General features: G+C 31.3%; 37 protein-coding genes and 1 other RNA gene (1 of these 38 running past the window's edge). 20 read left to right on the top strand and 18 right to left on the bottom strand.

Annotated elements, in window-relative coordinates:
* Nucleotides 1–192 precede the first annotated feature (192 nt).
* An RNA gene (gene rnpB / locus KQA_RS19580) (RNase P RNA component class A) lies at nt 193–513 on the bottom strand.
* A 216-nt stretch (nt 514–729) separates the two neighbouring features.
* On the opposite strand from rnpB, the gene KQA_RS0210515 reads away from it, so the two are divergent.
* The 3 genes from KQA_RS0210515 to KQA_RS0210505 all read left to right on the top strand — a co-directional run bounded on the left by KQA_RS0210515 (nt 730) and on the right by KQA_RS0210505 (nt 5,796).
* Complete coding sequence (locus KQA_RS0210515; protein ID WP_010180880.1) at nt 730–3,282, top strand: ATP-dependent Clp protease ATP-binding subunit; 2,553 nt, start codon at nt 730–732, stop codon at nt 3,280–3,282.
* A gap of 446 nt (nt 3,283–3,728) precedes the next feature.
* The gene (locus KQA_RS0210510; protein ID WP_010180878.1) at nt 3,729–4,883 is read left to right on the top strand and encodes a LamG domain-containing protein; all 1,155 of its coding nucleotides are present in this window, start codon (nt 3,729–3,731) and stop codon (nt 4,881–4,883) included.
* A gap of 244 nt (nt 4,884–5,127) precedes the next feature.
* Nucleotides 5,128–5,796, top strand: a complete 669-nt coding sequence (locus tag KQA_RS0210505; protein ID WP_010180876.1) for a zinc-dependent peptidase — start codon at nt 5,128–5,130, stop codon at nt 5,794–5,796.
* A gap of 123 nt (nt 5,797–5,919) precedes the next feature.
* Here the strand turns inward: KQA_RS0210505 and KQA_RS0210500 are convergent, their stop codons facing one another.
* Nucleotides 5,920–6,267, bottom strand: a complete 348-nt coding sequence (locus tag KQA_RS0210500; protein ID WP_010180875.1) for a 4Fe-4S dicluster domain-containing protein — start codon at nt 6,265–6,267, stop codon at nt 5,920–5,922.
* A gap of 64 nt (nt 6,268–6,331) precedes the next feature.
* On the opposite strand from KQA_RS0210500, the gene KQA_RS0210495 reads away from it, so the two are divergent.
* From KQA_RS0210495 to KQA_RS0210485, 3 genes are all read left to right on the top strand, one after another.
* A complete protein-coding gene (locus tag KQA_RS0210495; RefSeq protein WP_010180872.1) occupies nt 6,332–7,393 on the top strand; it encodes an acyl-CoA reductase in 1,062 nt (353 codons plus the stop codon).
* Nucleotides 7,394–7,524: 131 nt separating this feature from the next.
* Nucleotides 7,525–8,589 carry a 3-phosphoserine/phosphohydroxythreonine transaminase gene (gene serC, locus KQA_RS0210490; protein ID WP_010180870.1) on the top strand — a complete coding sequence of 355 codons (1,065 nt, stop codon included), beginning with the start codon at nt 7,525–7,527 and terminating at the stop codon, nt 8,587–8,589.
* A 107-nt stretch (nt 8,590–8,696) separates the two neighbouring features.
* Entirely contained in the window at nt 8,697–9,647 is a 951-nt protein-coding gene (locus KQA_RS0210485) for a D-2-hydroxyacid dehydrogenase (RefSeq protein ID WP_010180868.1), read from the top strand.
* A gap of 71 nt (nt 9,648–9,718) precedes the next feature.
* Here the strand turns inward: KQA_RS0210485 and KQA_RS0210480 are convergent, their stop codons facing one another.
* Nucleotides 9,719–10,183: a hypothetical protein gene (locus KQA_RS0210480; protein ID WP_010180865.1), complete on the bottom strand. Its 465-nt coding sequence runs from the start codon at nt 10,181–10,183 to the stop codon at nt 9,719–9,721.
* A 605-nt stretch (nt 10,184–10,788) separates the two neighbouring features.
* Between KQA_RS0210480 and KQA_RS0210475 the strand changes: the two genes are divergently transcribed.
* The 3 genes from KQA_RS0210475 to KQA_RS0210465 all read left to right on the top strand — a co-directional run bounded on the left by KQA_RS0210475 (nt 10,789) and on the right by KQA_RS0210465 (nt 12,325).
* Nucleotides 10,789–11,421 carry a DUF937 domain-containing protein gene (locus KQA_RS0210475; protein WP_010180864.1) on the top strand — a complete coding sequence of 211 codons (633 nt, stop codon included), beginning with the start codon at nt 10,789–10,791 and terminating at the stop codon, nt 11,419–11,421.
* Between the two features lie 88 nt (nt 11,422–11,509).
* On the top strand, nt 11,510–11,905 hold the full coding sequence (locus KQA_RS0210470; RefSeq protein ID WP_029209558.1) for a DUF6146 family protein: 396 nt from the start codon (nt 11,510–11,512) through the stop codon (nt 11,903–11,905).
* A 114-nt stretch (nt 11,906–12,019) separates the two neighbouring features.
* Nucleotides 12,020–12,325, top strand: coding sequence for a DUF6787 family protein (locus KQA_RS0210465; protein WP_010180859.1), 306 nt, complete (start codon nt 12,020–12,022; stop codon nt 12,323–12,325).
* Here KQA_RS0210465 and KQA_RS0210460 read toward each other — a convergent pair.
* Nucleotides 12,322–12,594, bottom strand: coding sequence for a hypothetical protein (locus KQA_RS0210460; RefSeq protein WP_010180857.1), 273 nt, complete (start codon nt 12,592–12,594; stop codon nt 12,322–12,324). The two genes, KQA_RS0210465 and KQA_RS0210460, sit on opposite strands and share 4 nt — an antisense overlap.
* Before the next feature lie 44 nt (nt 12,595–12,638).
* Nucleotides 12,639–13,169: a peptide-methionine (S)-S-oxide reductase MsrA gene (gene msrA / locus KQA_RS0210455; RefSeq protein ID WP_010180855.1), complete on the bottom strand. Its 531-nt coding sequence runs from the start codon at nt 13,167–13,169 to the stop codon at nt 12,639–12,641.
* A 100-nt stretch (nt 13,170–13,269) separates the two neighbouring features.
* Here msrA and KQA_RS0210450 point away from each other — a divergent pair, with 100 nt between their 5' ends.
* Both KQA_RS0210450 and KQA_RS0210445 read left to right on the top strand, forming a co-directional pair.
* A complete protein-coding gene (locus KQA_RS0210450; protein ID WP_010180853.1) occupies nt 13,270–13,929 on the top strand; it encodes an ABC transporter ATP-binding protein in 660 nt (219 codons plus the stop codon).
* 6 nt (nt 13,930–13,935) lie between these two features.
* On the top strand, nt 13,936–14,712 hold the full coding sequence (locus KQA_RS0210445) for a TIGR02757 family protein (protein WP_010180851.1): 777 nt from the start codon (nt 13,936–13,938) through the stop codon (nt 14,710–14,712).
* Nucleotides 14,713–14,766: 54 nt separating this feature from the next.
* On the opposite strand, the gene KQA_RS0210440 is transcribed toward KQA_RS0210445, so the two are convergent.
* Nucleotides 14,767–15,159: a response regulator gene (locus tag KQA_RS0210440; protein ID WP_010180848.1), complete on the bottom strand. Its 393-nt coding sequence runs from the start codon at nt 15,157–15,159 to the stop codon at nt 14,767–14,769.
* 136 nt (nt 15,160–15,295) lie between these two features.
* Here KQA_RS0210440 and KQA_RS0210435 point away from each other — a divergent pair, with 136 nt between their 5' ends.
* Nucleotides 15,296–16,006: a hypothetical protein gene (locus KQA_RS0210435; protein WP_010180846.1), complete on the top strand. Its 711-nt coding sequence runs from the start codon at nt 15,296–15,298 to the stop codon at nt 16,004–16,006.
* A 154-nt stretch (nt 16,007–16,160) separates the two neighbouring features.
* Here KQA_RS0210435 and KQA_RS0210430 read toward each other — a convergent pair whose 3' ends face one another.
* Together KQA_RS0210430 and KQA_RS0210425 are read right to left on the bottom strand one after the other, a co-directional pair.
* Complete coding sequence (locus tag KQA_RS0210430; RefSeq protein WP_010180843.1) at nt 16,161–16,661, bottom strand: DUF1761 domain-containing protein; 501 nt, start codon at nt 16,659–16,661, stop codon at nt 16,161–16,163.
* Between the two features lie 50 nt (nt 16,662–16,711).
* Nucleotides 16,712–17,317 carry a LysE family translocator gene (locus KQA_RS0210425; RefSeq protein ID WP_010180839.1) on the bottom strand — a complete coding sequence of 202 codons (606 nt, stop codon included), beginning with the start codon at nt 17,315–17,317 and terminating at the stop codon, nt 16,712–16,714.
* 109 nt (nt 17,318–17,426) lie between these two features.
* On the opposite strand from KQA_RS0210425, the gene KQA_RS0210420 reads away from it, so the two are divergent.
* The gene (locus KQA_RS0210420; protein WP_010180837.1) at nt 17,427–18,230 is read left to right on the top strand and encodes an SdiA-regulated domain-containing protein; all 804 of its coding nucleotides are present in this window, start codon (nt 17,427–17,429) and stop codon (nt 18,228–18,230) included.
* A 105-nt stretch (nt 18,231–18,335) separates the two neighbouring features.
* Here the strand turns inward: KQA_RS0210420 and KQA_RS0210415 are convergent, their stop codons facing one another.
* The 9 genes from KQA_RS0210415 to KQA_RS0210375 form a co-directional block, all read right to left on the bottom strand.
* Entirely contained in the window at nt 18,336–19,703 is a 1,368-nt protein-coding gene (locus KQA_RS0210415) for a nucleotide pyrophosphatase/phosphodiesterase family protein (RefSeq protein WP_010180836.1), read from the bottom strand.
* Nucleotides 19,700–20,917 (bottom strand): metabolite traffic protein EboE, encoded by a 1,218-nt coding sequence (gene eboE / locus KQA_RS0210410; RefSeq protein ID WP_010180834.1) that lies wholly within the window; start codon nt 20,915–20,917, stop codon nt 19,700–19,702. The genes KQA_RS0210415 and eboE overlap by 4 nt, the downstream gene beginning before the upstream one ends.
* Nucleotides 20,914–22,095 (bottom strand): 3-dehydroquinate synthase, encoded by a 1,182-nt coding sequence (locus KQA_RS0210405; protein WP_010180832.1) that lies wholly within the window; start codon nt 22,093–22,095, stop codon nt 20,914–20,916. The genes eboE and KQA_RS0210405 overlap by 4 nt, the downstream gene beginning before the upstream one ends.
* Before the next feature lie 53 nt (nt 22,096–22,148).
* Nucleotides 22,149–23,012 (bottom strand): UbiA-like protein EboC, encoded by an 864-nt coding sequence (gene eboC / locus KQA_RS0210400; RefSeq protein ID WP_157366650.1) that lies wholly within the window; start codon nt 23,010–23,012, stop codon nt 22,149–22,151.
* Between the two features lie 26 nt (nt 23,013–23,038).
* Nucleotides 23,039–23,944 carry a TatD family hydrolase gene (locus tag KQA_RS0210395; RefSeq protein WP_010180827.1) on the bottom strand — a complete coding sequence of 302 codons (906 nt, stop codon included), beginning with the start codon at nt 23,942–23,944 and terminating at the stop codon, nt 23,039–23,041.
* A 5-nt stretch (nt 23,945–23,949) separates the two neighbouring features.
* The gene (locus KQA_RS0210390; protein WP_198283117.1) at nt 23,950–24,759 is read right to left on the bottom strand and encodes an EboA domain-containing protein; all 810 of its coding nucleotides are present in this window, start codon (nt 24,757–24,759) and stop codon (nt 23,950–23,952) included.
* Between the two features lie 811 nt (nt 24,760–25,570).
* Nucleotides 25,571–26,152 carry a DUF1287 domain-containing protein gene (locus tag KQA_RS0210385; protein WP_010180823.1) on the bottom strand — a complete coding sequence of 194 codons (582 nt, stop codon included), beginning with the start codon at nt 26,150–26,152 and terminating at the stop codon, nt 25,571–25,573.
* A gap of 21 nt (nt 26,153–26,173) precedes the next feature.
* The gene (locus KQA_RS0210380) at nt 26,174–26,464 is read right to left on the bottom strand and encodes an antibiotic biosynthesis monooxygenase family protein (RefSeq protein ID WP_010180821.1); all 291 of its coding nucleotides are present in this window, start codon (nt 26,462–26,464) and stop codon (nt 26,174–26,176) included.
* A 20-nt stretch (nt 26,465–26,484) separates the two neighbouring features.
* Entirely contained in the window at nt 26,485–30,159 is a 3,675-nt protein-coding gene (locus KQA_RS0210375; RefSeq protein WP_010180819.1) for a metallophosphoesterase, read from the bottom strand.
* 44 nt (nt 30,160–30,203) lie between these two features.
* Here KQA_RS0210375 and KQA_RS0210370 point away from each other — a divergent pair, with 44 nt between their 5' ends.
* Nucleotides 30,204–31,397 (top strand): Pycsar system effector family protein, encoded by a 1,194-nt coding sequence (locus KQA_RS0210370; RefSeq protein WP_010180816.1) that lies wholly within the window; start codon nt 30,204–30,206, stop codon nt 31,395–31,397.
* An 18-nt stretch (nt 31,398–31,415) separates the two neighbouring features.
* On the opposite strand, the gene KQA_RS0210365 is transcribed toward KQA_RS0210370, so the two are convergent.
* Nucleotides 31,416–33,791, bottom strand: coding sequence for a hypothetical protein (locus tag KQA_RS0210365; RefSeq protein ID WP_010180814.1), 2,376 nt, complete (start codon nt 33,789–33,791; stop codon nt 31,416–31,418).
* Between the two features lie 212 nt (nt 33,792–34,003).
* Between KQA_RS0210365 and KQA_RS0210360 the strand changes: the two genes are divergently transcribed.
* The 6 genes from KQA_RS0210360 to KQA_RS0210335 form a co-directional block, all read left to right on the top strand.
* Nucleotides 34,004–35,332, top strand: a complete 1,329-nt coding sequence (locus KQA_RS0210360) for a cytochrome ubiquinol oxidase subunit I (RefSeq protein ID WP_040396282.1) — start codon at nt 34,004–34,006, stop codon at nt 35,330–35,332.
* Nucleotides 35,329–36,348, top strand: coding sequence for a cytochrome d ubiquinol oxidase subunit II (locus KQA_RS0210355; protein WP_010180810.1), 1,020 nt, complete (start codon nt 35,329–35,331; stop codon nt 36,346–36,348). Before KQA_RS0210360 ends, KQA_RS0210355 begins: the two co-directional genes overlap by 4 nt.
* 212 nt (nt 36,349–36,560) lie before the next feature.
* Entirely contained in the window at nt 36,561–37,403 is an 843-nt protein-coding gene (locus KQA_RS0210350; protein ID WP_010180808.1) for a helix-turn-helix domain-containing protein, read from the top strand.
* Nucleotides 37,404–37,496: 93 nt separating this feature from the next.
* Nucleotides 37,497–37,865 (top strand): cupredoxin domain-containing protein, encoded by a 369-nt coding sequence (locus tag KQA_RS0210345; protein WP_010180806.1) that lies wholly within the window; start codon nt 37,497–37,499, stop codon nt 37,863–37,865.
* A gap of 192 nt (nt 37,866–38,057) precedes the next feature.
* On the top strand, nt 38,058–39,578 hold the full coding sequence (locus KQA_RS0210340) for a sulfatase-like hydrolase/transferase (RefSeq protein ID WP_010180805.1): 1,521 nt from the start codon (nt 38,058–38,060) through the stop codon (nt 39,576–39,578).
* Nucleotides 39,579–39,622: 44 nt separating this feature from the next.
* On the top strand, nt 39,623–41,779 hold the 5' portion of the coding sequence (locus KQA_RS0210335; protein ID WP_010180802.1) for a glycoside hydrolase family 2 TIM barrel-domain containing protein. 276 nt of this gene lie beyond the right edge of the window; 2,157 of the gene's 2,433 nt are visible here — the first part of the coding sequence; the start codon lies at nt 39,623–39,625; the stop codon falls past the right edge of the window.

The following is a 41,779-nucleotide window of genomic DNA, read 5'->3' as shown; positions in this document are numbered from 1 at the left end:
TAGCAATCACCATTATATTAATGCTTTTATGCGAAAATATTAAATTAAAATCGTATAATTAGGAAGTTTGATTATATCCTTCAAAAAAACACTATAAAATACCTTGTAGAATTTACATGGAAAGAAATAGTCTAAGTATGACTAATTGTCTTAACTAAAAATCAACATAGTCATTAAAAAAATTTACGGAATAAAAAAAGCGAGTCGATAAGCCGGATTCTGTATTCCGATGTACATCGGAATCCTTATCATTTATCTATGTCAATTATTACTAATTAACTATAACCGCCTACCCTCCAACTTGGGCGCATAACCCTTTTAACGTTGGTTTACATGACGTTGCACCACATAGAGTTTACCTGGTTTCACTACAGCATTACCTGTACCTGCTTTCTGTTGCACTTGTCCATATTCTAAAAAATTAGAACAGACGGGAGTTACCCGCTATGCCATGCTATGGTGTCCAGACTTTCCTCTCCCTAATATATAAGGAGCGATAAGGTGACTCGCTAAGCTGCAAATATACTGCCAAATCATCAATTTTAATACCTGTAGTCTATAGAATATATATGTTATACTATAACACAGTTATTCAATCCATTAAAGTATACAAAAGCATGCTTTTATGTACTTAAAAAATCGTCATCAAAACTAAAACATTTATTAAAGGGCATAATTTTTGCCATTTAATTCATAAAAAATCATAAATTTAACGTAGAAAGAAAGCTTATGGATGATAATTTTTCGCCTAGAGTAAAAGATGTAATAGCTTACAGTAAAGAAGAAGCATTACGTTTAGGGCATGATTTTATAGGAACGGAACACTTGATGTTAGGTTTATTGCGTGATGGTAGCGGAAAAGCTATTGATATCTTATTTGCGTTAGAAGTCGATTTAGCACACTTACGTAGAAAGGTAGAAATTCTTAGCCCTGCTAACACTACAGTTGCTGTAGCATCAAATGAAAAGAAGAACTTGCATTTAACTAGGCAAGCTGAACGTGCTCTAAAAACTACTTTTTTAGAAGCCAAGTTATTTCAAAGTACTTCTATTAATACCGCTCATTTATTACTCTGTATTTTAAGAAATGACAACGACCCAACTACCAAGTTGTTGAATCGTTTAAAAGTTGATTACGATAGTGTTAAAGAACAATTTAAAGGTATGATTATAAACGACGATGAAAACTACGAGTTACCTACTGCTGAATCATTTTCTGACGAAAGTGAAAATTTAGAAGGAAGTGAACGTGAATCTTTCGGAAACGCTGGAACTGGCGGTACAAAGAATGCTAAAAAATCGAATACACCAGTACTTGATAATTTTGGTCGAGATCTTACAGCCATGGCTGAAGAAGGAAAATTGGACCCTGTAGTTGGACGTACTAAAGAAATTGAACGTGTATCACAAATTTTAAGTCGTCGTAAAAAAAACAATCCACTCTTAATAGGTGAACCAGGTGTTGGTAAATCTGCCATTGCAGAAGGTTTAGCACTACGAATCATTCAAAGAAAAGTATCTCGTATACTTTTTGATAAACGTGTTGTTACTTTGGATTTAGCAAGTCTTGTCGCTGGTACAAAATACCGTGGTCAATTCGAAGAACGAATGAAAGCGGTAATGAATGAACTGGAAAAGAATGACGATATTATTCTTTTTATTGATGAAATTCATACTATTGTTGGTGCTGGTGGAGCGACTGGTAGTTTAGACGCATCGAATATGTTCAAACCTGCGCTTGCTCGTGGTGAAATTCAATGTATTGGTGCCACTACATTAGATGAATATCGAAACTCTATTGAAAAAGATGGCGCCTTAGAACGTCGTTTCCAAAAGGTAATCGTAGAGCCTACAAATATTGAAGAAACCATTGAGATCTTAAACAATATAAAAGGTAAATACGAAGAACATCACAACGTAATTTTTACAGATGATGCCATTGAAGCCTGTGTGAAATTAACCAATAGATACATGACCGATCGCTTTTTACCAGACAAAGCTATTGATGCTTTGGATGAAGCTGGTTCTCGTGTACATATTACAAACATTGATGTTCCAAAAAAAATACTAGACTTAGAACGCAAACTAGAAGAAGTTAGGGAGCTAAAAAATAGTGTGGTTAAAAAGCAAAAATACGAAGAAGCCGCTAAGCTTCGAGATGATGAAAAAAATATTGAAAAGCAACTAGCTGTAGCTCAAGAACAATGGGAAGCAGATGCCAAAGAGCATAAAGAGGTAGTTAATGAAGAAAATGTTGCAGATGTAGTTTCAATGATGACAGGCATACCTGTGAATAGGATTGCTCAAAAAGAAATTACCAAACTTGCTGAACTACCTGAGTTAATAAAAGGTAAAGTCATTGGACAGGATAATGCAGTTGCCAAAGTAGTCAAAGCTATTCAACGTAATCGTGCAGGGCTTAAAGATCCTAACAAACCTATTGGTTCTTTTATATTTTTAGGTCAAACCGGTGTTGGTAAAACCCAACTCGCCAAAGTAATTGCTAAAGAATTATTTGATAGTGAAGAAGCACTAATCCGTGTGGATATGAGTGAATATATGGAAAAGTTTGCTATCTCTCGTTTAGTTGGTGCTCCTCCGGGATACGTTGGTTACGAAGAAGGTGGACAACTAACAGAAAAAGTAAGACGTAAACCCTATGCCGTTATTTTACTCGATGAAATTGAAAAAGCGCATCCCGATGTATTTAATATGCTTTTACAAGTATTAGATGATGGTTATTTAACAGATAGTTTAGGACGTAAAATAGACTTCAGAAATGCTATTGTTATCATGACCTCTAATATTGGTGCACGAAAACTTAAAGATTTTGGTGCTGGTGTTGGTTTTGGAACTGCCTCTCAAAAATCACAAGCCGATGAAAATGCCAAGAGTATTATTGAAGGAGCTCTAAAAAAGGCTTTTGCTCCTGAATTTTTAAATCGTATTGATGATGTTGTTGTCTTTAATGCTCTTGAAAAAGAAGATATTCACAAAATTATTGATATTGAATTAACAAAATTATTCTCTCGTATCAAGGATCTTGGATATGAATTAACTTTAAGTGAAAAGGCCAAAGATTACATTGCTGATAAAGGCTTTGACAAACAATATGGTGCAAGACCTTTAAAAAGAGCTATTCAAAAATATATTGAAGATGCCCTTGCTGAACAAATTGTTAGCTCAAATTTAAAAGAAGGTGATTCTATTTTCATGGATTTAGATGAAAAAAATAATGAATTAAAAATAGACATTAAAACACCTGACGAAGCTACCAATTAAGAATAAGAATAGTTTAAAAAATATACTTAACCGCTTAGTCACCTAAGCGGTTTTTTTGTAGTATAGTATACTTTTAGTAAAGTAAAATTCATAACAAAGTCCTAATATATAATGCCTGTTCAACCTATTTATACAAATTCCCTACCCACAAGCTCATATCAAAAAGGATAACCTAACTAAGATAGCTAATTTAGACCATAAAAAAATAGTGCTTAAGTATACTTTATGCGGCAACAAACCTATTTTTATAGTTGAATATGACTTATAAATAAATGATATTGTCTCATAATAACGAGATTCTAATACACAAAATAGATAAAAAAGCCTTTTAACATATTCTGCTTCATATAATTTGTAGGAAACTTACAAAAAAGGTATTTTTACCTCTACTAACAGCTTTTTTTTCATTTTTCAGAAAAAATAGAATTAAATAACCAAACTACTTTATGAAATTTAATGTCTTAATGGTGAGCATAGGTGTTTCTATGCTGATTGCATGTAATGGTAAATCTAAACAAAAGGATACACCCAGCTCGGAAAAAGAAAACACACCACCCGTAGAAGTATTAGAGTTTGAAAAAATTAAAGTCCCTGCCAATGCTGGAGAAAGCATGAAATGGGAATTACAAAAAGAAGCTTCTGATGATTTCAACTACACCCACAAACCAGTAAATCAAAAAACTGATTTTGGAAATGGTAAATGGTATAATTTTTACCATAATGCTTGGAACGGACCTGGTTCAACTTACTGGCAATATGACCATGTTGAAGTGGACGGAAGCCATTTAATTATAAAATCATCAAGAAATCCAAGTACCGAAAAAATGGGAGTACCTGGTGTAAATGCTGGATGTATTACTGGTAATAAAAAAGTTAAATATCCTGTTTTTGTTGAAGCTAGTGTTAGTGTTGCCAATATCGCTTTGGCTTCGGATGTATGGTTGTTAAGTCCAGATGATACACAAGAAATTGATATTATTGAGTGTTACGGAGGGAAAGAACCTAATAATTCTTATTTTTCTCAATTCATTCACTTGAGTCACCACTCATTTATTAGAGAACCTTTTACCGACTACCAACCTAGAGATATAAAATCGTGGTGGAAAAAAGATGGTGTAACTAGTTGGGGGGAATACAGCTGGAATAATGGAAATCGTAAATACACACGTATAGCCGTAAACTGGATTAGCCCAAATCATTTTGAATACTACATTGATGGAGAATTAGTACGTGTACTTTATAATAAAGCCATGGCTAACAAAATAAATGGAAAATGGGATTATGACTACCCTTCTATGACTGACGGAAAATTAGATATGGATGGTGGATATCAAAAATTAAATAATCTAAAATCTAATGACACTTATTCTTTTGAAATGTTAAAAGAAGCTAGTCTTCAATCAAAAGTTGATGTTATTGACCCTTATAATTTCCAAAAAGGTACAGGTTTTAACAAGGAAATGGATATTATAATTAATATGGAGTCTCAAAACTGGCATGTTCTAGATAAAAGAACGCCATCTGATGAAGATTTAGCAGACCCTAACAAAAATACAATGAAAGTAGATTGGATTAGAGTATACAAACCCATCAAAAAATAACTTATATAAATAACTAATAATTATTTGTATTACTAAAGCCACCTAAAATAAAATTAGGTGGCTTTAGCTTTTTTTGTGGTTAATAAAAATGAAACTATTAAGATGTATAATAATACCGTGAAATATTTTAATGATTTTATAGTTCATTAAATGTAACCAACCTATAATCTATACCATCTTGCTTATTTCTCAAAAAATCTATAGTCTTTTTATATTTAAAAGCACCCATAAGTTGTGCCACAAAGTGCTGAGTGAATACAACACCTATTACAGTGATTTAGCATTAGTGTATCAAAAAAGATTTCGAATAAAAACTCTTTACTTTTTAAATACTATTGATTTTGATTCAGACAGAAATTTCAAAGTAGATAAATCAATGAAAATTCTTATTTCGAGCGCATTTGCTCAAATCACATTTGGACTCCATAAAAGTAGATTAGATGTTTTTGAACTAATTAATGTCACTCCTGCCCCATATAGTTACTCACATTCAGATTTAATTTTTAATGGCGACACTAATTTTGCAACCAAAACTATTAACTTATGTTGGCCTGTAGTAAAACTTGGATTTGAAATTAGTGACGATGCTTTAAATTTAGCTATTCACGAATTTGAGCATGCAATTATGTTGGAAGATAGTCGTAAAAATTTACTTATTGGAAAAGCCTTACATGTAAAAGCATTTGACATCTGGAAACATTATGCTTTAATAAAACTGGACAAAATTAGAGCTAAAAAAAATGTGGTTCTACGAGATTATGGTGGAACTAATATTATGGAACTTTTTTCGGTTTGTCTCGAAGCATTTTTTGAAAATTCTGATATTTTTCATGAAAAAGAAACGGATCTTTATAATAGCATGGTTACATTACTTAAACAAGACCCTCGAAATAAACAAAATCCACTACTCTAGCCCCCCTATTAATATAATCCTCTACGCCTTAAATCAATAGATAAAAGAGCTGAAAACAAAAAAAGCTATTCAAAATTGAATAGCCTTTTCTTTATATTAAATAAATCAAATAAACATGCTAGTTTATTTATGCATAAATGATTGTTTTGCTAGTAACTCTTCTTCAGTTTCTACAACATCTTCATCAGGTACACAACAATCAACAGGACATACTGCTGCACATTGAGGTTCTTCATGAAACCCTTTACATTCTGTACATTTATCAGGAACAATATAATAAAGTTCATCACTTACTGGCTCCTGAGATTCATCTGCATTAACCGATGTTCCATTAGGTAAAACTACATCACCTTCTAAATCTGTACCATCTGAATATCTCCAATCATCAGCACCTTCATAAATTGCAGTATTTGGGCATTCTGGTTCACAAGCTCCACAGTTAATGCATTCGTCTGTTATTATAATTGCCATAAGCTCTTTTTTATTCTAAATTTGTACAAAAATAACGCCAAACATTTTTAAAAACAAATTGCGCATGACTTTAAATGATAGAATTATTGCTTTTTCGGAATTAGGTAATTTTTTAAGTCAATTTAATGAAGATTCGACTTCTCAAAAAACAGATGTACTACATAACGAACAATTCTTTGATACTTTTTTATCTCTATGTGAAAGAGCGCAACATAAAAATGGATGGTTTTTACCAGAACAAGTCTATTTTGCTACTACGCAATGGGCAAAGGCATTAACTAAAAGTAATTTAACTAATTGGACAGATAGTTATAATTTTTCTAACAATAATGAACCAAAAACAGTTGGTATCATTATGGCAGGAAATATTCCTTTAGTTGGTTTTCATGACCTACTTTGTATTTTAATTAGTGGCCATAAGGTATTAATTAAGCCATCATCCAACGATACAAAATTAATTACCACAATTTGTGATTACCTAATTAGGGTATTGCCTGAATTTAAAAACTTCATTCAATTCACCGAAGGTAAACTTGAAAATCACGATGCAATCATTGCTACCGGTAGTAACAATACTGCGCGTTATTTTGAATATTACTTTAAAAATAAGCCCCATATTATTCGAAAAAACAGAAATTCGGTTGCGGTATTAACTGGTAATGAAACCAAAAACGAATTGATCGCACTTGGCGAGGATATTTTTAGATATTATGGTTTGGGTTGTCGCAGTGTTTCTAAATTATTTGTACCTAAAAATTATGATTTTGACTTATTTTTTAATGCTATGTTTACCTATCAAGATCTTATAAAACAAGAAAAATACACGAATAATTACGATTACAACAAGGCTGTATATTTAATGAGTCAATTCAATTTATTGGATAATGGTTTTCTTATTTTAAAAGAAGATCAAAGCTATAGTTCCCCAATTTCTAGCCTTTTTTATGAATTTTATGAACATTATGATGCTTTAAACTCAAAGTTTAACTCCGATGAGGAACATTTACAGTGTATTGTAAATTATCCTGAAAGCACTAAAAATGTTGACTTTGGAGCTACTCAAACCCCACAATTAAGTGACTATGCCGATGGTATTGACACCATTGACTTTTTGTTAAAAATTTAAAATATAAATTTCTCTAAATTCATTGTAAAAACAAAGATTATTAAGACATTTGTAGCTTGATAGAAATTAGAATAAACTGTTTACCTTTTTTAAACAGTTAAACACAATATATAGTTACTAAGTTTACATTTATGAAAAAACATAATTTTAGTGCCGGACCTTGTATTTTACCGCAAGAAGTTTTTCAAAAAGCATCACAAGCTGTTTTAGATTTTAATAACTCTGGTCTTTCTATTTTAGAAATTTCTCACCGTAGTAAGGATTTCGTAGATGTTATGGAAAATGCAAGAGAATTAGCTCTTGAATTACTAGGCTTACAAGGAAAAGGTTACAAAGCTTTATTTTTACAAGGTGGAGCTAGTACTCAATTTTTAATGGTTGCTTACAATCTACTTAAAGGAAAAGCTGGTTATGTAAACACAGGTTCATGGAGTGATAAAGCAGTTAAGGAAGCTAAATTATTTGGAGAAGTGGTTGAATTAGCTTCTTCAAAAGATGCTAACTTTAAATATATCCCTAAAGGTTATGACATTCCAGATGGTTTGGACTATGTTCATATGACAAGTAATAATACCATTTTTGGAACACAAATAAAAGATTTCCCTACCACAGATGCACCTTTAATATGTGATATGAGTAGTGATATTTTTTCTCGTGTATTAGATTTTTCTAAATTCGGATTAATTTATGCAGGAGCACAAAAAAATATGGGTCCAGCAGGAACCACATTAGTTGTTGTTCGTGAGGATATTTTACAGGAAATTGGACGTAAAATTCCTTCTATGCTAGATTATAAGGTTCATTTAAGTAAAGGATCTATGTTTAATACTCCTCCGGTGTATTCAATATATGTTTCTATGCTTACCATGGAGTGGTTAAAAGCTAAAGGTGGTGTTGCTGCTATTGAAGAAGAAAATGAAAAGAAAGCAAAACTTATCTATTCTGAAATTGATTTAAATCCATTATTTGAAGGATTTGCAGCAAAAGAAGATCGTTCGAATATGAATGCTACTTTTAATTTGACAAATGATGACCTTAAAGAAACCTTTGAAACTATGCTAAAAGAAGGTGGAATCAATGGTGCTAATGGACACCGTAGTGTAGGTGGATACCGTGCAAGTATCTATAACGCTATGACAATGGAAGGTGTTGGCGCACTTGTTGACATTATGAGCGACCTTGAAAGAAAAGCTTAATTATACATCATATTCCCGCTATAGCGGGAATATGTTTTTATATAAAGATTAGAAAAACAATAAATCTATTTCTGCTCTAAGCAGAACAAATTAAATTATATTCCTAAATGAAAATCTTAGCAAACGACGGAATCTCACAAAGCGGAATAGACGCTTTAGAAAAAGCTGGTTTTGAAGTATCAACAACTACTGTTGCTCAAGAACAACTTGTAAATCATATCAACGAGAATAATATTGTAGCTTTATTAGTGCGTAGTGCTACTAAAGTACGTACAGATATTATTGATAACTGTCCTAGTCTAAAAATTATTGGACGTGGTGGTGTTGGTATGGATAATATTGATGTTGAATATGCTCGCGAAAAGGGATTATCGGTAATTAATACTCCTGCGGCTTCTTCTGAATCTGTAGCTGAATTAGTTTTTGCTCACCTTTATGGTAGTGTACGATTTTTATACGACGCTAACAGAAATATGCCTTTAGATGGTGAAACGAAATTTGGGAAACTAAAAAAAGCATATGCCAAAGGAGTTGAACTTAAAGGAAAAACTTTAGGTGTAATTGGTTTTGGACGTATCGGTCAAGCAACAGCTCGTATAGCTTTAGGTGTTGGTATGAACGTAATTTATTTTGATCCTTTTACAACAGAGGCTGCTATTGAAGTTGGTTTTTTTGATGGTCAATCTGTAACTTTTAACTTGAAAAGCGTAAGTAAAGAAGAGGTTTTGAAACAAGCTGATTTTGTTACTTTACACGTACCTGCTCAAAAAGAGTATGTAATTGGTAAAGCAGAGTTTGATCTGATGAAAGATGGTGCTGGTGTAGTAAATGCAGCTCGTGGAGGTGTTATTGATGAAGTTGCTTTAGTTGATGCTTTGGAGAGTGGTAAACTAGCTTTTGCAGGCTTAGATACTTTTGAAAACGAACCAACTCCTGCTATTAAATTATTAATGCATGATAAAATTTCATTAACTCCACATATTGGTGCTGCTACTAACGAAGCACAAGACCGTATTGGTGTAGAGTTGGCTACTCAAATTTCTGAAATTTTGAAATAATATTTATTAAATAAGAGGACATCTTATTTTCAAAAAAAGCGATCAAAATATTAAATTTTGATCGCTTTTTTTTATGCAATTAACATGCTCGTATCTTGTAGTTGTTTTCTTTTCACTTTTTTAGAAACAAAATCTTTCTGTAATAAATTTAGCTGGTTATGACAAATAGTATCCAGACGAAAAAAGATAGATTTAAATTCTGCACTAGCAGTAAGATTATTCTTTATATACTCTAATTGTCCACAAATTAATAGCAACGAATTATAATGCTGTAATAATACGTTTTCACCGCCCCTTATATCTATTTTTTCATTCTTAAATTCCTTTTCTTCATTAGAAAGCACTAAACCACAATACCAGGGAAATCTTTTAGATAATTCAGTTCTTAACAGGTTGATCTCCTCTTGCAGTTTTTCAAATTTTTTAGTTGCATACACAACTTTTGAACTTTTTCTAACATTAGCGTAGTTCTCATTTACAGAAACCAGCATTTTACTTAATTTCACTATCCGGTGAATAATATTATTTTGACCCATTACTATAAAATTTAATTGTTGATGTGTGTTAAATATCTTGTACTAGACAATAGTTAAATTAGTTTAATTTTCAACAATAAAAAAACATAAACATCTGAAAATCATTTTTTTAACTTAAATTAAACATTTCATAAAATATTCATTAACAAATAATCAATTATTTCATTTGCATAAAATTTTACGCTATTAATTAAAATATCGACAATAATAAAGCTATAGACAAACATATATTAATTATCATTAGTCTCCTATTAAGATTCTATAGCACTTATAATTACATATTGTAAAGTTTTTTTTGCAATAGCAGCATGCCTGAGCTTTAATTCTTTAGATGAAAAGCTATTGTAAAATTTAAAAAGGAATAGGAATCTAATCGTGTTTCTTTGATCAAGATAATCCTGAATCTTTATCGGACACCAATGATTGATCATTAATTTACGAGTAAAATTTGGTTACAGCTTTTACTCATAAAAAACAAGCTACAAAGACTATGTAACTTCTTACGGACTAACAAAATAATCGTACTGAATACAAATAATCATAATTTTTATTAATTTGATTAAATATTATCGTAATTTTATTAAATAACTTAAATTTTTATAAAAATGTCTGGTATTTTAGATTTATTACAAGGACCTATTGGTCAACAAATTATAAGTGGTGTTGCTGGCCAAACTGGTCAATCAGCTGATAAAACTAGTGGTTTATTGAGTATGGCTTTACCAGTATTAATGGGAGCAATGAAAAAAAATGCTTCAACTCCTGAAGGTGCTCAAGGGTTACTTGGCGCTCTAAACAAGCATCAGGGAGGCATTTTAGATAATCTTGGAGGTTTATTTGAAGGGGGCGTTGATGATAGTGTACAACAAGATGGATCTGGAATTTTAGGTCACTTATTAGGATCTAAACAACCTGCAGTAGAGAATGCCTTGAGTAAAGAATCTGGAATGGATATTGGTGCTGTTGGAAATATTTTAAAAGTAGCTGCTCCATTATTAATGGGTATGGTTGGAAAACAAACACAATCGGCAGGTATTTCTGATGCTAATGGATTAGGAAGTCTTTTAGGAGGACTTATGGGGAATTCTGCTAGTTCTAATAGTGGTTCTTCTTCAATACTTACTTCGATTTTAGATGCTGATGGTGATGGTAGTATTATTGATGATATTGCAGGAATGGCTATGGGTAAAAAGAAAGGTGGATTAGGCGGATTATTAGGTGGTTTATTCGGAAAATAATTACTAATACATACAACAAAAGCATCAATATTTTATATTGTGCTTAATATACATATGCCGAATTCACTTATGATTTCGGCATTTTTTTATGAGATCACTATTCTATTATATCATCTTATTTCTTTTTTTGTCTGCATGTGCCACAAAAAAAGAGCGCAATTTTTCAACTACTGAAAAAGAAAAGGCCGTACGTATTGCAAATGATAGCTTGGAATATGAACTAATTGTATTTGATATTGGCTTTAACCGCTTTTTAAATAGTCAAGCACAACCACGAGGTTATTATGGAATTAATTACTTGGAAAATAAAAATATACTCTTTGTGACTGAATATAATATAAGAGCTAGTAATCCTATACAATATAGCGATATCTATGGACCCCAAATTGATTATCAGAACCACATACATTATGGATACGAAGTAAACTACCTTTTATTTAATTATTTTTTATTTTTTCAAAAAAAATACCGCCAACGTTTGTAACATCATTTAAAATCACGGTTATAAAATCACATAAAATAATAAAGTACCCTCTAGCGATGTTATTTAACTTTTACATACTTTTCTAGAGAAAAATTAAATTGTAAATTTGCCGCCATGGAAAAATTGAAACAACGCTGGGGCATCAAACACAACTGGGAAGTTATTATCATCTTTATTGTTTTTGCTATTACAGGTACTACTGCTTCAAAATTAGCAGCTCCACTTACTGAATTTATCGGAATTAGTAAAGCCACTACACCTGGCTATATTTTTTGGCCAATTCGTATTCTATTAATTTTCCCTATTTATCAGGTGCTTTTAGTATTTTTTGGTTGGCTATTTGGTCAATTTAACTTTTTTTGGAATATGGAAAAGAAAATGCTTACACGTTTAGGTTTAGGGCGTTTTTTAAAGGATTAAACTTTTTGTGCTTTTCCAGTTATTATATAAGTATAAATCCACATTAAGGTGAATGTTGGAATAACATCAATACCAGGAATACCTTCTTCAATAAGAGTAATAATCCCTGCTATTTTACCTTCTTTCCCTTTATATAATTTTATCATCAACCAGCCCGAAACTGGAGCCCAAACAATATCTGTTGCTTCCCCTATTCCTGGAAACAAATAAGATAACATTCCAACACCATCTAGTAATAAACTAATTAACAGTATCGTATATTTATTCATAATTTTTTAATAATAGGAATGCAAAGGTTGTTCCAAAAATCTTTCTATTTCAAAAACTCTTTAAAATAAGTACTTAATTTATTCACCTTAGGGTTAATTACTACTTGGCAAAAACCTTGTTCTCGGTTTAAGTTAAAATAATTGGAATGGTAATCCTCTGCAGGGTAAAAGTTTTCAAACCTTGTTACTTCTGTTACAATAGGTGATGCAAATACTCGTTGGTCAGTTAATACATCAATAAAATTTTCTGCTAATTCTTTTTGGGTCTCGGATGTATAAAAAATAGCACTACGATAATGTGTTCCTTTATCTCCCCCTTGCCTATTTAATGTGGTAGGATCGTGAGTTCCAAAAAATACCTCTAATAAATTTTGATATGAAATTATAGTTGAATCAAAAGTAACTTCAACTACCTCTGCATGTCCAGTGCGTTCTGTAATTACCTCTTTATATGCAGGATTTTTTATGTTTCCACCAGAAAACCCAGAACGAACTAGAGAAACGCCTTTTATACGCTGAAAAACAGCTTCGGTACACCAAAAACAACCTCCAGCAAATATTGCTTTTTCACTCATAACTTATAATTATTGTATTTTAATATAAAGTTAGTGGTATTCCAAACAAAAGTGACTATACACATCATATAAATATTCTATAAAATTGTATTTTCACCATATGATTAAAGCTGAGAATATACGTAAACATTATGGCAAATTAGAGGTTCTTAAAGGCGTTGATTTGCATATTAAGCAAGGAGAAATTATTTCAATTGTAGGCGCTTCGGGTGCTGGAAAAACTACTCTTTTACAAATTTTAGGTTCGTTAGACACTATGGATAAAAATCCAACTAGCAAACTAATCATAAATGATGTTGAAATAAGTAAACTAAAAGACAAAGCTTTGGCTAAATTTAGGAATGAACAGCTTGGGTTTATTTTTCAATTTCATCAATTATTACCAGAATTTACTGCTTTAGAAAATGTATGTATACCTGCCTTTATTAAAGGAACTTCCAAAAAAGAAGCGGAACAAAAAGCTGAAAAATTATTAGAATTTTTAGGTTTGTCACATCGTTTTGATCACAAACCCGATCAACTTTCTGGGGGAGAACAACAACGAGTTGCAGTTGCCAGAGCATTAATAAACGATCCTAAAGTGGTTTATGCCGATGAACCTTCGGGTAATTTAGATAGTGAATCTGCTGAAAATTTACACCAACTTTTTTTTACTTTACGTGATACTTTTGGACAAACTTTTGTGATTGTTACACACAATAATGAATTTGCCGATATGGCTGATAGGAAACTAGTAATGCGTGATGGAAATTTAATATAAATACCTGTGAAAAAACTACCCATAAAGGAACTTAAAGCGTTTTTAGATGAAAAAGCAGCCTTATATGAAACTCCCACTTTTTTGGATACGGATCCTATTCAAGTCCCTGCACAATTTTCATTAAAAGAGGATGCCGAAATTGCTGGCTTTTTAACTGCTACAATTGCATGGGGGAACCGAAAAAGTATATTAACTAACGCGCACAGGCTTATGGAAATCATGGGACACAGTCCTTATGATTTTGTAATGAACTATACTCCCGAAAAACACAGCTCACTTTTTGATGGTTTTGTGCACAGAACTTTTAATAATATTGATTTAGGTTATTTTATTGAAGGATTACAACATTTGTACACCCAACATGGAACTATGGAAAATTATTTTAATCAGTTTTCTAATTTTCCTCGAATTAACGATGCCATTACAAATTTTAAACATGATTTTTTTAGTTTACCACACCCTAAACGTACTACTAAACACATAAGTGATCCTTCTAAAAATTCTGCTGCCAAGCGTATAAACATGTTTTTTAGGTGGATGGTTAGACCTAATACTAATGGTGTGGACCTTGGGTTGTGGACAAAAATTAATACAAATCAACTCTCTTGCCCCTTAGATGTACATTCAGGTAATGTAGCTCGGAAACTAGGAATTCTTCTGCGAAAGCAAAACGATGCTAAAGCTTTATTGGAATTAGATACTGCCTTGAGAAAAATGGATGCTAATGACCCCGTAAAATATGATTATGCCCTATTCGGTTTGGGAGTTTTTGAGAAATTTTAACCTATTATCTTTAGAATGATCCTAGATTTATACTCCTAAAACTTCCCACAAAAATTAAACCGCATCTAAGTAATTGGTATGTGTCCTAATTTTTTCGATAGTTAAAGGTTTACTTTCATAAGCAGAGATAATATCTGCATACTTATTTTTCTCTTCTTCTGAAACTCTTAAAGCCGTTGATAACATTACTATTTTTATACAACTATGCTGATCAATTGTTTTTAATTGATCCAAAAATTGCCACCCATCCATAACAGGCATGTTGATATCTAAAAAAATTAAATCAGGAAAATTTGACACATTTGATAATGACTGTAAATATGCTAAAGCTTCCATACTATTCTTATAAAACTGAATATCTTCAAAACAATTAGAACGTATCGCTAAGCGCCTGTTTACAATATTTGTAGGCAAATCATCGTCAATAAAAATAACACTTTGCAACATTTCAAAGTTAATTACGTATATATGTTAAATAATTACTAATATACATCTCTTTTCCTACAAAAAGAAAATTCTATTTAGTTTTGTTTACTTTTTAACGGCACAAAATTTGATTATTTTTATCCCCTAATGATTATTCATGAATTTTAAACGTTTCATATTTCACTTGATAGTAATCATTCCTTTGTGGCAAATAAATGCCCAGGAACCTCAAGAAAAAAAGAAGTATACTATTGATTTTAGTGGTATTCAAAACCAGCAACCTCCTGACGAGGAACCCAAACCAGAATCTATATCAAATACGGATATTTTAGGTATTGGTTTTTTAAAACAACAAGCTAATTTATCACAAAATGCCATTAGCGCTTTTAACATCAAATCCATTATTGATATTGATAATTTTGGAAAAGAAAAAAAAGATCATCTTAAATTTGGGAAACCCAGTGATGCTAAAACTTATCTAGATGTTGTATACGAACCGCTGCCTTTAAAGACAGATAGTGTCGATTTCTTTTTTGGTGATATTGATTTAGGAACCTATACTACCAAAGCGGATCATTTATATTTGATCATAAGAGATAGTATGGCTACGGATGGAGATGAAATTAAAGTTTCATTAAATGATAAAGTAATTTTTAATCGTATAACTTTTCATAGCTCTTTTATTGACTATAGAGTTGCATTAACAGAAGGCTTTAACAAAATTGAACTATTGGCTATTGACAGTGGAGTAAGTGAACCTGTTACTTGCCAATTAGTCGTTGTTGATGGTCTAGATAACAAATTGTTTGACAAATCTTTCAATATTGCTGTTGGTTATAAAGCAAAATTTGTAGTGGTTAAAGAATAGCTTAATGTAACATATTACAGAGCTTCTTTCTAAAGAGGGTTTAGTACTTTTTTTACTAAACCCTCTAAATACTCAAGTTGGTCTTGAATTCAATATGTGTTAAATTATGCGATTTACGGATAATAAATTACTACAATATCACTCGTTCTGATTATTAGTTAAATTGACAAAGCACCCCTCCCATTAAAGATAAACAAACTGTCCAATACCCAACATTGACTAATATATACCTAAATCCTTTTTTTTCAAATAATGCATTTGTTCCCAATACGGGTAAAACAAAAAATAAACTTATAATGGCACCATGAAAAGCTCCATGCTTAAAGGTTCGATAATTATCTCCATATTTGGACATATATGCTTCTGCAAATTTATAGGTTTCAGTACCCGCTTTATCCCAATCTGGATCACTCATTAAACTTGAAAAAAAACCAAACTGATGTATTACCATCGTATTTAAAATTACAGCTAGTAAAACACTAAAAATATAAGACAACACAAAAATTAAAATCATGTTACTTCCCTTTAAATCTTCGGAAGAAAATCCACAAGCTTTCATCCAAGCTGTACCAAACACTTTTGGATTATACCAAATAAAACCTACAAACATTGGTATCAAAGCAGTCAAAACTACTATTAGAAAATTAATTTTCATTTAAACAGAGTTTGTGATTTGTTTAAGTAAATATACTAAAAATTAAGCACTTACATAGTATAAACATACCATATCATACGTAGCGAAAACAATATTAAAATCACTCCTGTTCCCTTGAACAAAAAATTTAAACGTTTCTTTGTTATAATTTTTTTTAACTTTTTTGATAAAATTACTTTTAATAAATCTGTTACCAGAATACCTATTAATACTGACGTAAGGAATATTATTAATGAATTCACAGTTACGTATTTAGTTTTTCCATAATTAAAAACACCTACCCAAACCACAAATACAAAAGGATTAAAAAAGTTAACGCTAAACCCTTTTATAAAAAAAGTACTTAGTGTACTTGAGCTTAATTTAACTTTTACAGAGAGCTTTACTTCCTTAAACAAATAAAAAAAGCCCAATACCATAAGTAGCACTCCACTTAGTATTCCTATCAAAAATTGATTTTCGGTGGCTACTATGAAAGATGAAAGTCCGTAAACACATAAAAGCACACAAATTATATCGCTAAAAATTATTCCTAAAGCAACTAGTACTCCTGCCTTTATCCCATATTCCAAACTACTATTTAACAGTAAAAAAAATACAGGACCAATAAAAATGATCATACTAAAACCAATTACAAAACCCTCAATGACTGCCATTAAATTTAGTTGTTCATTTATTGTATAGTAAAAATTATTGTTATCAAAAAAGTAGCTCTGGTAATATAAATCATAAGCTAATCCTTAAATTTGATAAAGCCTAATTCTAATGAATCATTCTATTACTTATCTTTTTTGTCTCTTATTTTTATCATGTACTACTAGTAAAATTAACGTAGTTACAGCTTTACCCAAAAAATTAAAAGAAATTTCGGCTATTGAAACCACCAATACTTCAACCATTTTATGGACTATTGAAGATTCTGGTAATAAAAATATATTATATGGCTTAAATACTAAAGGGGAAATTGTAAAAAATATAACCTTAACGGGGGTTAAAAATACTGATTGGGAAGATTTAACTAGTGATGATCAGGGAAATATTTACATCGGTGATTTTGGAAATAATAATGGAAAACGAAAACTACTCCATATTTATAAAATTTTGAACCCCGATAATACCTCGTCAAAAACTACTCCATTTACTATATCTTTTAGGCTTCCAAAAAAATATAGAACAAAGGATTTTGAAGCTTTCTTTTTGTGGAATAACAATTTTTATCTTTTTAGCAAAGAAGATAACACAACTAATATTTTTAAAATCCCTAACCAACTAGGTGAGCAAAAAGCTATGTTTATTGGTAATCTGAATTTAGAAGGGAAAAAAACTCCTGTAACTTCTGCTGATATTAGTAATCATAAAAAAACGATACTATTACTTAATCATGATAAATTTTGGTCACTCACTAATTTTAATGAAGGAGATTTTTCAAACAGTTTTATTAAAAAGTTTAATTTAGAACATACATCACAAAAAGAAGGTATTTGCTTCAAAACTAATAATGCGGTTTATATTACTGATGAAAAAACAAATAAAAAAACGGGCAATATTTATGAATTTAATGGTTTGTAATGCAATCCTATCCTTGAAAAAACTTACTTATACCTATGTAAACTATTCTATATTTAACCCGTAATGCATTTAGATAAGGTTTACACTATTTATTGGTTGCCTTTTTTAATCCCCAAAAACACTCGCCAAAATAATATCTTTAACTTCAATAGCTTTTACATTTTTTTTATTATTTCCTGCGGCTACTATAATTGGTTTTTCAGACACCTCAACACTAGTTCTTCCGTGCGAACCTTTTATCAATTCCGAGTTAAGTGGAATAAAATTAAACAAGACTCTAAAACCCATTTTTTTCAATAAAAGCTTTACTCCTATTTTTAATTTCAATCCTTTTTTTTGGGTGTCTAAAAACATTTCAACAGGGTCATAACCTGGCTTTTTGTGAATATCAACCGTTCGTGAAAAATCTGGTGCTCTCTTATCATTTAACCAATAATAATACGTAAACCAATATTCTTTTTTAGCAATAACCATAAAATTTCCCGAACGTTCATGCCATATATTTCTCTTTATTTGTGCTTCTTTATCTAATACTTCTTCTACACCTTTTACTTCCTTTAATAAACTCATTAGCATTTTTTCAAGATTAGGCTGGCAATATACTTGCACTACTTGATGATCTGCTACTGCAAATGCTTTACTTGCTCCTGCATCTAATAATTCGGTATCATTCTCTACTCTAACATTAAGTAAACCTTGCTTTCTTAATATACGATTAAGGTGAATAGGCTTTGATACTGAAGAAATTCCATACTCTGACAATATTATGGGAGTAATATTTTTATGTTCATAAAACTCAATTAAGTCCTTTAACAATTTATCCAAATCTTGGATGTCTTTTTGTACTTCATTGGATTTGTAATCGTATTTCTGCAAACAATAATCAAGATGTGGTAAATATATTAGTTGTAAAGTTGGATTATATTTATGTTGAACATATTTAGAAGCTTCCGCAATCCATTTACTAGATTTTATTGTAGTTCTTGGTCCCCAAAAATCAAATAATGGAAAAACACCTAATTCCTGCTGTAACTCATCTCTAAGTTCACTAGGGTAACTATAACAATCAGGCTTTTTTAATCCATTGGCCAAGTATTGCGGCCTTGGAGTTACTGAGTAGTCCGCACTTGAATACATATTATACCACCAAAATAGATTTGCACAAGTAAATTTTGGATTTAGGTTACGTGCCTCATCCCATAAACTTGATGTTTGAACCAACTTATTTGATTGTTTCCAAAATTGAACCTCAGACTGTTCTTTGTTATACCAACCATTTCCAATTATTCCATGTTTCGAAGGCCACTGACCTGTAATATAAGTAGTTTGAACGCTACAGGTTACTGCAGGTAAAACAGGATCTATAGTCGCTATTTTTTTATTATCTGTACACCATTTGGATATAAATAGTTCTTTGTTTTCAAGTATTTTAGAAGTAAGCCCAACGACATTAATTACCACAGTCTGTTTCATATTATATCCCCAATTTTAGTTCTCACCCAATTAATTTCTCTAGTTATAGCACTTATTATGTCTGTTTGCATTTTATTAGGTAATACCTCCCAAGTATATGTTTCTATCTCTAAATGCTGGGTAAATTCATCTTCCTTCCAAAGCTGGAGTGTATCTATTAAATCATCTTGTGTTGATTTTAAATTCTGATATTCGTCTAGAAATACAGGAACGTGGTAATGTGTTCTTAGTTCTTCAAATTCATTTTTATGCATGGCATTAATAGCCATATCTAAATCTGTATATTTTGAAAAGTTTTCACCTCTTGATTTAATTACGGCTTGGTGTAAATAATTAGGTTCATGAAAAGGTTTTAAATAGCTTTTTAATTCTTCAATAGTAGTATGCTCATTCAATGTACATTTTAAAGCTGCACTTATTTGTAGTTTTCCTATTCGAATACCATTATTTTTCATCTTTTCAATAATTTCCAAAGGCTTTTCGAACCCCACCGAAAAATGACAAACATCATAACAAAGCTGAATATGTTCTCGAATAGCGCTTTGGGCTTCATCAATTGAGCATTTGTTTTTTTTCACCAATAACTCCCCTCCTCTTTTTAAAAGAAAATCATTGAAAAAAGTTATAAACTCTTCAGAATTCTCAATCAAGCCATCGGGTTCTGGCTCAATATTCAGATGCATACTTTTCCCAGTAGTATTCTTTATATTTATAAGATGATTTACAACATCAATTAAATATTCGCAGGCTCTATTTTTAATTTTTTCTAATTCACTTTTTGATGTATGCCAATATTTATAAGTTATAGGAGAAGTTGAAATTCCACTAATTAAATTTTCGGGTACTAATACTGCTAAAATATTAAACAGTAATAAGGTATATTCTTTTCTTAAATTAGTGCTCCAATCTGGTACATGAACTTTATCCTTAATAACTTCATCATGAAAATTCCCATAAGGAAAACCATTGATGGTAAATACATATAAATTATTTTCCTTAAGCCATTTTTTAAATGAAGCTAAAGTAGTTTTTTCATTGAGTTCAATTGCAGCTTGATTAGAAAGTCTTAAACCAATACCAAAAGGATTTTTTTTTGAAATTTGTGCTTTTACTCCAAGTAAATAAAGCTTTAGATTATCAAAGGTTTCTGACCAAGATTCTCCTGAATGGATATTAGTACAGTAGCTCAAATGCCCTGATTTTCCAACTTTCATACCGTAAGTTTTTTATTTTGAAATGAAGCTATAAGCACTATAGATTGATCTAATTTTGATTTTTCTATTTCATGAATCTCTTCGCCTTGACCAATACCCCTTAATAACATTATGGTTAACACCCCTCCTAAATGCTCCCTAAACTCCTCTAAGCCAGTAATTAGTTTTTGATTGATTCTATTAATATCCAACGGATCTAACAACAAGGGACAACTTAATTCAAATCCTAAGTTATTAAAACAATGTAAAATTCTTTTCAATTCATTTTCAGACAAGTATCCTATACAATAAGAATAACATGAGTCCAAAGCAATACCTATAGCTACAGCTTCTCCATGAGTTAATTCATAATTCGTCAAATATTCTAGTTTATGAGCAGCCCAATGACCAAAATCTAAAGGCCTTGACGAACCTTTTTCAAACGGGTCACCTCCTCCAATATGCGCTGTGTGTAATTGAGCACATTTAAAAATGAGATTATTCATGGTCTCGGGATCACGATTGTTTAACAAAGTGATATGATCTTCTATCCAATTAAAAAATAAAGAATCTTTAATCAATGCTACTTTTATGGCTTCAGAAATTCCGGATCTCCAATGCCGATCAGATAATGTAGTTAAAAAAGTTTGGTCATTTATAACTGCAAACGGCGGTTGAAATGTTCCTAAAAAATTTTTCTTGTCAAAATAATTAATAGAATTTTTTACACCTACACCAGAATCGTTTTGAGAAAGAACCGTAGTTGGAATACGAATTATTTGAATACCCCGGTGCGCTATAGCACTTGCAAAACCCACCATATCCAAAACTGCACCACCTCCTACAGCTATAACAAAAGAATGTCTATCTATTTTTTTTTTATTTACTAAATCAAGAACATTTTCTACTACACTCCATTTGTTTTTTACCCCTTCACCCCCTTCAACCATCAATGGCTCTCCCATTAATTGAATTTTAAGGCAACATTTTTTGAAATAAGTCTGAATTTGTTCAATTAAATAAGAATGATAATAAAACATTCCCTTATCCAGAATTACAACGGCTCTTGTAGTGCTATTTTTATTTTTGGAAGTTAGCAAATTTGATAATAACGGATTGTTTACATCAAAAACACCTTCGGTAAACGAAATATTATAGTTGAATTCTACTTTAAAATTTTGTTGTATTATTTTATTCATAATGCTGCCCCTTAGATTATTCTATTTTTTACAAATGTTCGTTATTAATTAAGTTAAGTTACCGCATAGTGTTTAGCCACTAACATAGATATTGGCAATAAACAGATAAGCAAAAGAGCATAATACCAGTTAGCAAAGCCTACTACATAAATGGCGTTTAAAGGAATCAATGATAATACTCCTATTTTAACAGCTTGTTGAATTTGTTTTGGATGGTTGTGAATTAGTGCTCTTGCTTTAGCTATTAAATTAATCCCAAACCAGAACAATAGAAAAGGGATAGTGGTCCATATTTTTAAATAGCCGTATAGCATTAAAAAGATAAAAAATAAGACAACTAACGTATCTAATATTATGGCCTTAATAATTGAATTCTTGTTATTCCCATGTGCTTCTTTTTGTCCAACTAAAGTAATCGCAGCAATGAATGCTAAAGGTATACACCCCAAAAACCACATGAGCGGTATAACATTATTAATAATACTCATTCCTAGCAAAAGATTCATTGATCTACATAACCCCATGTTTATTGGGCCTAAAACTGAGTGATGTTTTGCATACTTATCATAAGTAAGCGCCAAAATACAAATGGAAAATGCTATGATTCCACTTTGTGTAGAAACTAAAAAAGCAGAAATAACCCCAATAGCAAATAGGCTTGATCCAAAAATAATAGCTTCATTCATTGAAATTTTACCTGAAGGTAACATCCTTTCGGGTCTGTTGAGTTTATCTGCTTTGTAATCAAAAACATCATTAAATATGATCCCCCCAGCATATAAGCCCATAGTAGAAACTATAAGCAAAATCATAGATTCAAATTTAGTATCCATTAAAGGATATAAAAAAATTCCAGCCACAGAAAAACCAGCAATAATATCAGAAATAGCAGTTAAAATATTAGCAGGCCTTGCCATTTTTAAAAAGTAACCCAATCTCATTTCTAATTCTCAATTATATTAGAATATGTTTTTTTAACAAACTCTTGCCCTCTTAAAACAGAATTGCCATTTAACAATTCCATGTTTTCAATAGTTATTTCTTTCATCCAATCAGCCTCATTAAATTGTCCACTTTGTCCGTAAACATCTAATGCATTTTTATAACATGTAAGATGAATATCTTGTTTAGAAATCCCTAGTTCGTTCATAAGTGATGCTGTTTTAGGCACTGCCAAAGGATCACTCACTCCCCAATCGGCAGAACTATCAACAATGATTCGTTCTGATCCGTATTGCTTCACAATTTCTACCATTCGTTTATTACCCATTTTTGTATTGGGGTAAATAGTAAATGCTGTCCAATAACCTCGATCCAAAACAGCCTTTACCGTTTCTTCATTATTGTGATCTATAACTACCATAGATGGAGATACCCCATGTTCTTTTATAACATCCATGCTCCTTATAGTTCCATTTTTTTTATCACGATGTGGTGTATGTACCATTATAGGAAGCTTTAATTGCTTGGCTAATTCAATCTGCTCTCTAAAATACTTGTCCTCTGCTTTGGTTTGATCATCATAACCAATTTCTCCAATAGCTACAACTCCTTCTTTAGATGCATACAGTGGTAATAAATCCATAACCTGTTCTGCTAAAGCTTCATTATTTGCTTCTTTAGAATTTAAACCAATAGTACAATAGTGTTTTATACCAAATTGAGAAGCACGAAACCGTTCCCAGTTAACTAAGCTATTAAAATAGTCTTGAAAAGAACCTACAGAGGTTCTTGGTTGCCCCATCCAAAAAGCAGGTTCTATAATAGCAACTATTCCAGCTGCTCTCATAGCTTCATAATCATCTGTTGTGCGAGAAACCATATGAATGTGTGGATCAATATATTGCATAAGTTTTATTTATTTTGATTAACTTTTTTTCCTATTTCTGTCCAAATAGCAAGGTTACTTGATCTATTTAGGGTCGTTTCTTGTAATATTATTTGAACCGCTTTATGTTCTAACTCATTAGTAGATGCTATTGCTTTTTTTAATGTAATTAGGATATCGGGATGCTTATAACCCAACATCAGCTGCCAAATCTCTGGAGATACTTTCCGACCAGCTGACCATCGTTCCTGAATGTAATTATTGAGCATTACTGCTAGTTTCTCGTTATTTCGAACAACAAGATTGTAAATTTTATACAGTGGACGTCCCATAAAAATGGCTTTCAAAACTAATTGGTTCCAAGCTTCTTCCGAAAGATAATTAGCCGCATAAGGATTATTTAAAGCTATTGCATCAAAAACATTTTCTACATTAGTTCTTATGCCTTCTTCTACAAGGCTTGTAAGTTCTGGTGCTATTTTTAAAAAATAAAGGCTTTTATAAAAATCCTCTTGTTCATTTATACTACATGTTTCAACCAGTTTTTTTAAAATAACCTTACTATTTTCAACAGGTAATTCAATCATGAGTAATGAGCGACAAAGCGATTGTTTATTCCAATCCTCCTCAGAAAAAGAAGGATATTGCTTTTTTAAGAACAATAGCTCTTTAGTACTCCATTCAATTTTATCCTTTGAAATAAAACGAAAAATTAAACTATAATTAAGAATAAATTGATTTCCCTGCTCATCCTTTTTTATAAGTGAACTATTAGCATTCAACCAGTTTAATTCTTCTTGAAATAGCTTACTATGAACTATTTCTTTAAAAGTCATTTTTGAAGAAATTGTATTAGGCATATTTAGTTTTCTTTATAATCCTATCAAGTTTTGATCATACTACTTATTACTATAGATTGAATGACAACTGCATTTTTTAATTTATACCTCCTCCTATATTAATCATTACAGGATTAAAGAAGCTTTATAGTAAATGACCTTCTAATAATTTCTTATTATTTATAAAAAATACTTACTTAAACTTTTAATGTATTCTGAATAAAAGTGCTTTAATGAGGTAAAATAGTGAAAGAAGGTTGAGCAGCGTATACTTTCACTTTATTTGGAAATAAAACAAAAAAATTGCAGTAGAATCAATTGAAATCTCTAGCAAAAATGATTTTATTTCACCTCTTTATTATCCTTAAAGAAAATACATACATTATTGTTGTATCTGTAGGTAAGCCTTCAGTTTTGCACAGGTATTTCCCAACCTCTAGTAGTTTGATTTTCATATAATTATTTTAAGTTGATTTTTGTGTAAGCCTAATTTAGATAAAAAAATGTTTCTCCATCTAAAAAAATTAAAAATAAAATACTTACTTAAATTCAACCTCTAAAACGTATTTAAACATTTTATTTACAACCACTTAAACAAGAATAAAAATTAATAAATGGACTAAATTTTAATTTAATTGAATCCTTTATTTTTATTTAACAGACTTTAAAAAGTCTTATTTAAGTGTTTTTCGTTTTCTAATGCACTAGTTATAAGCTTAAAATGGATTCATTATTATGAAAAAAGAAACAAAAAAACTGGTACTATTTATGAATTCAATTGTTTGTAAAGCATCCATAAAAAACAAAATCAAACTTTATATCTATAGTGCCCAATAATTTCAAAATTAAATAAGCAATCCTCTAAAACTTGACCTGCACCAATATTATGGACTATTAAATATCTTTTTGAATCCTCCGACTTTTTATTAACTACAATTCCTATGTGAGTAATTGCTCCACCCAAATTCCAACATATGATATCACCCGGTAAATAATCATTGTTTTTTTTTGTTATTTTTTTTTCGGCACCTGCTCTTTTAAAAAAAGTCATCAAATTGGGTACTCTCCTATGATCTATATTTTTATCCGTTTTTTTAAGTGACCAAATTTTAGGGTACTGGTTAAAATTAGCTTTCATATCTTCATGCACTAACTTTTGTAAATCGATTCCTATTTTTCGATAAGCTCTTATTACAACATCTGTACATACGCCTTTGTCTTTAGGCACATCACCATTAGGATAATCGATTGAAAAATAGCTCGGATCATATACTACTTGTTGCTTTGTTAATTCTAACACACAATCCGAAAAACTTTGTTCACTTATTTGAGCTTGTGAAAAGCTATAATTTAAAATGAAGTAGTATAAAATTAGTAGTATCCTTTTCATTTTATTATTTTTTATGACTGCTTAAAAAACCGTTTCATAATGTTCAACAACAGGAAAGGGTTCATAATAATGATGCAGTAACTCTTTCCATTTTAAATAAGCTTCCGATGCTCTAAATCCGATAGTATGCGAAGTAATAGTATCCCATTTCACTAATAAAATGTATTTATTATTTTGTTCCACACATTTTTTTAACGAATGAGATTGATATCCCTTTATAGAACTAATATATTTTCCTGCCCTAGCAAAGTCTACTTCAAATTGAGATTCAAAACCTTTTTTAACATATAATATAGCTACCTCTAAAATCATCTATTTTTTTATATAAAAAATTAAAAACCAAAGCCTAGTTTAAAATTAAATCGCTCTCCATCTTTAGCTGTAAAAACTGATACATTCCCTATTAACATATCAGCGGCATTTATAAAAAGACCTCCCCCTAATGAATTATTCCATTTTTTGTTTTCATCATTTGCCACCCATACTTTTCCATAATCAACTCCAGAATACATCCCTACTTTCAAAGGAATCAATCGTGTTTTAATCTTTGTTAGATCCCAGCGAAAGTCTGTACTCTGATAAAACGATCGTTTACCTGAAAAACGTTGATTTCTGTAAGCTCTTAAACTATTATCTGCTCCTATTGTTGCCGCTTGATAAAATTCAAAATCATTTCCAAAATTAATATGAGCCCCTATATTAGTAGCTAAAACAAGTTTTCCACTAGGAATTAATTTATAGGTAAAACCTAAAATTGGCTTTAGGTATGTAAAACCTTTAGACTTTTCTATATTTTGTTTGTAACCCAACTTTAAGTTTGTATGCATACCCATGCTTGGGAATACCCAATCATTTTTATTTTCAAAATGATAATCAGCTTCAACCCCCAAAAAGCTATCCCTATTTTCAATATTGTTATTTAAATAAAAATCATTGATAAACCTACCATTAGTTTGTTCTACTTCAATGGTTTCAAAACTAACCGAAGTAGTAAATTCTGCCCCTAAATCACCTTTCCAAATTAATGAAGGCACAAATTTGAATTTACTTAGCTTAACTCTGTTATAGTCTAAATCAAATTGTTTTTCATTTTCCACATTTGGATTTATAGTTTCATTTCCAAAACCAAAAAAGTTAATACTATAATTAGGACTTGTAAATTGTGAACTAAAACCGAAATTCCAATTTCCAAAAACATTAGCAAATTCACTGGAATAATTCAAATCAAAACCCTGTGTTGCAAAATACAAATCTGCTGAAATATTATGCTGAGAGGTAAATGGATTTCGTTCAAATCTATAAAAAGTAAAGGTGTTGGAAAAACCTACCCTAAAACCATCATCCGGATTATAACCAATAACTGGCAAAAACTGATTTAAACTATTTTTTAATTTTTTATAATTATACACATTAGTATCATAATCATCGGTAAGCTTCTTTTTTCCTTTATTGGTTATAAATTCACTTTTTTTAGATTTATAATCATACAAATGAACTTTTTTCCCATTTTTAATATGGTAAGTATCCTTATTTTGCCCCCCAATTAATCGAATGGGTATATAATGATCTCCTTTTCCAGATACTTCAAAATAATCTGTATCATCTAATCCATAAACCCATAGTTCTTTAGTTTCTTTATGACTATAGGTACGTTCATGAAACATGAACCCTTTTTCTCCTTTTATAATTCGATAGCCTTTAATTGTTGTTTTACCATTAGGATATCTTTTAATTTCAAACCGATCATCTTTATTTGTTCCTTTAACAACAGAAAATCTATTAATATGAGCATAATAAGCATCTGAAATTTGTTGTATGTTTTTTATTCTGCCCAGTAATTTAGTTTTAATATTTTGTACAGTTATCTGATCAACCTCTTTTGGGAAAGCCTGAAACGCTTTGTCAATGACATCCTTTGTTAAGTGTGTTTGTATAAAAGTAACCTCGGCGTCCCAATCCTTTTTATTAGCACTATTAATTAAAGCAACATCTAATGGATAAGGTTCTAAGTTAAACCATTTTACACTCTTTAATTCTTCTTCATAACTACGCAGTAAACGAATATCAGGAATAATTGTGGTTAAAATTCCTAATAAAAAACCATCATCCATTATAGAGAAAGCTTGATCTCTATCCCTAGGAACTGGTCTATAAATTGTTTTATCTTCTTCTTTAAATGTTGCCCAACGCCATTGGTCTTCATGCCTATCCCAATCACCAATAAGCATATCAAACAAACGGGCTCTTATGTAAGCTGATTCATCAACGTGATGTTTTTGGTTTTTTAATAATTTTTTTAATAAATCGTATGTACTAATTAATTCATTAGAAAAACCAAAGCTAGCAGTTTCTCCATGACCAGAGGCTGCTCGTTCTTCTATCATATAAAGTTCATCTCCATAATCAACATTATATTGCCCTAAGGCTTTTTGTTTGGGTACAAAATATAATGTGGGATTGGTATGAAACACCTTAATAGCATCTGCTAAACTACCTATAGCATAGGGAGCATAAGGATAAGATCCTGCAAAAACATCGGTAAGTAATCGCTCGGGGTAAGTGTTATTGAATTGTCCTTCAATATATTTTTCTTTAAAAGCGACCGCTTGTAAATATTGTAATGCCTCTTTATGCATAGCGCGCATCACATATTCTTGTCCTTTGTTATTTTTTAAACGTAACGATTTTGATTGGTGCCCACCTCCTCTTCGCACTGGCGATAAACCTCCAAACAATGTATCTAAATTTACAGTAGGTACATTTACTTCAACTCCATAATCTTTTCGGTAACGTTTACCCCATGTAGCTTTATGAAACTTACTTTTTGTTATTTCTTTTTCTGTATAAATAGATGCCTTTACTTGAGAAGGGAAATCGGCTTTATAAGTTACACCTCCAATGATTTCATCTTCGGGCAATACTACTGTTTGATATACTAATTTCTCATCATTTGCGGTATAGAATCTTACAAAAGAAGAACCATCTTTGAATACATCCAACCTTGCAAAACCTTGTCTCCCAATTGAAAATTTACCGTTTTTCCTTAAACGAGTAGGACTCTCATTTGCACCAGATCCACTAATTATTTGGTGTAAATTATCTTGAGTTGAATATTCCAAACTATGCTCATGACCCGATACAAAAATGACTTTCTTATTTTCTTGCGCAAGCGTTACAATACGTTTTTTTAACTCCATGTAACGTACTCCTATTTGATCAACATTGGCAATTCCACTAGTATTCCGTAACACATTTTTTAAGCTACCCAAAATAGGGAGTGGTTTCATATGGCTTTTAAATGAAAACTGCCCTCCATGAGGGCCGTTAGTAAATATTGGGTGATGTAATGCTATTAATGTGGTTTTACCCCTCGCCTTTTTTATTAAACTTTCAAATTCATCAAAAAACTGCTGCCTTGTTTTTATATCACAATCATCATTTATTGTTGGTTGTTTATTCCAATTAGTGATGTACCAATGTGAATCCACTATAATTAGATCAATAGCTGTCCCTATTTTTATTCTTTTTATAGGACAACCATTCTGTGGGAGAAAAGAGTGTTTCCCTAATATATTTTCAATATACTTTTCTTGCCTTTTTACTCCTTTTATACCAGAATACCAATCATGATTTCCTGGAATAAAGATAGCGTTTCCTTTAAAATCACGAACAGCCTCTGTTTGTACATTCAATTGGTGTGTAGCAAAGTTTCTAAACTCACTCCCCTTTGCAGGAAGACCTTTAGGATAAATATTATCTCCCAAAAAAAGAGCTGTACTATTTTTATTTGCTTTTTTTATATGTTTTTTAAATAAACCAAGTGCGTCACTTTCGGTTCCCAATTTTGAGTTTCCCGCATCGCCAATTAAATAAAAAGAATGTAAAATTTCTTTATCAAATGGATAGGAAACCTGTGTGTTTTCGTCTTTTAATTGTAAATCATAAGTGGCACAAGCACTCAATAAAAAGGATACTAAAATAAAGATGAGGCCTTGTCGACATCCCATAATGATAGATTAATTAACTATTTTAGTAAAAATAATTCTTTTAAATGAAAAGCTTAATCTTTGAAACAGAAAAATACGTTTCTGAATTACTGCAAAATAATTTACCACAAACTTTTTTGTATCATAGTTTTAGTCATACTAAAAATGTGGTCAATAGTGTAATTGAAATTTGTGAAGGAGAACAACTCAACGAAACAGACACTCAGCTAATTACTCTAGCAGCTTGGTTACACGATATTGGCTATATTAAAGATAAACTTAATCATGAAGAAGCTAGTGTAAGTCTTGCTAAAAAACATTTAAAAGATAGCCTTTTGACAGCGGCACAAATAAGCATCATACTTCAGCTTATTATAGCAACTAAAATGGGACATGAACCTCAAAATAATTTAGAAAAAATTATTCGAGATGCCGATTGTGCACATTTTGGATCTAAAGATTTTTTTGACCAGAGTGATTTATTAAGAGCGGAATGGGAATTAACACTCAATAAAAATTTATCTGATATTGAATGGACACAAGAAAACATTGATTTTTCAACACAACAACATCAATTTTATACCAATTATGCCATTGAAAATTGGCAAAAAAGAAAACATAAAAATTTAATTAAATTAACAAAAGATTTAAAAAAACTAAAGGCAGATGCTCAAAAAACAGCATTAAAAAAAGCCGAACTTTCATTCAAACAAAACAAAGCTATATTACCCGAACGAGGAATTGAAACTATGTTTCGTGTTACGTTACGAAACCATATTTCGCTCAGTGATATTGCTGATACCAAAGCAAATATTTTACTCTCCGTGAATGCCATAATTGTTTCACTTGTACTAGCCAATTTACTTCCTAAACTTGACAATCCTTCAAATACTTATTTGATTTACCCTACTGTTATTTTTGTGATTTTTACTATAATCACTATGATTCTTTCGGTATTGGCTACTCGTCCTAATGTTACTAGTGGGCAATTCAATAAGGAGGATGTTAAAAATAAAAAAGTGAATTTACTTTTCTTTGGTAATTTTCATAAAATGAAACTTGACGAATTTGAATGGGCTATGAATGAGCTTATGCACGACAAGGATTATTTGTATGGATCAATGACGAAAGATTTATACTTTTTAGGAAAAGTACTTGATCGAAAATATAAAATTTTAAGAATTACTTATACCTTTTTTATTATAGGTATTGTTATCAGCGCAAGTGCCTTTTCAATAGCCTTCCATTATTATGCATAGTAATAATGGACAGCTATATTATTCATTAATTATTTTCATTAAATCATCATAAGTATATACTTGTTTGTCTGTTAGATTCTGTTTGTACAATACACTAACACGAATGGCTTTTAACCCTGTTACCGCTTGTAAATCCTCTAGCTCAACAATTTCAACATCCGTATCTAAATACTGTTTTGATTGTAAAAAGTTAATGTATTTCAAATACTCTCTTTCATCTTCTTTGTGCGAATACACAATGGCGATTTTTCCTTTTTGGGTAATGCGCTCATTTGTTCCTTTTACATAGGCTTTATCCACACGCTTTTTAACAACTTCATAACGGGCATTATAAGTTCCATCAACATCAAATTGCTTTTCATCCATTCGGAAACTGATTGTTAATGGTGTATTAAATACTAAAATCATTGATGCAACGTCCATGGCTACGGGGAAATTAGGTTGCATTTGATAAAAAGTATTTTCCATTTCGCACATTACTTGTAATTGCCATAACCTTAGATTATATAAATACAAAGAATTGAAACTATCCTCTTTTGTAATTGACTCCCCTATGTACATGCTATGCTCCACCCCATCTGTCTTATAACGTTCAAAATAATGAGGATACATTTTTTGCGCATCTATCTGCTTTACATCTAATAAAGCAGCCATCCTTTTATTTACTAAAGTAATCGTTTCGTCATAATTTTTCCTATGATTATAATGTACATGTAATTCACTATCAACACTGTCAAAATATTGTTTTATTTGTGTTGATAAATGTGACGTCTTTTTTATATGCTTGAAAAGTTTATTAATGCTTTTCTTTAAAAAAGAAGTTATTTTTTGTTCGCTATCTACTTGAAATCCTTTTTCTAAATCCTGTAAAAAAGTATCAATTTGAAATAAATATTGTTCATACACTGGTAGTGAATCTAAACTAAAAGCACTTTTAAGCACCTCTTTAGCGCTTTGTAACTGTAATGACAAATCTTGTTTTGTTGCCCAATTACGTGCCTCCGAAGATCCTTTGATGTCTATCTGCCCATATAAAGGATATACTTCTTTGAAAGCTAATTTATTAAATGAAACTTGATTTCCATTTAATTGTTCTCTGATATATCTTTTAGCTTCACTCTTAAATTTCCAATGCACACTAGGATGTATGGATGTACATTCTTTCTGTATAATAGCTTCTATTAAATTTTCTTCTTCTTCTTTTGAATGCTCAACAGCCGCTATAATATGTGGCATTACATCAATTAATTTATTCGCATTTATACTATTAAGTACTTTTGATTTGCTCGAAACCAATTCTAAAACACCAAATAAACCTTCTTCATTAGCTACAGGTGCTAAAATAGCACTCTTAATTTGCTGTTGCTGTAATATGCCTATTTGAGGTATTTTATCATCAAATTTATCATACATTTTATCCACATCAGATATCGCCACATATTTATTTTCTTTTAGTAAACGTTTATGACTCCAATCACACAAGCAAGTTTTACACTTTTTTGTGTCAGAATTATGTAATAAAAAGCTATTCATTTTAGTGCCATAAACACGCTCAAATGTTTGTTCTTCATCATTATATATTGAAAAACCTACTTTTAAATCCTTAATATTAAGCAGTGACTGGAATATAGATTCGAATTGGTTTATAAAATTTCCATCCTTCTTTTTATCACTTCCAATTAAATTAGACTTTATGTTAGAAATAGATTGATCGTCGGTAACATCAAAAATATTTGATATCACAAACCCCTTAAATAAATAACTATTCTCGGGAAATTTTTCTTTCCATAAATCTATATTATCATAATTATCTAAAAGTTCATCAAAATCACTTTGCATTATTGGTGTTGCCTTATCTGTAGGATGAATCTCCATAAAATCTGCGTTATACAAAATTTTATAATAACGCATAATTCCATTTGAATCAGGTATTTTATAAAAAAAAGGACGCTTGATATTTATATTAAAGCCATAACAAAAGTTTAATATAATGGTACAAGCAATTATATAACGATCATCTTCGGGTATGTTTTCAATAGTAAGTTCGAAATCATCTCCTGCTGCAGCTAAAATATTCTTGAAACGTTGAGATGTATTAAAAATATAATTATGAAAAGGAACCGAAGCCGTTTTAATTTCATTCAAAGTGAGTACCTCGCTAAAGGCATCTTGTAAAATAAATTGTATTTCTTTTTCGTATTTACTTAACAATGATATATCACTAAACCCCTCTCTTAAAATAGGATAAGGTGCTTGTACTTCTAAAATTCGTTGCGCCTTAGCAGACAAAAAGGCATCACTACTCTTCGCTAATTCTTCATAACGATTCAAGTAACTATTAAAACTTACTTTTAATATAAAAGGCGACTCTATATTGTCATTTAAATACTTCATATTACTATTTATTCAACCTAATAGCCTGTGATAAACACACTTAAACATTTACTAATTTACTAATAAAAAACCATAGTCGAAAAAGTAAGTTTCAACTGACATTTTTTTAACTTTTATTTATAGGTTTTTAGGTCCAATATTTCTGCAAAAATAAGACATAAAATCGCATGCTAATGTATCTTTACCAAAGCAATTTTAAAATAATTTTACGTATGGAAAATTTAGATGCAGCAAGACTACAAATGGCCTTTACATTAATCTTTCATATTGTGTTTGCTTGCATCGGAATGGTAATGCCATTTTTCATGGTTGTATCTCATAAAAAATGGCTAAAAACTCGAGATCCAATCTACTTAAAATTAACTAAATCATGGCAAAAGGGAGTGGCTATCTTTTTTGTTACTGGTGCAGTTTCTGGTACAGCGCTTTCATTTGAACTTGGATTACTTTGGCCCGAGTTTATGAAGCATGCAGGCCCTATAATTGGTATGCCATTTTCATTGGAAGGTGCAGCCTTTTTTGTAGAAGCATTGGCCTTAGGATTTTATTTATATGGATGGGATAAAATTAACGAAAAATTCCATTGGTTTACAGGTATTATTGTCGGTATTTCTGGTGTTGCATCGGGAATTTTAGTAGTGTCGGCCAATGGTTGGATGAATGCTCCATCAGGTTTTGATTACATTGATGGACAGTTTTTAAATATTGATCCAATAAGTGCTTTATTTAATCCTGCTTGGTTTACTCAAGCTTTGCATATGACACTGGCAGCCTTTACGGCAACTGGTTTTGCAGTAGCTGGTATTCATGCATATCAAATACTAAAAAAACGAAATATTGACTTACATAAAAAAGCATTTAAAATAGCCCTAAGTTTTGGAGCTATCGCAGCTATTTTACAACCTATTAGTGGGGATATTTCTGCTAAGGATATAGCCAAAAGACAACCTGCTAAATTAGCCGCTATGGAAGCTCATTACCATACAGAAAAAGGTGCTCCTTTGTATATTGGAGGTATTGTAAATGAAGAAAAGCAAGAGGTAAATTACAAAATTGCTATACCAAAAGCCTTATCTTTTTTAGCTTTCGGTGATTTTGATGCCGAAGTAAAAGGATTAAATGATTTTCCTGCTGATGAACGTCCTAAAGTAGCCATTGTGCATTATGCATTTCAAATTATGGTAGGACTTGGTACTTTGTTATTGTTTGCTGGCATCTTATTTTTTATAACGCTTTCACGAAAAAAAGAATGGTTTAACAAACGATACTTTTGGTTACTTTTTAGCCTATTAGCTCCTATGGGGTTCATTGCTCTTGAAGCTGGCTGGATTGTTACCGAAGTAGGTAGACAACCGTGGATCATTCATGGAATTATGAAAACCAAAGATGCTGTCACTCCAGTTCCTGGAATCATATATAGCTTTTATATGTATATTTTGGTATATACCTCACTCACAATTGCTGTTACTTGGTTAATGAGTAGACAAATAAAAGCATTGAACTCAACTGATCACTCCACTCCTAACACTACTTCCTTATGATATACGTTGTTTTATTTTTTCTAGCTTTTTCATTGTTGCTATATGTATTATTAGCTGGAGCCGATTTTGGAGCTGGGATTGTTGAATTGTTTTCTTCAAAAGAAAATCAAGCCATCACAAAAAAAACAGTCTACCGTGTAATGGGTCCTGTTTGGGAAGCCAATCACATATGGATTATTATCATGATTGTTATCCTTTGGGTAGGATTCCCTTCATTTTATAACATTTTAATGATTTCATTACACATCCCAATAACCCTTATGCTTTTAGGAATAACACTCCGAGGTGTTGCTTTTGTTTTTAGACATTATGATGCTTTTAAAGACAATTCTCAAATCATATATGATTGGATGTTTAAAATATCAAGCCTGGTTACTCCTATTTTTTTAGGGATCACCTTTGGAGCCTTACTCAGTGGAAAAATAATTATTGCTGACTCTATCATACCATATTCATTTAAAGCATTGTATATAGACTCATGGCTCAATGGATTTTCCATATTTACTGGTCTATTTTTTGCATCACTTTGCGCTTTTTTATCATCGGTACTTTTAATTGGCGAGGCTGAAAATGAAACTCGAAAAATTTATGTTAGAAAAGCCATTATTGCTACCGTTATTGTTGTTATCGTAGGTTTTATAACTATTTGTTATGGTTTTTATATGGATATTCCATTTATTAACATTTTTCTACACAATTATATTACTATCAGCGCCATAAGCATATCTGCAGTATTACTCTACCCATTGTGGATGAGTATAAAAAATGAACGTCGTATTTACAGTCGATTTTTTGCAGGTATTCAAGTACTATTAATACTCATTGCAGCACTAGCGCCTATTTTCCCCAATATGCTATTTACCACATCGGGGAGTATAAATATTTTAAATGAAATAGCCCCTAATAGTGTTATTAAAGTATTAGGCATTTCACTTATTATTGGTGGATCCGTTATTTTGCCTGGCTTATTTCATTTATTAAAATCATTTAAAATGATTAAAATACTGGAACGCTAAAACTCATTATTTTTTTATATAATAGTATACTAATTACCTGTATACCAAAGTAAGTGTTTTAGTTAACCAACGACTATCACTTCGTAAACATAGGACATATGAACTATTTTGAAATAAATACGAATAAAAATGTTCCAAAATAAATCAACGAATCGAACTAGTTCATTTTTACTCACAATAAATAGTACATCTGGTTACTAATTAAATAACTTATGATATATAGTTTTAATGAACCGCATACCAACGCAAAGCTCACTGTTGGGGATCATCAATTATTGGAAAAGTATGCTACAGAAAAAAAGCTTGAGGCTTTTACTTTTATAAGAGCAACTAAAGACCTCCTAAAATTATCTATAGATGGTATTCAAGTAAGCGTTGAACCAGATAAAATTATTTCTTTAACCCCTAATCAGCACCTTAGTTGTATTAATCATACTGATCAGGTAATAATGTATCAATTTAATCGTGAATTTTATTGTATCAAGGATCATGACAAAGAGGTGAATTGCATGGGCGTACTTTTCTTTTCTCACAATGTGAATCCTATTTTTTCGCTTGGCGCAGAAGAAATTTCTAAATTTAACTCATTACATAACGATATTATAGATGAAATCTCTACCGCTGACTCAATACAGGCAGAAATGCTGCGGATACTAATTAAAAACTTTATTATACGTTCTACTCGTTTATTAAAATCACAACAAACCGCTTCTAACGAAAGTGCACCAAAACAAGATTTATTACGTCAATTTAACATATTAGTTGAAGAACATTTTAAAACTGAACATCAAGTTTCATTCTATGCCGACAAACTTTTTAAATCCCCAAAAACATTATCCAATAACTTTAATCAACTAAAAACTAGCCCATTACAAATAATACAGCAACGTATCATATTAGAAACTAAACGTTTAATAAATTATTCTGACCAATCTTTTAAAGAAATAGCCTTCCATTTAGGCTATAATGATGCTTCTCAACTTAGCAAATTATTTAAAAAAAGTGTTGGTGTTTCACCTAGAGCATTCAAAAAAGAAGCTATCGGGAAAAATTGACATGTTTACAGGAAAAACACACCGAAAGTATACAGATAAACTATCGACTTTTGTAGTGTAAAATTAATCTAAAATTATTCAAAATTTAAAAACATGAAAAAATTAATCAGTTTAGTAACATTATTTTTCGCTTTCACATTAGCTGCATTTGCACAAGACGTTAAAACAGTTACACTAGAACAAACTAAAGGAGACTTTACTGTTAAAGAATTAAAATTATCTGAAGGTACTTATGTATTTGACATTGTAAACAAAGGTGTTGATCATGAAGTTGGATTTGTTTTAATCGAAGCTGGTAAAGATGCATCAAATGCAGAAAACCACATTAAAAATGCTTACGTTCAAAAAACTGTAAAAGAAGGTGAAACTCAATCTTCAAAACAAGTTGAATTGAAAAAAGGAAAGTATACTTACTTTTGCCCATTAAACCCAACTCCACAGTATACAATTATTGTTGAGTAATTAATAACAGCTAATTAAGCTCAGAAAAGGTTCGATGTAATTTATGCATCGAACCTTTATTTTTTTATGGTTCTTAAACAAGTTCAGATAAATCATTTGTACTGATTTATAAGTCATTTGTTGTTTTTATTTAGTACTATTTGATAGTATATTTCACTTAAAAATAAAAGCATCCAAATATTCTAATTTATAATGAACCATTTTATAAAACTCCTTTTTATACTACCGCTCTTTCTAACTAGTTGCAACAACAAAAAGGAAGTAGTCAAAAATAACACTAAACCAAACATACTTTTCATTTTTACCGATGATCAGACGTATTCCTCCATTAATGCTTTAGGGAATAATGAAATTATCACGCCTAATCTAGACAAACTTGTTACTAATGGTACCACTTTTACCCATGCTTATAATATGGGGTCCTGGAGTGGAGCCGTTTGTGCCGCATCAAGAGCTATGATGATTTCTGGCAGATCAGTTTGGCATGCCAACAAATTTAGACAACACTGGAAAAAAGGAGATTCCATAAATAAAACTTGGGGTAAATTAATGCAAACTGCTGGCTATAACACGTACATGACAGGAAAATGGCATGTGGATGCTCCAGCTTCAAAAGTATTTCAAAAAGTAGTACATGAACGACCAGGAATGCCAAAAGATGCATGGAATCACTCTCAAATGATTGCTAAATTTGATTCAATCTCTAAAATTCCTAATGCCAAAAGTGCTACGATTATGCCCGTTGGTTACAACAGGCCCTTAAGTAAACTTGATACTACTTGGACACCTACAAACACTTCTTTTGGAGGTTTTTGGCAAGGAGGAAAACATTGGAGCGAAGTCCTTACTCAGGATGCTACTACATTTTTAGATATGGCATCAAAAAAGGAAGATCCCTTTTTCATGTATTTAGCCTTTAATGCGCCACATGATCCACGACAGGCACCAAAAAAATATCAGGACATGTATGATTTGGATCGCATTAGTTTACCAAAAAGCTGGTTGCCAGAATATCCGGATAGACACCAAATAGCCAATGGAGATCATTTACGTGATGAAGCCCTTGCCCCTTTTCCTAGAACAGAATATGCTACCAAAGTTCATATCAAAGAATATTATGCAAGTATTACGCATTTAGATGCCCAAATTGGTAAAATTTTAGAAGCGCTCAAAGCATCGGGAAAAGACAAAAACACGTATATCATTTTTACGGCAGATCATGGCTTAGCTATGGGAAGACATGGTTTATTAGGGAAACAAAATTTATATGACCATAGTTTACGTCCTCCATTAATTATTATGGGACCCGATATTCCTAAACATAAAAAGGTTAATGCTGATGTATACCTACAGGATGTTATGGCTACAAGTTTGGAAATAGCGGGTATTCAAAAACCTGAATACTTATTTTTTAACAGCTTCAAAAAATTAGCTTTAGGAAATCAACAACAAAGCAATTACAAAAGTATTTACGGGGCTTACCTTAATGTTCAACGTATGATCCGAAAAGATGGATTTAAGTTATTGGTTTATCCTATAGCAAAAAAAATAAAACTTTTTGACTTGAATAATGACCCCGAAGAAATGAACAACTTATCGTTAAATACGAACTATAGTAATAAAATTATTTCCTTATTTAAGGATTTAAAAGAATTACAGTTACAAATGAATGATACACTAAACATTAAGCAATTAAATTATTACCAACAATAATTATAGTCATAACAAAGCAATGTTAACTTAGTATCCAATTCATTATGAACTTAAAAAACAGCATACTTCCCATACTTTTAAGTTTTTTTTGTTTTGCCTGTGGGCAGAAAATAAAAAACGCAAAAAGTTTTGATAAAATAATAAATAATCACTGGAAATTCATCCAAGCCGATATTCCAGATGCTCAAAAAAACGAATATGACGATGCTGAGTGGCAAACCGTAAATTTACCCCATGACTGGAGTATTTCTGGTGCTTTTTCAAAAGACAATCCTTCATTTTCTCGAGGTGCTTGGCTACCTACTGGTATCGCTTATTACCGAAAAAAAATTGACCTTTCGCAAGTTAAAAAAGATCAAAAGGTTTTTATACACTTCGAAGGGGCTTACCGAAATGCCGAGGTATGGATTAACGGAAATCATTTAGGCAAACGTCCCTTTGGTTATATTCCTTTTGAATATGAGTTAACACCATTTATCAACTTTAATAATGAAAATATAATAACGGTTAAACTTGATAATAGCGAACAACCTGGTTCTCGTTGGTATTCTGGTAATGGAATTTACCGAAATGTGCATTTAATTGTAAAAAACGAAACCTACATTCCAACATGGGGAGTACAAGTAACTACTCCTAAAGTAACAGAAAAGAGTGCTAATGTTTTAGTACAAACTACTGTTAAAAATACCTCCAAAAAAGGAATAGATGCAACTTATAAAGTGGAACTTTTGAATGCTAAAAACGAAGTCATTGCTACAAAAACAAAGGATATTTCACTAATTAGTAACTCTCAACTTAAAGAAGAACTACTCTTAAATGTTCAAAACCCCAAATTGTGGAATATTGACACCCCTCACCTCTATACTACTCAGGTTTCTTTACTTATAAATAATACGATTATTGATAGTAAAAAAATAAGTACTGGAATCCGAAATATGGAATATTCTTCGGAAAAAGGATTTATTTTAAACGGTAAACCATTAAAAATAAAAGGAGTTTGCCTACACCATGGTGGTGGTCCATTGGGAGCTGCTACCAAAAAAACCACCTATGAGCGTCAATTACGAATTTTAAAAGAAATGGGCACAAATGCAGTTCGTACAGCTCATAACCCATTTGCTCCAGAATTTTTAGATGCCTGTGACAAAATGGGAATGCTAGTAATGAACGAAGCTTTTGATGAATGGGAAGTAGTTAAAGAACCTGCTACTTTTAGAAAAAATGGTGAAAAAATTCGTATTCCTGTTACTTTTTATGCACATCTATTTAAAAAATGGAGTGATAAAGATTTAAGCGATTTTGTACTTAGGGATCGTAACCATCCAAGTATTTTTATGTGGAGTGTTGGAAATGAAATTGACCAAATGAAAGACGAATCCGGTATTGAAATTGCCAAACGTCTGGTAAACGTGGTACACAAATATGATAATCGCCCAGTAACTTGTGGAGTAAATGGCTATGGTTGGGATGCCTGGCCTATTAATGAAACTGTAAGCGAAATGGACGTCCCGGGCTACAATTATGCAGATCCCGAAGATTATGATTTGGAACATAAAAATTACCCTAATCGTAAAATGATAGTTACCGAACATACTTCAGCACAAATGATTGCTAATCGAGGGGAGTACTACCCTTTTTTAAATAGACCGCAAGCCCTACAAGCTAATTTACCCATTGAACACAAAGACACACACAAATTTTTAAAAAACAGAGGCTATTATAGTATAGGAATGAAAGCTTGGTTAGCCGTTAAAGAACGCCCCTATATTATGGGCGAATTCATATGGACTGGTTGGGATTATTTAGGAGAAACCATTCCCTATCCTTGGCCTGCAAGGTCTTCAACTTTTGGAGTTATTGATTTAGCCGGTTTCCCTAAGGATGGTTTTTATTATTACCAATCTCAATGGAACGCTAAACCTATGCTTCATATATTTCCTCATTGGAATTGGAAAGGTCATGAAGGTGAAAAAATAACTGTTAACGCTTTTTCTAATGCTTCGGAGGTGGAATTATTTGTTAATGGTACTTCTTTAGGAAAAAAGAAAAATAACATGAATTCAAGTGAATTATTAGCTTGGGAAACCACATACCAACCCGGAGAATTAAAAGCTATAGCCTACACTAATGGAAAAATTAGTAAAACCGAAATCATTCATACTGCATTAAAGCCAACTAACCTTGATTTAAATGTTACGGAT

Source organism: Aquimarina agarilytica ZC1, from assembly GCF_000255455.1.
Classification (GTDB): domain Bacteria; phylum Bacteroidota; class Bacteroidia; order Flavobacteriales; family Flavobacteriaceae; genus Aquimarina; species Aquimarina agarilytica.
This window is presented reverse-complemented; position numbering and strand designations above follow the sequence as displayed.

Bases quoted from the DNA above. Each gene is read 5' to 3' on its own strand.
- KQA_RS0210515 (WP_010180880.1), top strand. From the start codon at position 730: ATGGATGATAATTTTTCGCCTAGAGTAAAAGATGTAATAGCTTACAGT.
- KQA_RS0210510 (WP_010180878.1), top strand. From the start codon at position 3,729: ATGAAATTTAATGTCTTAATGGTGAGCATAGGTGTTTCTATGCTGATT.
- KQA_RS0210500 (WP_010180875.1), bottom strand. From the start codon at position 6,267: ATGGCAATTATAATAACAGACGAATGCATTAACTGTGGAGCTTGTGAA.
- KQA_RS0210495 (WP_010180872.1), top strand. From the start codon at position 6,332: ATGACTTTAAATGATAGAATTATTGCTTTTTCGGAATTAGGTAATTTT.
- serC (WP_010180870.1), top strand. From the start codon at position 7,525: ATGAAAAAACATAATTTTAGTGCCGGACCTTGTATTTTACCGCAAGAA.
- KQA_RS0210485 (WP_010180868.1), top strand. From the start codon at position 8,697: ATGAAAATCTTAGCAAACGACGGAATCTCACAAAGCGGAATAGACGCT.
- KQA_RS0210480 (WP_010180865.1), bottom strand. From the start codon at position 10,183: ATGGGTCAAAATAATATTATTCACCGGATAGTGAAATTAAGTAAAATG.
- KQA_RS0210475 (WP_010180864.1), top strand. From the start codon at position 10,789: ATGTCTGGTATTTTAGATTTATTACAAGGACCTATTGGTCAACAAATT.
- KQA_RS0210470 (WP_029209558.1), top strand. From the start codon at position 11,510: ATGAGATCACTATTCTATTATATCATCTTATTTCTTTTTTTGTCTGCA.
- KQA_RS0210465 (WP_010180859.1), top strand. From the start codon at position 12,020: ATGGAAAAATTGAAACAACGCTGGGGCATCAAACACAACTGGGAAGTT.
- KQA_RS0210460 (WP_010180857.1), bottom strand. From the start codon at position 12,594: ATGAATAAATATACGATACTGTTAATTAGTTTATTACTAGATGGTGTT.
- msrA (WP_010180855.1), bottom strand. From the start codon at position 13,169: ATGAGTGAAAAAGCAATATTTGCTGGAGGTTGTTTTTGGTGTACCGAA.
- KQA_RS0210450 (WP_010180853.1), top strand. From the start codon at position 13,270: ATGATTAAAGCTGAGAATATACGTAAACATTATGGCAAATTAGAGGTT.
- KQA_RS0210440 (WP_010180848.1), bottom strand. From the start codon at position 15,159: ATGTTGCAAAGTGTTATTTTTATTGACGATGATTTGCCTACAAATATT.
- KQA_RS0210435 (WP_010180846.1), top strand. From the start codon at position 15,296: ATGAATTTTAAACGTTTCATATTTCACTTGATAGTAATCATTCCTTTG.
- KQA_RS0210430 (WP_010180843.1), bottom strand. From the start codon at position 16,661: ATGAAAATTAATTTTCTAATAGTAGTTTTGACTGCTTTGATACCAATG.
- KQA_RS0210425 (WP_010180839.1), bottom strand. From the start codon at position 17,317: ATGGCAGTCATTGAGGGTTTTGTAATTGGTTTTAGTATGATCATTTTT.
- KQA_RS0210420 (WP_010180837.1), top strand. From the start codon at position 17,427: ATGAATCATTCTATTACTTATCTTTTTTGTCTCTTATTTTTATCATGT.
- KQA_RS0210415 (WP_010180836.1), bottom strand. From the start codon at position 19,703: ATGAAACAGACTGTGGTAATTAATGTCGTTGGGCTTACTTCTAAAATA.
- eboE (WP_010180834.1), bottom strand. From the start codon at position 20,917: ATGAAAGTTGGAAAATCAGGGCATTTGAGCTACTGTACTAATATCCAT.
- KQA_RS0210405 (WP_010180832.1), bottom strand. From the start codon at position 22,095: ATGAATAAAATAATACAACAAAATTTTAAAGTAGAATTCAACTATAAT.
- eboC (WP_157366650.1), bottom strand. From the start codon at position 23,012: ATGGCAAGGCCTGCTAATATTTTAACTGCTATTTCTGATATTATTGCT.
- KQA_RS0210395 (WP_010180827.1), bottom strand. From the start codon at position 23,944: ATGCAATATATTGATCCACACATTCATATGGTTTCTCGCACAACAGAT.
- KQA_RS0210390 (WP_198283117.1), bottom strand. From the start codon at position 24,759: ATGACTTTTAAAGAAATAGTTCATAGTAAGCTATTTCAAGAAGAATTA.
- KQA_RS0210385 (WP_010180823.1), bottom strand. From the start codon at position 26,152: ATGAAAAGGATACTACTAATTTTATACTACTTCATTTTAAATTATAGC.
- KQA_RS0210380 (WP_010180821.1), bottom strand. From the start codon at position 26,464: ATGATTTTAGAGGTAGCTATATTATATGTTAAAAAAGGTTTTGAATCT.
- KQA_RS0210375 (WP_010180819.1), bottom strand. From the start codon at position 30,159: ATGGGATGTCGACAAGGCCTCATCTTTATTTTAGTATCCTTTTTATTG.
- KQA_RS0210370 (WP_010180816.1), top strand. From the start codon at position 30,204: ATGAAAAGCTTAATCTTTGAAACAGAAAAATACGTTTCTGAATTACTG.
- KQA_RS0210365 (WP_010180814.1), bottom strand. From the start codon at position 33,791: ATGAAGTATTTAAATGACAATATAGAGTCGCCTTTTATATTAAAAGTA.
- KQA_RS0210360 (WP_040396282.1), top strand. From the start codon at position 34,004: ATGGAAAATTTAGATGCAGCAAGACTACAAATGGCCTTTACATTAATC.
- KQA_RS0210355 (WP_010180810.1), top strand. From the start codon at position 35,329: ATGATATACGTTGTTTTATTTTTTCTAGCTTTTTCATTGTTGCTATAT.
- KQA_RS0210350 (WP_010180808.1), top strand. From the start codon at position 36,561: ATGATATATAGTTTTAATGAACCGCATACCAACGCAAAGCTCACTGTT.
- KQA_RS0210345 (WP_010180806.1), top strand. From the start codon at position 37,497: ATGAAAAAATTAATCAGTTTAGTAACATTATTTTTCGCTTTCACATTA.
- KQA_RS0210340 (WP_010180805.1), top strand. From the start codon at position 38,058: ATGAACCATTTTATAAAACTCCTTTTTATACTACCGCTCTTTCTAACT.